Raw genomic sequence first — 57,671 nt, 5'->3', positions numbered from 1 at the left:
ATTAAATTCACATCTAAAAGTAATTTTTGGGTAGAAATAACCTGTGAAAAATCGATTTTTAACCTTGTTGGTTTATCACCAGATGAATTTCCTAAATTTCCTGATCTAAGTAATAATTTAAGTAAAATAAATACGGAAATATTTAAAGAAATGATAGATAAAACTATTTTTTCTGTATCTAATGACGAAACAAAATTTAATTTAACAGGTATTTTTATTAAATCAGAAGTAGATGAATTAAAAAACAATATGGCTTTTGTATCAACCGATGGCCATCGACTATCAATGATAGAAAGAAATTTATCAAGTAAACTTGATGATAAATTTAAAGATGGCTTTATATTGCCAAAAAAAGGAATAAATGAAATAAGAAAAATGATTGATGGTACTGAAGAAGAAATAAATATAGGTATATCAGATAATAATTTTTCTGTTAGCACTGATGCAACAAAACTAATTATGCGTATGGTTGATGGTGATTTCCCTGATTATAAACGAGTAGTACCAGAAAAAACTACCAACTCAGCAGTTATTGACAGGGAACTTTTTTTACATTCTCTAAGAAGAATTTCTGTACTTTCGAGTGAAAAATCAAAAGGCGTTAAAATAAATTTATCTAATGATTGTCTTACACTTTATTCTTCAAATCCAGACATTGGGGATGCTAAAGAAGAATTGGACGTCGTTTATACTGGAGCTGAAATTTCAATAGGTTTTAATGCTAAGTATATTATCGATATTCTTCAATCGATTGATAAGGAAAATGTCATTCTTTTCTTAAAGGATAATATTTCTCCTGGTCTTATTCAGCCTGAAAATGATGAAGATTATTTAGCTGTTATTATGCCTATGAGACTTTAATAAGTTAGATGTATATAGATCATCTGAAAATTAAAAATTTTAGAAATATAGATTTTTTAGATGTTTCATTTGATAAAAGATTAAATTTTATTTTAGGAAATAATGCTCAGGGGAAAACAAGCATAGTAGAAGCTATTTATTCAGTTGCTTTTCTGAAAAGCTTTAGATCGGAAAAGAATTTAGAGCTTTTAAAATATGGTAAAGATGAACTTAATATAAATATTGATATTGTTAATTCTGGAGTTATTGATAGAGCGAATCTTTATATTTCTGAATATAAAAAACAGATAAGACTAAATGGTAAAAAACCTGAAAACTACAAATATTTAAATGTAGTAATTTTTTTTCCTGATGAAATAAATTATATATCTTCTTATCCATCTTTTAGGAGAAGCTTAATAGATAGGTCTATTTTTTATGTAAATTATAATTATATAAATATTTATAAAAAATATGTTCGCTGTCTTAAGCAGAGAAATATTTTTCTTAAGAAGAAAAATTCTGAGATCGATTGTTGGAAAGATCAGCTTATAAATTATGGTGCAGAGATTATTAGGGAAAGAATAAGATATATTGATAAAATAAATAAATTTTTTAAAAATGAAAATTTTAAAAAAATAAATGAAGAAAATTATGAGTTAAATTATTCAAAAAAAATAAGTTCTTCAATCGAAGAACAATTAGCCGAAGAATTAAACCGTAAGCAGGAAAGAGAACGTCAACTTGGCTATACCCTGGTTGGGCCGCATCGCGATGATATTATTTTTTTATTGAATGATCGCCCAGCTGATGCGTATGCATCTCAAGGCCAGAAACGTTCGATGATTATTTCTTATAAAATGGCTCAGATTATTGACTATAAAGCTGTTCAAGGTCATTATCCGGTTTTAATTCTTGATGATATGGCGAGTGAATTAGATTCAAAAAGGAAAAATATCCTGTTAGAAAACCTGCTACAGAATTCGGGACAAGTTTTTATCACCTCGACAGATTTTAAGCAGGCTGAGTTGTACAGAAAAAGTAAAGTGTTTCATGTCATAGATGGCACGGTCAGCACAGCTGATTGATGTAAGAGGAGTAGTATGGCGGAAGAAAAGAATTACGGTGCGGATAGTATTCAGGTCCTAGAAGGTTTGGAAGCTGTTCGTAAAAGACCAGCGATGTACATTGGTTCTACATCGACTTTGGGTTTACATCACCTGGTTTATGAGGTTGTTGATAATTCGATCGATGAAGCACTGGCCGGTTACTGTGATGATGTTACTGTAACCATTCATGACGATAACTCAGTTACCGTACAGGATAACGGCCGCGGTATTCCGGTCGATATGCATGAAACACAAAATAAGTCTGCTGCTGAAGTTGTCATGACCGTGCTACATGCTGGCGGTAAATTCAACGATGAAGGAGAAGGGGCTTACAAGGTCTCTGGTGGCTTGCATGGTGTTGGTGTTTCAGTCGTAAATGCCCTCTCAAGTAGACTTGATCTGGTTATTCGTCGCGATGGTAAGGTTCATAGACAGAGTTACGTGCGGGGTGTCCCGACCGGACCTTTAGTCGTTGACGGTGATACCATCAAGAGAGGAACTAAGATCACCTTCTGGCCTGATCCAGATATTTTTGATACCACCGAATTTTCCTTCGAAACTTTGGCACAAAGGCTGCGAGAATTGGCCTTTTTGAATGCTGGCGTGAAGATCCTCATCAGTGACGATCGGACAGAAAAGAAACATGAATTTATCTACGAAGGTGGTATCCGCTCTTTTGTTGAATATCTCAATCGTGCAAAAAGTCCGCTGCATACCGCACCGATGTATTTCCACGCCGAAAAAGAAGGTGTGGAAATAGAGATAGCCATTCAGTACAACGATGGCTATGACGAAAAGATTTTCACCTTTGCCAACAACATCAATACCCATGAGGGTGGTACCCATCTCAGTGGATTTCGTGGCGCATTGACGCGCACGATGAATGCCTACGCTAGCGCTAATAACCTGTTGAAAAATATAAAAGTTTCTATTTCCGGTGATGATTTGCGCGAAGGTATTGCCGCAGTCATTTCGGTCAAATTGTCCGACCCACAGTTTGAAGGTCAAACAAAAACAAAGCTGGGTAATTCGGAAATAAAAGGTTATGTAGAATCGATGATGAACGAGAAACTGGCTGAGTTTCTCGAAGAGAATCCACAGGTCGCAAAGCGGATTCTGGAAAAAGGCATCGAGGCAGCCCGGGCAAGAGAAGCAGCGCGGAAAGCCCGCGACCTGACCCGGCGTAAAGGTGCTCTTGAAGGTTTGTCACTGCCAGGGAAGTTGGCTGACTGCCAGGAAAAAGATCCGGCGCTCTGCGAAATTTACCTGGTCGAGGGTGATTCCGCGGGAGGTAGCGCCAAGCAAGGGCGCGATCGTCGTTACCAGGCGATACTGCCGCTCAAAGGTAAGATCCTCAACGTTGAGAAAGCGCGCTTTGACAAACTGCTGACATCCAACGAAATTCGTACCCTTATTACCGCAATGGGCACCGGCATTGGCAAGGAAGACTTTGACGTCTCCAAGTTGCGCTACCACCGCATCATCATCATGACTGATGCCGATGTCGACGGCTCGCACATCCGTACTCTGCTGCTGACTTTCTTTTTCCGGCAGATGCCGGAGATCGTCGAGCGCGGGCATCTCTACATCGCCCAGCCGCCGCTCTACAAGGTCAAGCGAGGGAAAAAAGAACTCTATCTCAAGGATGACGAGGCTTTACTGGAATATCTGCTTGATACCGGTACCGATGGCGTAAGCTTGGAGATGGACGAGGGCGAAAAAGTGCTTCGCGGCAAGCAGATCATTCCGACCTTGCGCAACATTCTCGAGTTTAATCAGCACTTTGAAAAAATCGTTAATCGTGGTGTGCCGAGTGAGATTTTGCGTATTTTCCTGCGTGGCAAGGTGAAAAATGGTTTTGCTGATAAAGCACACCTTGGCCCTCTGGCGGAGCGTTTGCGTGAAGTCGAGCCGAATGCCAGTTTCGAAGTGATGGAAGATCCGGATCGGATTCTCGTCACTTACGGTAACCTGCATGCTCGCATCGACCGGCAGACGGTTGAGACTCTCTCTTCTCACGAGTACAAACTCCTGTTGAATTCGTACAGACAGGTCGAAGATATCTGCAAAAAAGGACCGGCTATTCTGCGCAGTGAAGGGAAGGAGGATAAAGTCCTCGAAGACCGTAAAGAGCTGCTCGAAACTTTCTTCGCCCGGGCGAAAAAAGGCCAGTACATCCAGCGTTATAAAGGTCTCGGTGAAATGAACCCGGATCAGTTGTGGGAAACGACGATGGATGCGGAAAAACGGGTACTGCTGCAGGTGACTATAGAAGATGTCGTCCGGGCTGATGAAATTTTTACCGTCTTGATGGGTGACCAAGTCGAACCACGCCGCGAATTCATCGAATTGAATGCTCTCAACGTCGCCAACCTCGACGTTTAAGGTTTTCGGAGACATAGATGCACACAGAAGAAAACAAAGTCACGGTTAATATCGAAGACGAAATGCGCAAGTCCTACATGGACTATGCGATGAGTGTTATCGTCGGTCGCGCATTGCCGGATGTGCGCGATGGGCTTAAACCGGTCCATCGGCGGATTCTCTACGCCATGCACGATCTCGGCAATGATTTTAACAAGCCGTACAAAAAATCGGCCCGCGTGGTTGGCGATGTTATTGGTAAGTATCACCCGCACGGTGACAGTGCGGTTTACGATACTATCGTCCGTATGGCGCAGGATTTCTCCATGCGTCACCCACTGGTTGACGGTCAGGGGAATTTCGGATCCATCGATGGTGATAACGCCGCTGCGATGCGTTACACCGAGATTCGTATGGACAAACTCTCCCACGAACTTCTGACCGATATCGAAAAAGAGACTGTCGATTTCGGCCCCAACTATGATGATTCACTGGAAGAACCGCTGGTTCTGCCCTGCAAGTTCCCGAACCTTCTGGTCAACGGTTCTGAGGGTATCGCCGTCGGTATGTCGACCAAAATTCCACCGCACAACCTGGGTGAAGTGATCGACGGACTGGTCGCATTGATCGACGACCCGCGTCTGAGTATTGAGGAGCTGATTGAAAAAGTTCCCGGCCCTGACTTCCCGACGGCCGGTTTTATCAATGGTAAAGAGGGGATTTGCGAAGCTTACTCGACCGGTCGCGGTATCATCCAGATGCGCGCTCGTGCTCTGGTTGAAGTCGATCGCCGCAGCGGGCGCGAGGCGATCATTGTCACCGAAATACCTTATCAGGTTAACAAGGCAAAACTGATCGAAAAAATTGCCGAGCTGGTGAAGAACAAGAAGATCGAAGGGATCTCCGATCTGCGTGACGAGTCGGACCGCGATGGCATGCGCATCGTTATCGAGCTGAAACGGGACATGGTTCCTGGTGTCATCCTCAACCAGCTTTACAAGATGACCGCCATGCAATCGTCTTTCGGTATCATTATGCTGGCGATTGTCTCTGGTCAGCCGAAGATTCTGACCCTGCGCGAGGTGCTCGATTCCTTTATCGATCACCGCCGCGAGATCGTCACTCGGCGCTGCGTTTTCGAGCTGAAAAAAGCGGAAGCCCGTGCCCATATCTTGCAAGGTCTGAAGCTGGCGCTCGATAATCTGGATGAAGTGATCGATATCATCAAGAGCAGTGCCAATCCGGCAGAAGCCAAGATGCGCCTGATGGAGCGTTTCAGTTTCTCCGATATTCAGGCCCAGGCTATCCTCGACATGCGTCTGCATCGTCTCACCGGACTTGAGCGGGATAAGATTCTCGAAGAACTGGAGCAGGTACTGGCGCAGATCAAGCGACTGAAAGAGATTCTTGCCAGCGAAGTAGAAATTCTCAAGATCATCAAGACCGAGCTGCTTGAAGTCAAAGAGAAGTTCGCCAACCCGCGTCGCACTGAGATCATTGATCGCACCGCCGACCTTACCCTCGAAGACATGATCGTCGAAGAGGATATGGTCGTCACCGTGACCCACGGTGGTTATGTCAAGCGCAACGCGGTTTCCCTTTACCGCGCCCAGCGCCGTGGCGGCAAAGGCAAGAGCGGTATCAAGCCGAAGGAAGAGGATTTCGTCGAGAACCTGTTTATCGCTTCGACCCATTCTTACATCCTGATCTTCACCACCCTCGGCAAGGTTTACTGGCTGAAGGTTCACGAAATCCCGCAGGGCGGCCGTGCTTCGCGCGGCAAAGCGATTGTCAACCTGCTCAACCTGGCGCCGGAAGAGAAGGTTACCACCATCCTGCCGGTCAAGGAGTTCGAAGAAGGCAAGTATATCGTCACCGCCACCGCCAAGGGCGTGATCAAGAAGACCGAACTGATGGCTTACTCCAACCCGCGTGCTGGCGGCATTATAGCCCTGACCATTGATGAAGGTGACAGCCTGATTGAAGCCCGCCTGACCGACGGTAAGCGTGACCTGATCCTGGCGACCCGCAACGGCAAGTCGATCCGCTTCCCGGAAGGGAATGTTCGCTCAATGGGCCGCCCGGCCCGTGGCGTGCGCGGCATGACCCTGGAAGGTGATGATGAAGTGATCGGTTTGCAGTCGGTGACTGAAAACACTGCATTGGCACTGGTCACCGTGACCGAGAACGGCTACGGCAAGCGGACTGACATTGCCGAATACCGGGTCCAGAGTCGTGGTGGTAAAGGAATCATCACTATCAAGACCAGTGAGCGTAATGGCAAGGTGGTCGCGATCAAGATGGTCGACGAGGACTCTGACCTGATGTTTATCACTGACCGTGGTAAGCTGTTGCGGACCAAGGTCAATAATATCCGCTCCATCGGCCGCAACACTCAAGGAGTGCGGATGATGGTGCTGGAAGAAGATGAGCTGATCGTCTCCGTCGCTAAACTGGCTGAGAAGGAAGAGGCTGAAGTTGATGAAACTGCAGCGGTTGAAGAAGCAGCTGAAGATCAAGCAGCGCCAGACGGCGCGGAAGAATAAAGCATCCCGCTGGATTTTGCCGGTATTGCTGTTGCTGCTGATCGCAGCAGCCGCAGTACCGGTTTACCAGCAGCTGCAAAAAACGGCTCCGGAAAGATTATTTGATAAAGCTCTCGAACTGGAGAGCCGCGGTAAAATCGATGCTGCACAGGAAAAATTCCGCAGCATTTTCACCTCCTATCCACAGTCCGATTTAGCTCCTGTAGCTCTTTTGCGCAGCGGTAAAATCTGGCACTACGATAAACGTCAGGAACAGCGGGCACTGCTCGAATACCTGCAACTCGAACATGATTATTCCGGCCATTCGGAGGTTCGGGAAGCACAGTTATCAGCTGCGAAGATCATCAAGCATTCATTGCGAGATTATTCCCGTGCGATCGGTTTTTATCAGCGTCTTTTGGATCAGTCGACGGTAGATCGTGACCAGCTTTACTATGAGATTGCAGATTGCTACTTCCGGCTCGATAATTACAGCCAAGCCCGGATTGAATTGGAAACTCTGCTCGAAGAGTATCCGCAAACTTCGCTTTTAGCCGATGTCCTGTATCGCAAAGGAAGTCTGCTGCTGTTGGAAAATAAACTGGAAGCCGCCCGTCAGGACTGGCAGCAGTTGATCGAACAGTTTCCGGAGAACAAACAAAGTATTCAGGCTCGCTTTAATCTTGCACAGTTGCTTGAAGAGGGAGAACGGCTGCAGGAAGCGCTGAAGATGTATCAGGAACTGCAGGATTTTCCTCGTCCGGCGCTGCTGCAGGAGAAGATTGAACACCTGAAAAAACGGATTGCTGCGAAAAAGAAGGCCATTTAAATGAAAAATAACGAACAAAAATATGCCGTTATCGGTGCGGGGAGTTGGGGAACGACACTGGCCAACCTGCTGGCGGAAAAAGGAAATCCGGTCAGCCTCTGGGTTTACGAGGAAGATTTGGCAAAACGGATGCAGCAGACCGGCGTAAACGATGTCTACCTGCCCGGTTTTACTCTGTCACCGAATTTGACCTATACCTCTGATCTGCAGCAGGCCGTCAGCAACAAAGAGATGCTTTTGTTCGTTACGCCTTCCCAAGTGACACGGCAAGTCCTGCAGCAAGCATTACCCTATGTTTCAACCGAGGCTAAGGTTGTTTGTGCCTCCAAAGGGATCGAAAATGAGAGCTTGATGCTGCTGTCGCAAGTGTTTGAGGAATTGCTGCCCCGACAGATGCACAATCAGCTCGGCTTTCTCTCTGGCCCTTCATTTGCCAAAGAGGTGGTTCAGGGAATGCCGACGGCCGTTGTGGTTGCTGCTCACGAATTAGCAGTGGCGGAAGAAATTCAGGCGATTTTCAGCACAGACAACTTCCGTGTTTATACGCACGACGATATCATTGGTGTCGAACTTGGCGGGTCGATGAAAAATGTTATTGCCCTCGCTGCCGGAGTGGTCGATGGTCTCGGCCTAGGACATAACAGTCGGGCAGGATTGATAACACGCGGCCTGGCGGAAATGACCCGACTCGGATTGAAACTGGGCGGCCGGGCGGAAACATTCGCTGGTCTGGCTGGCATGGGGGACTTGGTTTTAACCTGTACCGGAGACCTCTCGCGCAACCGAACGGTCGGTATGGAATTAGGCAAGGGGCGGACGTTGGATGATATCCTTGCCGGCATGCAGATGGTCGCCGAGGGGGTTAAAACAACTCTTTCCGCCTACCAGTTGGCGCAAAAGCTGGGTGTCGAGGTTCCTATCATCGAGCAGATGTACCAGATTCTTTATCAGGAAAAAGATCCCCGCCAGGCGGTCAGTGATCTGATGCTGCGCGACCTGAAAGCGGAAGCGGTTCGTAGCGACAACTAAGTACATCCAAAACAGGAGCAGTCATGAAAAAGGTTATCCTAACAGCTATTGTCCTGGTTTTTATCTGCAGCGTTGTTCAGGCTGGGACGTTGGTAGAAGTGAAAACCAATCAGGGTGTTATCAAGTTTGAGCTGGAAGACGAAAAAGCGCCGGTTACGGTAAAAAATTTCCTCAGTTATGTAGATGAAAAGTTCTACGATGGCACTATTTTTCACCGTGTCATCGATGGTTTTATGATTCAGGGTGGCGGCTTTGACCAGTTCCCCCGCCGCAAGCAGACAAAGGCCGCGATCAAGAATGAAGCTGATAATGGACTGCTCAATGCCAAGGGCACCATTGCCATGGCGCGTACCGGTGTTATAGACAGCGCTACCAGCCAGTTTTTTATCAACCTGGTTGATAATAAATTTCTCAACCATCGTGGTAAAACCGGCAATACTTACGGTTATGCTGTCTTCGGTAAAGTGGTCGAAGGGATGGATGTCGTCGAAAAGATCGGCAAGGTACGCACTATTGTGAAAAGTCCAGCTTTCCGAGATTATCCGGAAAGGCAGGTGATCATCGAATCGGTGCGCCGGATCGATTGAGTATTGACCTCTACAGTTTGGCATTTTTTAACACATAAGCGCTGGTTCTTTTTGATTTTCAGATTATAATCGATAGCTTAGACCTGAAAGGATGAGGGGATGGCAACCTTCCGGATCATGAGTTATCATGTTAACGGATTTCGCGGTGCATCGGGGGAGATCGATTCTTCCCTCAGTGCGCGTGTTATCCGTTCGCAAATGCCGGATCTTGTCATGCTGCAACAACTGGGCTCGCCGGTTGCTGCTGGCACTCTGGAAGAGTTTTCCGATCAGGTCGGACTTGCCGCTTACGGACCGGACGAACAAGGCTCCTGCTGTTTCCTTTCCCGTTATCCCCTGCACAATGTTCAGGAATTTTCCCTTGGTCACGGCGGCCGCTGCGTGCGTGCTGACCTCGATCTGGAAAGCGAGCGCTTTCACCTGTTCAACCTTTGCCTTTCCTTCGATCCCTGGCAAAGGCGCGATCAGGTGCGGGCGTTGCTTAGCGATCAGTTGCTGAATAACCGGTCATTGCCTTGCGCAACCATCATCAGCGGCGATTTTACCTTGCCGCTTTGGGGATATGGGCAGATCAGCCTCTCGGAGCATTTACGCCGAGCCCGTTTTCCCCTCTGGAGAGCAAACTACCCCGGAAACTTCCCTCTCTGGGGACGGGATCGCATATACTTCCGAGGTCCTATCAGGGCTTTGGCCGGAACGGTTCTAGCGACAGCTGATGCGCGTAAAGCATCCCCTCATCTGCCTTTGATTCTGACGGTTGAGTCCTGCGATAACCGGCGTTTTTTGAAGTTACACGAGCGGATTCGGTTGCGAAAGGCCGACCCTGTTTGTGGATAACCCTGTTGATGCTGTTGATAACCTTTCTGGCAAAACTGTAAAACTGTTAATAAATGAAGAAAAAAGACCGCGCACTCTACCTATACCATCAACTTGAACAAGCCTATCCCGGTGCCAGATGCGGACTTGATTACCAGAACGCCTGGCAGTTGCTGGTAGCAACTATCCTTTCTGCTCAATGTACCGATAAGCGGGTGAACCTTGTAACTGTTGATCTTTTTGCTTCTTTACCGGGGCCCAAAGAGATGGCTTCGGCGACCCAGGAACAGGTGGAAAGCCTGATTCGCACGACCGGCTTCTTCCGCAACAAGGCGAAAAACCTGATTCAATGCGCCGAGCAAGTGCTAAGCAAGCACCAGGGGGAAGTGCCAAGGACCATGCCGGAGTTGGTTGACCTGGCGGGAGTTGGGCGGAAAACGGCAAATGTTGTTCTTGGCAACGCTTTTGATGTTCCGGGAATGGTCGTTGATACACACGTCAAAAGGCTTTCGCGGCGTTTTGGCTGGACCAAATCGGATAACCCGGTTCAGATCGAGAAGGAGTTGAGCAAACTGCTGCCACCTGAGGTCTGGACCCAGGCTGGTCACGTTATGATTGCTCACGGCCGGGCTTGCTGTAAAGCACCGATACCAGTCTGCAGTCAGTGCCCAGTTCTCGAGTTGTGCCCACGGAAAACAGTTGACCGGGCACGATAAATTAGCTGTCTTTAAAGAAAAAACTAGAAATTGTTAATGTTTTCCTATAACATTGATATGCTTTGAGGGGTGGAATACCTGTTTTAGGCCATGTTGCCGGCCTCTGTCTGAGACCAAATGAAAAGTTAACCTTACTCAGATCAATGTCTGAATCTATCGCTGAATGACGAGGCAACTCTTCTCCGCAGATTCAGGTCATAAATGGCGGGAGTTACAATGCTAGAACCAGGTCAACAGTTCGGATTGTATGTCATCAAAGATGTCATCGATTCTTCTACCAACCATGCTTGCTATTGTGCAGAAGACCCCTTCTTTAACCGGGAAGTTAGTTTAACACTCTACCCCGGTGACCAGTTTTCCGATGAACAAAAGCTGGGTCGTTTGGAGCTCCTGCTGGAACGTCTGGCGCTTCTTGATCATCCGTCTATCGCGCCAATTTATGATTCAGGCAGCGAAGAGGGCTACTTTTACTATACGTCAGCTGTCTACAACAGCGAAAACCTGGCACGCTACCTCAGCCAGCAGCCGCTCACGGCCGAGGAAAGTCTGAAAATTATCCTGGAGCTGGTCCTGGCGCTGGAGTATGCCGCCGGCCAGGATTACCAGCAGCTAGAGTTGCAGCCCGAAGCGATCTGCTTTGATGGGACTGGACGGGCTGTGATGACCGACCTGGGTATTGACAGTCTGATTTATCAACTTGAAACCAACGCCAGTGCCGAGCCTAAAAATCTTTCGGCAATCTTTGAGGAGCTTGGCAACTTGCTGCTGCAAATGCTGCTGGGCCCTCGATATTCTTCGAAAAATGCGGTCGCAGATTTGCTGGAGCAGATTGACAATCAGCGTATGCGGCAGTTACTTGCACGCTTTCTGTTACCTGAAGAATGGCCGTTTGAAAGTTATGCAGAGTTAAGGGATGAGCTGGGCAGTTTTGACGGGTTTGAAACAGAATCCGCAACTGAAAGTCGGCAGGAAGAGCAGGAGCAGGCTCAGCAGGCGGAAAAAATGATTGCCGATGTCCGGCAACTGGTGGCCGAAAAGAACAGCCTGCAAAAATCGCTCGACGAGGCCCTTTACAGCCGAAGCCAGACGGAAAAGAAGCTGAATGAAGGTGAGCGCCAGCTGGTACTGGCCAAACGTGAAATTGCTCGCGTCAAGGAAGAGGCCGCTGTTGCCTGGGAGCTGGTTGCAGGTCAAAAATACGATCGCTGGCGGCCGCTGATTTGGGCGGTGGGTGGTTTTGCTATTGGCTTTGTTCTCTCTGGAAGTTACGGATACTACTACAGTGAACAGACTCGTGATGAGCTGTTGGCCAAGCTTCAGCAGAACGAGGAACTGATAAAAACGGCGGCCTGGCGGCCGGCGGAAAAGCAGCAGGTACAACATGTAGAAGAGACTGAACCTCAGGCGAAGATAGAAGCTGTTGCTGCCGTAGATACTGAGGTGACAGTTGCGGAAGAGGTGACCGTTACGCAGAGCGAGCCGGTGATGCCGGTTGAGGAAGAGACGCAAAGTTGGTGGCCAGCCGGTTCGGAGTTTTCCTCCGCCGCGGCGATTCCGATTGAACAGATCAAGGTTGCCTTGGGGCTGGAAGGGAAAACCGTCAGCGAGCATCTGCCGGAAATGCTCCGTCAGGAGGTGCTGGATACTGTGCAGCGCTGGGCAGATTCCTGGGCGCGCCAGGACCTGTCAGGTTACTTTTCCTTTTACAGCGAAAACTATCGACCGGAACTTGGTCGCAGTCAGGATGAGTGGCGACAGATGCGGAGCACCCGCGTCACCCGGCCGGAATGGATCGAGCTGAATGTGGATGACATCAAAGTGCGCCAGATCAGCGATGACCGTATTCAGGTGAAGCTGAAGCAGAGCTACCGCTCCGATTTCTATCAGGATCAGATCTTCAAATCGATCAACCTGATCAAGGAGGATGGTCAGTGGCGGATCTTGATGGAACGTTCCCTTGGCTTTGTCGACAGGTCACCGATCAATCTCGTCGGTGGTTGATACAAAAAAGCTCCCCGGTTTAAACCGCGGAGCTTTTTTGTTGGATGCGCCTCTAAAAAATCTGACCGTTTGCCGCCCGGTCGAAGTATTTTTTTAAATTTTCACCACGTTGGAAGATTGTGGACCTTTATCTCCCTGAATAACATCGAAACTGACCCGATCGCCTTCGGCCAAAGATTTGAAACCTTCCGACTGGATCGCTGAAAAATGGACGAACACGTCTGGGCCGCCCTCCTGCTCGATAAAACCAAAACCTTTTGAATCATTGAACCACTTAACAATACCTTCAGCCATGCTTCCTCTCCTTGTATTACGAGGGCAACCAGAAATTGGACATTTTCGCTTCTATCACAGGGCCGGATTAAAAACAACGTAAATGTTTTAATGATAAGGCCTTTTCTGCGCGAAAACAGGTGGAAATGTTAGCGAAGAAACAACTCAATTCATCTATTTCCGGGGAAAAAGAAAAAAATTAACCAGATAAAGTGCCGCCCCCTTTTGCCGAATCGCCAAGGGAGGCTAGAATAGGTATGATTGTATTATCAAGATGACGATGGCAACTCCTCCCCTACAGCAAGGAGCACATAATGAAAACGGATTCCTTTCAGTCGTCCCGCACTCTCGAAGTTGCAGGCAAGAGCTTTCACTATAAAAATTTGCAGAGTGCTGCGAAAAACGGCTTGGGGGACCTGTCGCGCCTTCCCTTCACGATAAAAGTTCTGCTGGAAAACCTGCTGCGTAAAGAGGATGGCAGCGCAGTCACACAAGCAGATATCGAAGCTGTCGCCGGCTGGCAGCCGAACAAAGCTGGCGACAGCGAGATCGCTTTCAGCCCAGCTCGCGTCCTGATGCAGGATTTCACCGGGGTTCCAGCGATCGTCGATTTGGCTGCGATGCGCGACGCGGTTGCCAAACATGGCGGCGATCCAGCAAAAATAAACCCGCAGATCCCGGTCGACCTGGTTATCGATCACTCGGTGATGGTTGATCAGTACGGTAACCCGTCCGCCTTTTCCGCCAACGTGGAAAAAGAGATGGAACGTAACCGTGAGCGTTACATGTTCCTGCGCTGGGGGCAGACAGCTTTCGATAACTTTCGCGTGGTGCCACCGGGCACCGGTATCTGCCATCAGGTCAACCTGGAGTATCTGGCCCAGTCGGTCTGGACTTCGGAGATCGATGGCGAAACCTGGGCTTACCCCGACACCCTGGTCGGAACCGACAGCCACACCACCATGATCAACGGCCTCGGCGTACTCGGTTGGGGTGTTGGTGGTATCGAAGCGGAGGCGGCGATGCTCGGACAGCCGATCTCGATGCTGCTGCCGGAGGTGGTCGGTTTCCGTTTAACCGGTAAGCTGAGTGAAGGTGTCACCGCGACCGACCTGGTGCTGACAGTCACCCAGATGCTGCGCGAGCATGGTGTGGTCGGCAAGTTCGTTGAATTTTTCGGTGCCGGACTCTCGCAGTTGCCACTGGCTGACCGGGCGACCATTGCCAACATGGCACCGGAATATGGTGCTACCTGTGGTTTCTTCCCGATCGACGGGATCACTATCGATTACCTGAAGCTGAGCGGGCGTAGCGCGGAAACCATTGAACTGGTTGAGGCCTACTGTAAAGAACAGGGGCTGTGGCGGACAGACGACATGGCCGATCCACAATTCAGCGCGGTACTGGAGCTTGATCTGGAAAGCGTGCGGCCGAGCCTGGCCGGGCCGAAGCGTCCTCAGGACCGGGTTTTGCTGGAAGATCTGCGCAGCGCGACCGAGGCGGTGCTGCCGAAAGAGAACCCTGACTTTTCCGTGCCGATCAGCGGCAGCGATGACAGCCTCAGTCATGGTGACGTGGTTATCGCCGCGATCACCTCCTGCACCAACACCAGCAACCCGGCGGTGATGATGGCAGCCGGACTGGTGGCGAAAAAGGCGGTGGAAAAAGGACTGACACAGAAATCCTGGGTGAAAACCTCCCTCGCCCCTGGCTCAAAAGTTGTCACCGACTATCTGGCCGAAGCCGGGCTGCAGAGCTACCTTGATCAGATCGGCTTCAACATTGTTGGCTATGGTTGCACCACCTGTATCGGCAACTCCGGCCCACTGACCGGCCCGATCGCCGAAGCGATCGAAGCTGGAGATCTGACCGTCTGTTCGGTGCTTTCCGGCAACCGCAACTTCGAAGGCCGCATCCACGCCCAGACAAAGGCCAACTGGCTGGCATCACCGCCGCTGGTGGTCGCCTACGCCCTGGCCGGAACCACCCGCATCGATTTGAGCACGGAGGCGATCGGCACCGGCAGCAACGGCCAGCTGGTTTATCTGCGCGATATCTGGCCGAGCAACGCCGAGGTGGCCGAGATGGTGGCACTGGTCAACGAGCAGATGTTCCACAAGGAGTACGCTGAAGTCTTTACCGGCGATGAGCATTGGCGCGGCCTGCCGGTACCGGAAGGGCTTACCTACAGCTGGCAGGAAGATTCCACCTACATCCGTCATCCTTCCTTCTTCAGCAAACTGGAGTGCAGTGACAGCTATCCCGGATTCGAAAATGCCCGTCTGCTTGGCCTGCTCGGTGACAGCATCACCACCGACCACATCTCCCCTGCCGGGGCGATCAAGGCGAGCAGCCCGGCCGGAACCTATCTGCGTGAGAAAGGTGTTGAAGAGAAGGATTTTAACTCCTACGGCTCACGGCGCGGCAACCACGAGGTGATGATGCGTGGTACCTTCGCCAACATCCGCCTGCGCAACAAGATGGTTGAAACGGAAGGTGGTTTCACCAGGCTGATGCCTGCGGGTGATGAGATGAGCATTTTCGACGCCGCAGTTAAGTACGCTGCCAGTGATATTCCGCTGATGATTGTTGCCGGCAAAGAGTACGGCACTGGCTCCAGTCGGGACTGGGCAGCCAAAGGCACGTTACTGCTCGGGGTGAAGGCTGTATTGACCGAGAGTTACGAGCGGATTCACCGGTCAAACCTTGTTGGCATGGGCGTCCTGCCACTGCAGTTTAAGGATGGTGCCAGCGCGGCAAGTCTGAAGCTTGATGGCAGTGAGCTTTTCAGCTTGCCGAAGATCAACGACCTGCAGGCAAAGCAGGATATCGATTTAACCATACAGCGCGCAGATGGCAGTCGCGAATCGCTGACTGTTAGTTGTCGGTTAGATACCGATCAGGAAGTTGCGTACTTCCTCAGTGGCGGTATACTCAACCATGTTTTACTGAATTTGATGGAAAACTGATTTTACGGACAGACAGGGAGTGGACAAATGAACATGGCACAGGTTAAAGACGTTGCAAAGGATCGTGGAGTGAAACCGGGGCGGATGAAAAAAGAAGACCTGATCCGGGCGATTCAGTTGCAGGAAGGCAATCCTCAGTGCTTCAATACGAACTTTTCTGCTGAGTGTGGGCAGGAAGATTGTTTGTGGCGGGGGGATTGCAAGTAGGTTTTGGGGCAGATGTTGGCTGATGGCAGGCCGGTCCTTTTAGGATCGGCCTGTTTCAATTGGGGCTGTTTTCAAATCACGGGCTCATCAGTTCATTGCGAGCCGTCTGTTTAGGATTTTTCAACCAGCGAAATATCGAGGACCTCAATCACCTCACTCACAACCCTCCAACGTACATTATATCGATCCAGCAACACCCCATACTCCCGTTCATCTCCAGCCTCCCTCTGATAAGCGGGCCGAGGATCAAGCGCCAAAGTCTCCCGCACTAGCTCTTCCAGCTCAGGCGTCTGGCCAACAAAACCAGCAACCTGTTCCAGCGCCGCCGCAGAAAATTCCACCGGCAACAATGATGGAGCTTTATCTGCAAACCCGCTGACCGCATCAGCAATGGCATCGCTGTAAGCAATGTAGGGCTTGATATCAAGGATCGGCGTGCCGTCAATCAAGTCGGCGCCCTGCACTTTCAGCGTGATTCTGCCATCCTGCTGTTCGATTGCCAGCAGTTTTACTGGGGACAAACCGATCGGGTTGGGGCGAAACGGCGAACGGCTGGCGAAGACACCGACTCTTTTGTTGCCGCCCAGCCGTGGTGGACGCACCGTCGGAGTCCAACCTTGTTGATAGTTTTTGTCAAAGAGAAACAGCAGCCAGATATGACTGAATCCTTCCAGCTCACGCACCGTTTCCGGACTGGAAACCTCTTCACTCAACACAATTCGAGCAACAGCCGCTTTGGTCAAACCGGGTTGGCGCGGGGTAGCGAACTTTTCCCGGTAGGGTGACGAGATGGCGCCGATCGGGGTGAATTCGTAGGTCATGACTCGCCTTTCAGGTGGCCGGCTGCACCAGAGGTTTTTTGCTGCGACTGCTCAGCCAGACTCCGCAAAAGACCAGTCCGCAGGCCAGCCATTGGGCAAAGTTGAGACGGTCGCCGAGGATCAGCATGCCGAGGATGACGCCGAACACCGGAATCAGGTTGACGTAGCCCGCCGCCTGGCTGGCGGGGATGCGACTGACGCCGTAATTATAGCAGCCGTAAGCGCCAAAGGTGATGAAGGTGCCGAGATAGATTATGGCAACGGCCGGAGTCGCCTGCAAGTGGCCGGGAAAACCGATACTCGGCAGCAGCAGAAAGGGGAAGAAAAACAGGCTGCCGAGAAACGCCTGGACTGCAGTCAGGAACAGCGGCGGGTAATTTTCGCTCAGATGTTTGAGCGACACCGTGTAACCGGCAGCACAGACCATCGCCAGAAACTCGTAAAAATTACCGAGCAAGGGGTTCGGTGCATTAATGCTGGTTTCGCTGGCCAGGCTGAGCCAGCAGGCTCCGGCAATCGCCAGGGAAAAACCGATCAGGGTCTGGCGGCTGATCTGCTCTTTCAACCAGGCCCAGGCGAGTATAGCGACCAGCAGCGGCAGGATGGCGGTGATCATGCCGGCCTGGGATGCGCTGGTCAGTTCAAGTGCTTTGGCCTCGAAAATGAAATAGAGGCAGGGTTCGCAAATCGCCATGATCAACAGGTATTTCAGGTCCTGCTTGCGCCAGTTCAGTTTACTGAACGCCGGGATGAAGGGAAGAAAACAGAGGCTGGCGATGAACATGCGGCCGAAGATCACCTGCATCGGGTGATAGCCGCGAAAGGCAATCTTCAGGGCGACGAAAGAGCTGGCCCAGAGCAGCATGGCACTGATCAGGCTGATGGTTGGCAACAGGCGCCTGGTGTTTTCGGTCACGAATGTCTCCGTAAATAATGGGTAAAACGCGCCGGTAAAGATAAGCTGCTTTTTTGTTTGCTGCCAGTAAAAATTTGTTTTCCGCTCCAGGTAAAAGAAAAGTAAAAGCTTATTTGCCCTCACCTCTTCTACACAGTGCTCATGGTACGCTTTAGGTAACTTAAAACGCTGGAGAAGTAAGATGTCTGATAGAGCCGTTTCCCAATACAGTTGTGCCGAAGAGATCGCCAACAGCGTCACCCATGGCTTGGGCATGCTGCTGTCGATCGGCGGCCTGGCGGTGCTGGTTGGCTTTGCCAGTGTCCATGGCAATGCCTGGCATATCACCGCCTGCAGCATTTTCGGCACGACGCTGATTCTTTCCTACGCGACTTCGACCCTGTACCATAGCATCCCGCTGCCAGGTGCAAAGCGCGTCCTCAAGGTGCTTGATCATTCGGCGATTTATCTTTTGATCGCCGGGACTTATACGCCTTTTACGCTGGTCAGCCTGCGTGGTCCCTGGGGCTGGTCACTGTTCGGTACCGTCTGGGGCCTTGCCCTGCTCGGGATCATTCTCAAGGCGACCATGCTCGGTCGTATTGCCGGCATTTCCACCGCTGTTTATCTGGCCATGGGCTGGATCGTGCTGATCGCCATCAAGCCGATGCTTGGTGCCGTCGACACCGGTGGCCTGTTGTTACTGCTGGCCGGAGGCTTGGCTTACAGCGGCGGGGTGGTCTTTTATCTCTGGCGGCGTCTGCCGTATAATCACGCTATCTGGCACCTGTTTGTGCTGACCGGCAGCCTGTGCCATTTCTTTTCCATCCTGTTTTACGTGATCCCCCAGCATTGACGGTTTTCGCCGATGCAGCGCCAAAGGGCTCCGCGAGACGGGGCCTTTTCTTTGTCCGGAGTTCTGCCCATGTCCGACTTTTTGATCATTGCTCATCGTGGTGCCAGCGGCTGCTGGCCCGAAAATACCTTGCTGGCATTTGCAAAGGCGCTTGATGCTGGAGCCAAGTGGCTGGAACTGGATGTCCATCTCAGCGCCGATGGTGAGTTGGTGGTGATTCACGATGAGACCTTGCAGCGCACAACCAACGGCAATGGCCGGGTCAGCGATTTCAGGTACGATGAGCTGCAACAGCTGGATGCTGGAGATGGAGAAAAGATCCCTTTGCTGGACGAGGTTCTGGAGTTGGCGCTTGGCCGTGCAGCAGTCAATATAGAGTTAAAAGGGGCGCGGACTGGAAGCGCCGTTGCCCGTCTGCTGGAGCAGCGCTTTGCTGCCCGCCAGCGGCTGCCGAAGATTTTGGCATCATCATTGTATGAGAAAGAGTTAAGAGAGCTGTCGGCTATTCTTCCGTCCCTGCCTTTGGCGCTGGTTGCCGATACTGTGGATGAGCGAACCTGGCAGCTGGCCGAGGAGTTGAATCTCTGGTCGCTGAATCTGAATAAAGCCAGTATTGATCAGGCTTTGGTGGTGAAGGCAGGGACAGAAAAACGCAAGCTGCTTGCCTTTACAGTTAATGAAGCTGATAAGCTTGAACAGTTGAAAAACTGGGGTGTTAACGGAGTTTTTACTGATTTCCCCGAGCGCTTTGCCTAGCACTGATCGGTTTTTTCACCGGACAGTCGTTATAACACCGATGCTTTGACAACATAATTGTCAAAGTTCGATAGGGGGAAGATAGGATGGTCGCATGAAAAAAACAGATGCAAGTTTCCAGTCGTACTGCTCCCGCTTTGGTGTTATTGCGGTGGATATGAAATATATCAGCAGTGAGCAGCTGAAATGGGCTCTTGACCAGCAGGTTGAAGATAATCTGGCGGGGCGACCGCACCGTATGCTGGGGGCGATCTGTTTTGCTCATGGCTGGATGACGTCTGAACAGATCGACAATGTGCTTGGCCGGATGTTCCGGTCCCGCAGAGATGATTCAGGGGCGTCGTTGGAAAAAGAGGCAGTCTGAACGCCGTCGACATAAACACGAAAAAAGGAGCAGCCGGAATGGTTGCTCCTTTTTTATTTGCCATGCTGCGGACGTTTTAGAAAACGTCCATCTCGAGACGGAAGAAATCACGTGCCTTAAGCTGATCTTCATCACTCATCTTGGTTGGGGCTGTGCCTGGTGCGAAGGCCTCGTAATAAGCTTCGGGGTCGTCCTCAGCCAGCAATAAACCGTTTTTCTCATCGACCGGGTGGAATTCGATACTGTCCGGAACCTTGAAGTTGGCAAGCGGGTACTGCTTGACCGCTTCCTTCATAAAGTCAACCCAGGCAGGGGCTGCTGCCCGTGAGCCGGTTTCGCTTTTACCTAGGGGCCTTTCCTGGTCGTAGCCGACCCAGGAAACACAAGCCAATTGTGGGATGTAACCGACATACCAGGCGTCCTTCAGGTCGTTGGTTGTGCCGGTTTTGCCCGCCGACGGCCGGTCGATCGCTTTGGCGCGCCAGCCGGTGCCCTCGCGCACGACGCTCTCCATGATGTTGGTGATCAGGTAGGCGGTCTCAGGTGAGATCACCCGCCGCGGCGGCTTGCGGATCAGCCGCTGGTCCTCGGCCATGCCAGTAGAAAAATCTGCCGGATCGATCGATTCAAGGATACGGCCATCACGGTCCTTGATCCTGGTGATATAGGTCGGTGGCACCAGGATGCCGCCGTTGGCGAAGACGGTGTAGGCGGTCAGCATCTCCAGCGGGGTGACTGCTGTCGAACCAAGCCCCATGGTCAAGTCGCGCTGCATCGGGGTTTCGATGCCCAGTTTACTGGCGTAATTGGCCGCGTAGTTGATGCCGATATCCTCCAGGATCTTGATGGTGACGACGTTGCGCGATTTGGCTAGGGCTTTGCGGAAACTGGTCGGACCGTAAAACTTCTCTTCGTAATTGCGCGGTTTCCACTCTTCCAGTTCGCCGGTGTCGACTTTTTCTTCGTAAATCAGCGGCGTATCGAGGATAACGCTGGCCGGTGTATAGCCTTTATCGAGCGCGGCGGCGTAAATAATCGGTTTGATCGCAGAGCCGGGCAGACGTTTTGCCTGGGTGGCGCGGTTGAACTGGCTCTCGCTGAACTCGTAACCGCCGACCATCGCCTTGATCTGACCGGTGAAGGGATCGATGGCGACCAGCGCGCCCTGGGCGATCGGGTGTTGCTCCAGGCTGAGTTGCCAGGGTTCCGTGCTGTTGGCGACCAGCCGGACTTCGATCACCGAACCGAGCGGCAGCTTTGTTTCCTGCCGGTTGCCATCTTCGTCGCGGTTGCCGCTGGCTTCTTCTTCAGCGGGAACCACACGTAAAGGACCAGCCCATTTGCTCTCTTTGATCGAAATGACTCCCGTTGTGTCAGCCAGCTTGCAGAGGATCTGATCACCCTGCTGGCCGATAACGATAGCTTCGGCAAAGTCACCGATCTGCAGCGGTTCATCGCTAAAGGTTTCAATCTGTTCGGCGAAAAACTCCTGCTGGGCCTCTTCATCCAACACGGTTTCCACCGCGCGGAAGCCTTGCCGCTTGGCGTGGTTGCGCAGGTTCTCCTTGACCGCTTCGCGGGCGACATGCTGCATCGGCAGGTTAATGCTGGTCTCGACCTGCAGCCCTCCAGTGTAGAGCAGGTCACTGCCGAAACGCTCCTCAAGGTAGCGGCGGACCTGCTCGTTGAAGTAGGCGGTGACTTCCAGCAGGTTGTTCAGACGTGGCTTGATCGCCACCTCTTCGGCTGCTGCGGCATCCGCTTCGACCTGGGTGATGAAACCTTCCTTGACCATTCGCTCCAGTACGTATTTTTGCCGTTTCATCGCCCGGTCGTAGTTCCGGTAGGGGGAATAACGGCTCGGTGCCTGCGGCAGTCCGGCGAGGATGGCACATTCGGCCAGGGTCAGCTGCTCGACATTTTTGTCGAAATAATTCTCTGCGGCCGCCTCCACGCCGTAAGCGCGGTGGCCGAGATAAATCTGGTTAAGGTAGAGATAAAGGATATCTTCCTTGCTCAGGTATTTTTCCATCCGCAGGGAGAGGATCGCCTCTTTGAATTTACGCGTGAAGGTTCGCTCCGATGTCAGCAGCAGTTTTTTCGCCACCTGCTGGGTGATGGTGCTGCCACCTTGGGCGATACCGCCTGCTTTGACGTTCTTCAGCGCGGCGCGCAGGATCGACTGGAAATCGAGCCCCTGGTGTTTGAAAAAGCTGGCATCTTCCGCGGCAACGAAGGCCTGCACCAGCTGCTTCGGCATCTTCTCAAAAGGCACCAGGATGCGCCGTTCTTTCGAGTACTCGGCGATGATGGTGCCGTCGTCGGCGTAAATCCGGGTGATCAGTGGTGGACGGTAATCGGAAAGGGTCTCCACCTTTGGCAGGGTGGCGGAAACGTAAAAATAGGCACCGACCAGGGTTGCTGCGCCGAGCAGCGGCATGGCAACCAGGCAGAGCAAGAAATATTTTATAAATCGTTTCATGGGGTGTTTGATCCATCATTAATGGAAAAGCTCAACAATCTCTGACAAACAGAATTATATAACACGCCAGTCGCCAAGGGGGCAACAGACTGCTATGCTAGGACTCTGATTTTCAAACGAAAAACTTCAGGAGATAGAACCTTATGCAAAGACGGACAAAGATCGTCGCGACAGTCGGTCCGGCGTGCGATACTGAGGACGGCCTCGAGAGCTTGATGAAAGCTGGCGTGAACGTATTCCGTATCAATTTCTCTCACGGCGATGCTGCCTCAAAAGCAGAAAAAATAGAGCAGATTCGGGAAATCTCCCGCAAGCACAAGCAGGCTGTTGCCATTCTCGGCGACCTGCAGGGACCGAAGATCCGTACCGGCTTGATGAAAGGGGGCAGCCAACAATTGGAGGCTGGCCAGGAAGTGCAGATCACCACGGCCGATGTCGAGGGAACTGATGGCGTGATTCCAACGATTTACCGGGCCTTGCCGCAGGACGTTCTGCCCGGCGATCAGATTCTGCTTGATGACGGTCGACTGGAACTGTCGGTGACGCGGATTGAGGGCGAGATTGTTTTTTGCCGGGTGATTATCGGTGGCCTGTTGAAAGATCGCAAGGGTATCAATTTGCCGGGGGTGAATGTCTCCGCACCGGCGATGACCGAAAAGGATATGCAGGACCTGCAATTCTGCATCGATAACGAGGTCGACTGGGTCGCTCTTTCTTTTGTTCGTACGGCCGACGAGGTTCAGCGGTTGAAAACCCAGATCGCGCTGCAGAATTCGGGGATCAAGGTCATCGCCAAGATAGAAAAACCGGAGGCGGTTGATAATTTTGATGAAATTCTCGCTGTCACCGACGGGGTGATGGTGGCGCGCGGCGACCTGGGGGTGGAGATCCCTTCGGAAAAAGTGCCGCTGATTCAGAAGATGATCATCCGTAAATGCAACTTTGCCGGCAAGCCGGTGATCACCGCGACCCAGATGCTGGAGAGCATGATCAGCAATCCGCGTCCGACGCGGGCGGAAACGTCCGACGTAGCCAACGCCATTCTCGATGGCACCGATGCCGTGATGCTCAGCGGCGAAACCGCGGCTGGAAAATACCCCCAGGCGGCCGTCAAGGTGATGGACCGGGTTGCCCGTGATGTCGAATCGGACCCGGATCTTTTAATCCACCGGGAGGAACTGCAAAACAGCTTTGCTGACGATGACAATTTGACCGAAGCGATCGGCCGCGCTGCCTGCCGGGTCGCGGAATCGGTAGGCGCTTCGGCTATCCTCGCTTTCACCCAGACCGGTAGCACTGCGGCGCTGGTGGCCAAGTATAAACCGAACTTGCCGATTCTGGCAGTGACGCCGACAACGCACGTGCGGCGCCGTATGGCCCTTTACGCCGGTGTCCGTTCGCTCAAGGTGCCGATTCTGGGGAACACCGAGGAGCAGATTTCTTCGGTCGATGCGGCGGTTGTTGACTCCGGCCTGCTCAAAAAGGGCGATGTTGTTGTCATTACCATGGGCAGCCCGCTCTCCGATCCCGGAACCACTAACCTGCTGAAAGTGCATCGGCTGGAAGGCTGACCCGTTCCGTGAACCGGGGGGGGGGGCTTGACTGCATACGGGCGAGCGACTATGCTCCGCGCCCAGTTAGCAAATTTGAAAAGGTGAGGTTAAAAGATGAAAAAAGCTGTGGTTCTTTACAGCGGCGGGCTCGATTCGACCACCTGCATGGCGATCGCCCGGGCAGAAGGTTTCGAGCCGTACGCGCTCAGCTTCTCTTACGGCCAGCGGCATACCGTCGAACTGGACAAAGCGCGTGAGTACGCTCCGAAGATCGGCGCCAAGGAGCACATGGTGATCGATGTCGACATGCGGCAGATGGGCGGCAGTGCACTGACCGCCGATATCGATGTACCGAAAGACGGCGAAAGCCCGGACGAGATCCCGGTGACTTATGTTCCGGCGCGCAATACCATTTTCCTTTCTTTTGCCCTCGGCTGGGCGGAGGTGCTCGGCGCCTCCGATATCTACATCGGCGTCAATGCTCTCGATTATTCCGGTTACCCCGACTGCCGTCCCGAGTTTGTCGAAGCGTTTCAAACCATGGCGAATCTGTCGACCAAGGCGGGTGTTGAAGGCAATCCCTACAACATTCACGCTCCGCTGATCGACCTGACCAAGGCGCAGATTATCGAAAAAGGCTTGTCTCTCGGCGTTGACTACGGCCTGACCCATTCCTGTTACGACCCGACGCCGGAAGGGCTGTCCTGCGGCCACTGCGATTCCTGCATCCTGCGGCTGAAAGGTTTTGCCGATGCCGGGGCCGAGGATCCGGTTGCCTACGTGGATCGCGGATAAGGGGGCGAACGAAAATGGCAAAAATGCCCGACATGCAACAGAGCCGCGACACCCGCAACATCGCTATCGACAAGGTGGGGGTGAAAGATATCCGCTATCCGATCGTGGTGCAGGACAAGCACAAGGAAAAGCAACATACGGTGGCGAGGGTCAACATGTACGTCGACCTGCCGGAAGAGTTTAAAGGCACCCACATGAGCCGTTTTATCGAGGTGCTCAATCTCTATCATGGCTCGATCAGCATCGAGAACATCGGCACCATCCTGGCGGAAATGAAGCAGCGATTGGAAGCGACCCGCGCTCACTTGGAGCTTGATTTCCCCTATTTTATCGAGAAGACCGCACCGGTTTCCGGTGCCCGCAGCCTGCTGGAATACCAGTGCCGTATGGTTGGCACTCTGGGCAAAAAATTCGATTTCGTCCTTGAGGCGAGCATTCCGGTGACATCTCTCTGCCCCTGCTCGAAAGAGATCAGCGAGCGTGGCGCTCATAACCAGCGCAGCATCGTCACGGTGCAGATCCGCTACAAAGAGCATGTCTGGCTGGAAGACCTGATCGCCTGGGTTGAGAGCTGCGCCAGTTGCCAGGTCTATTCACTGCTAAAACGGGAAGACGAAAAGGCCGTCACCGAGCAGGCTTACGACAACCCGATGTTCGTTGAGGATATGGTTCGTGCCGTGACCGAAAAGTTGCGTTCCGTACCGCAGATCGCGTGGTTCAAGGTGCAGTGTGAGAACTTCGAGTCGATTCACAATCACTCGGCCTACGCCATGGTGGAAGAGCAGAACTCGAGATAGCTGTGGAAAAGCCTGTGGACGTTGTGGATAAGTCGATAACGAAAATGCGCAAAAATGCGATTCTGGGGATATTTGCCAAGCAACCGATCATCGGTCAGTGTAAAACCCGTCTCTGCCCTCCCCTCGATTTAAGAGAGGCTGCAACCTTTTATGAATGCAGCTTGCGAGAAACCGTCAGCCGTATGCAGCAGCTCGATTGCTGCGATCTGGCCATCTGCTACGCCGGTGAGCGCAGCTGGTTCGAGGCTGAATATCCTGAAGCCGTTCTGGTACCGCAGCAAGGAGAGGATATCGGAGCGCGCATGGCGGCGGCGCTGAACGGATTTCTTCAGCAGGGCTATCGGCAGGCGGTACTGATTGGTAGCGATTCCCCCGACCTGCCGCTGGAATTGATCGAGCAAGCTTGTGTCGCACTGGAAGAGGTCGAGGTGGTGCTGGCTCCGGCGAGCGACGGCGGTTACGTGCTGGTCGGCGAATCACAGCACCAGCCGCAACTTTTCAACAGCATGGCCTGGAGCACTGAAGAGGTGCTAGCGGAAACACTCCGGCGGGTCGATCAGAGCGGTATTGACTGCGTGCAGTTGCAGGGCTGGGAAGATCTGGATGATTTGCCGGCTTTACAGCGTTTCCTGCTACGCTCGCCCGATAGCGTGACAGCTGCCCATTTGCGCAAACATTTAAACAGCTATTTTCAATCTGCCGCTGATCTGTAACCTCACTTGACTTGCCGCTGGCGCTGCAAGATAATCTGGCGAACATTAATTCAACGATTTTCAATCCGAACAAAAGGAGAACGCTCTTGTTCGATCTGGTATTGCAGGCGGGGCCGGTTGTTAAACTGGTGCTGCTGATTCTGGTCTATTTTTCGCTGGTTTCCTGGGCGATCATTTTTTACAAATTCACCATCGTGCAGAAAGCGATTAAGGAGTCGGATCGATTCCTCGATTTTTTCTGGAGCAAGAAACGTTTCGACGTGGTTGGCCAGGGGATCAAGGATTTCAGCAACTCGCCGCTGGCAACCCTGTTCCGCGAAGGTTATCACGAGATGTTGCAGCTGAAGAAGAAATCGGCCAACCCTGATGAAGACCATGATTTCTCCAGCGAAATGGACACCACTGAAATCGTCGGCCGAGCCCTGCGCCGGGCAACGACGCAGGAGACCCACCGGCTGGAAAAATACCTGACCTTCCTTGCGACCACCGGTTCAACGGCGCCTTTTATCGGCCTGTTCGGTACCGTCTGGGGCATTATGGACGCATTCCACGGTATCGGTCAGACCGGCAGCGCATCCCTAGCCGTTGTTGCCCCCGGTATCTCCGAGGCGCTGATCGCCACCGCGATCGGTCTGGCGGCAGCGATTCCGGCAGTTATGGGCTACAACCACTTCCTTAACAAAGTCAACGTGCTGATCGGCGAGATGGATAACTTCAGCCAGGAGTTCCTCAATATCGTCGAGCGGATGGAGCGCAGCTAGATGGAAGTCGGCAACCAGGGTCGCAGAGCCCGCAGCAGCCTGTCGCAGATCAACGTGACGCCCTTCGTCGATGTCATGCTGGTGCTGCTGATCATCTTCATGGTGACCGCACCGATGCTCGACCAGGGGGTGCAGGTCGACCTGCCGGAAGTCGAGGAATCTCCGGGCTTGCCGGCCCAACAGGAGCCTCTGGTGGTGACCATGCAGCGTGACGGCAAGATTTTCATCGGTAAGGCCGAGGTGAAAACCATCAGCAAACTCGGACCGGTGTTGCAGCAGGCTCTTAAAGGCAAGCCGGACCGCGAGGTCTTTCTCGAGGCTGATCAAAAAGTCCCCTACGGTCGCGTAGTGCAGGTGATGGCGGCGGTCAAGCGTGCCGGCATCGAAAAGCTGGGGATGGTCACCCGCCTCCCCGAGGAATAGCCGGACCAGATGGAATCTTCCCGCAAGCAGCGCTGGAAGCAGCTGAAGTCAGTGTTCGATCCGGGTTTCCGGCGTATGCTGCTGGTGTCTCTGCTGCTCCACATCTTGCTGCCTATCATCTACCACACTCCCCTGTTTCCGAAGAAAGAGCCGGCCAAGCCACCGGTTTATCGGGTCAACCTGGTCAACAAGATTGTAAAAAATCCGCAGGCCGGCCGCCCGGAAGCGGTGGTGACTCAGGAAAAACCGAAACCTAAGCCAAAACCGAAGGCCAAGCCGAAACCGATTCCGCTACCGCCCAAACCCGAGCCGAAACCCACACCAAAGCCGGTGGTGAAACCGACCCCGAAGCCGCAGCCAAAACCTGAGCCGAAGCCCGAACCGAAACCTGCGGTCAGCAAGGCACAGGATGATGCACGTCTGGATGCCATGGCTGCACTGCGTGCCAAAATTGAAAAACAAAAGGCTGAAGAGAAGCGGAAAAATCGGTTGGATGCGTTGCGAGCGGCAGCAGCTGCAGAAAGTCAGCAGATCGAATCACCGGTTGTGGATGCGCCGGTCGGTATGCTTGATGGCAAAGGGGATGAGGTCGGTGTTGCTGCAGTTGCTTACATTCGTGAGCTGATACAGGCAAACTGGAGCTACTCGCCTTATTTGTCGGGCATCAAGGACCTGGAAGCGCGGGTCAGGCTTTTTTACAACGCGGCTGGTGAGCTGCAGAAATACGAGTTTCTCGAAAAATCAGGTGTGCAGGCGTTTGATGATTCCCTGACCAAAGCGATTATCCGGTCAAGAAATCTTGGCCAGTCATTACCTGATACAACACCGATAACCGTAACCTTTAACCTCAAAGAATTGATGGACCGACGATGAGATTTTTGCGTTTTTTGTTTTTATCTCTTCTCGCAAGCCTGCTATTTGCTTTTTCTGCCACGGCAATTGAAATCGAAATCAGCTCGCCCGGTGAGCAGACCATTCCACTGGCGATCACCAAGCTGTTGCCAATGACTGCCCCGCAAGCCGGGATCGCAGAAGAGTTTCAGCAGGTGCTGGAGAATGATCTCGATCTTTCCGGGCTGTTTGATCTGGTTGATCCCGCGTCCTTTCTGGGTGACGCCGCCAAACTGACCCTGCGCAGCATTGATGTTGATTTCGCCCAGTGGAAGCTGCTCGGTGCCGAGGCGCTGATCAAAGGTGGGTACCGCTTTGAAGGCGACAAGATGACCATCGAACTGCGACTTTACGATGTTATCACCCGGCGGTTGTTGACCGGTCGGCGCTATCTCGGCAAGGCAAAGGATGTTCGTCGCATCGCGCACGCCTTTGCGGACCAGGTGATGCAGGGCCTGACCGGAGAGCTCGGGCCGTTTTCCAGCCGTATCGCTTATATCTCCAACCGCACCGGGCGCAAAGAGCTCTACATGATGGATGTCGACGGCGACAAGCCGTTGCGGCTGACCGATCATCGCACCATCGTCCTCAACCCGGATTTTGCCCCCAAGCGAAAAGAGATGATTTTTACCTCGTACAAAGCGGGCAACCCCGATCTTTATCGCAAGGAGATCTACACCGGGCGCGAGTCGCGCATGTCGCTGAAAGAGGGGTTGAATATCGGTGGCCGTTACAGCCCGGACGGGCGTGAAGTCGCGCTGACGCTGTCGAAAGACAAGAACTCCGAGCTTTACCTGATCGGCACCGACGGCACCATCCACAAACGTTTGACCAAGCACTATGGTATCGATGTCGACCCGAGCTGGAGTCCCGATGGCAACCGCATTGCCTTCGTCTCCGACCGGCGCGGTAACCCGAACGTGTTTATCGTCGATGTTCACACACTCGATGTCAGCCGTCTGACCTTCGAGGGCAAGTACAACGCGACCCCGGCCTGGAGTCCGAAGGGCGACCGGATTGCTTTTGCCCGACTGGAAGACAAGCGGTTCGATATTTTTACCATTAACCCGGATGGCAGCGACGAGCGCCGGCTGACGTTTGGGCCCGGCAGCAAAGAACATCCGCGCTGGAGTCCGGATGGCCGCTTCCTGGTATATTCACTCGACCGCGACAATGAAAAATCGATCTGGATCATGCGTGCTGATGGCACAGGTGCTCGCCGCATCTCCGCGCCCGGTGGCGACGACACGCATCCGGCCTGGTCGGGACGCTGGTAAAATACGGCACAATGCGGAAAATGCCTGAAACTGGTGTTGTTTTTGTGCTCTGCTTCTGTATAATGTGCAGGTTAGCTGGATAAATAGCGAAATCTCTATCTTTTTTATCGCGTATGCGAAAGGAGTGGTTGTTATGCAAAACTTAAGCACCCGCCTGCTGGTGATGCTTTTCGTTCTCACCCTGCTGGCTGCCGGTTGTGCAAAAAAACCGGTTGCCGAAGAAGCTGTTGTTGAAGAGACTCCCCAAGTTTCCGTTGTTGAAGAGCAACAGCCGGTTGCAGTTGTTGAAGAATCGGTCAACGAGATGCCTTCAAGCAGCTCCAGCAGCACTATGAGTGCCGCCGAAAAGGCTGCTGCCGGCCTGATGCGGGTTTATTTCGATTTTGATCAGTACCTGTTGACTGATGTCGCCAAAGACACTCTGGCCAACAATGCCAAACTTCTGAAAGCGGCTCCTGGTGTGATGGTGAAGATCGAAGGTCACTGTGATGAGCGTGGTTCCGACGAGTACAACTTGGCGCTGGGTGAGAAGCGTGCCTTGGCTACCAAGAACTACCTGGTTTCCCTCGGTGTTTCCGCCAGTCGCCTGAGCGTCATCTCTTACGGTGAAGAGATGCCTCTCGATCCGGCTAAGACCGAAACTGCATGGGCAAAAAATCGCCGTGCTGAGTTCAAGGTTAAGCGTTAAATCACTGGTTTAGCTTTTCCGGGCCGCACATTGTTTTGATGTGCGGCCCTTTTTGTTTCAGGAGGACGACATGCGCTATGGAGTGATTTTAATCTCTATCCTGTTGCTGACGGGCTGCGTTCCACCAACACAGGAACAACTGCGGATGGAGAAAGATCTAGCCGAGATGAAGCGTCGTCTCGCCCGGCTGGAGATGCAAGAAGCCTCGGCCGAAACCAGTGCAGTTGTCGGTGGCGACAGCCTGCAGCGTCAGGTGGCGGAACTGGTTGCCGGACTTGATACCTTGCGGGTTGATTTTCAATCAATCAATGGCCGTCTTGACGATCTTGGGCAAAACAACCAGCAACTGATCGATGACCTGCAACTGACCAAAGATGATCTAGGCTTGCAGCTCGCAGATCTGGCCGGTCGGGTAGATAGGCTGGAACAGCAACCTGTCGCTGTCCCCCCGAGCCAGCCGGTTGCACCTCAGCCGGGTGTTGAAGCCCCGGCGGTGAAAAAAGAAACTGCCGAAGAACTTTATCAGCGTGCCCTCGACCTGGTTCGCAAAGACATGGAATTTGCCGAGGGGCGTAAGCTGCTGAAGACATTTACCGATAAATATCCGCAGCACGACCTTTATGTCAACGCACTCTACTGGACTGGTGAGGCGCTTTACGGCGAGAAGAAGTACGAGCTGGCGATTCTGCAGCTGCAGGATGTTATCAGCAAGCACGCCAGCCACCCCAAAGCGCCAGCGGCCATGTTGAAACAGGGACTCGCATTCAACGCTTTGGGTGATGGTCAGAATGCGCGTACAACGATGCAGAAGGTGATCGAAGAGTACCCGGATTCACCGCAGGCTGATTCTGCGAAGAAGTTTCTTGAAAAATAACGGAAAATTTAGATAGTCGATCTCAGGGCGTCCCGGTTGGGGCGCCCTTTTTTTGTTTGCCACCAAGTCACCAAGGACACCAAGAACTGCAAATAAAATTTTACCCCAAGAAGGTTTAAGGCTTTTCTTGGTGTACTTGGTACCTTGGTGGCTATAAAGATTTGTCAACTATCCAGATTTAACTTGCGGAAAGCAGCCAGCACATCGTTCTGGCTGAGAATACCGAGCAGTTTTTTCGGGTTTTCCGGGTCGATCACCGGAAAGTAACTGATGTTGCGTTTCTTTTGGAACGTTTTTAACGCATCCCGCAGGGACGTGTCCGGCGGAATCGAATGGACTGCGGACGAGGCCAGATCCTGCGCCACCAATAGGTCGGAGAGGTCTGGGTCGAACAGCAAATTGCGAATTTCGGTGTAGTTAATCATACCGATAAAGTTACGCTCGTCATCAACGACCGGGAAGCGGTCGTAGCGACTGTGAGCGATGACCTGCAGCAGTTCCTGGAAATGGGTGCCATGATGAATTGTCTCGACATTGTGCCGCATGATATGGCGCACCAGGATATCGCCGGGGTTTTCAACGTTGTGCCCGGCAGGCAGGCCAAGGTTGATACGGAAGTGGTGGGCGACACTGTGCAGCCCCTCCATCGCCCCCTGGGGAGCTCTTTTGCGCAATACCGAGAGGATCGGCACCTCGCCCGCTTTGACCAAGCCGTGCCGAACAGCCAGCGGGCCGACCAGCTCGAAAATAACCACCGAGCCGAGTATCACGGTCTGGACCAGCGCTCCGCCTTCCGGCCACAGGTTGGCCAGAGTTGCCGCCAGACCGATCGCCATCCCCGCCTGGGCCAGCAGGGTCATCCCGATCCAGGTTTGTTCCCGTTGGCCGAAATTGCCGATTTTTGCACCCAGCCAGCCACCAGCGATTTTTCCGAGGGTGCGCGCGATAACGTAGGCCACTCCGAGCAGGCCGATATGGCCGAGAGTCTGAATGTGCAGGTTTGCTCCCGCGAGCACGAAAAAAACGACGTAAAGCGGGTAATCGATCTCATTGAGCGATTTGACCAGCCGGTGCCAGCGGGGCGAACTGTTGGCCAGCACCGCGCCCATCGCCATGCAGGTCAGCAGTGGCTCAAGGCCTATGGTGCGACTGATGGCAACAGCGCTGGTGACCCCGGCCAGCAGCAGGATTTTATGCTCGCTCCCCAGCTCCAGTCGCTGCGCCCAGACCGAAGCGAAAAAACCGAGTGCGCCACCGACAAGTAGGGGCATAGCCAGCTGGTAGCCAAGGCTGGCCAGGTTGCCATTACTGCTGACCAGCAACTGTGCAGCGATCGCAAAAGCAAACGCAGAGATCAGATTGTTCAGACCGACCAGTGTCAGCAGCACGTTGGTGACAGGCCCATCCGCTTCATATTCCCGGATGACCATCAGGGTCGCGGCCGGAGCCGTCGCAATGCCTATAATGCCGGTAAAAACACCGAACAGGGTTGATGTCTGCAGCAGGGTTAACGAGGATAAAACAGTTTGTAGAATGAATTGGTTGACGCAGAAAACTGAGAGGCCGACCAGCAGGCCCGTTGTTAAAGCTTCACCGGCAGAGAAAAGGTAGATGCGATGTTTCCAGCGGCGCAGGTTTTCCGTGCGCAGCTGACCACCGATGTTCATCAGGATCAGAGCCAGTGCGATATCAGATATAATACGCAACTCGCCCAGCGCAAAGCGGGACACCAGCTGAGGCAGACCGAAAATCCCCGCAAAGGATGGCCCTACCAGTAACCCTGCCAGCAGGTAACCGGTTACCCGCGGAATACGACAAAGCATTGCCAGGCGGCCGCCGACAAGAGCACCGAACAGCAATGTCGCCAGAGCGACAATGATCTGGATAAATTCGTTGTTCATAAAGTCCGGAAGAAATGAAAAATTCAAAGCATTTCAGAATGAATATTTAATCTACCTGAAAGGATGAGCGAAAGCCAAAAAAAAGGAGCGACCAATCGGTCGCTCCTTTTTGCTCTGATAATGTAAATTCAGAGATTTACCACTTCATGTGAACCTGTGCGTATGCATCCCAGGCTTTGTCGACAACCGGCAGTAACGAGTATGCAGTGCCGTCCTTGACGTCTTCAACCTTTTGAGGTTTGCCGACAGGTGAACCGCTACCAGAGTACTCGTAGTCATAATAGATGCCGCCGATTTTGATGAAGGCATTCCGGTTGACTTCGAAGATGTAGTAGGCCTCAGCAGCGTGACCACGGGTGGCCAGTTTGCTGCCCATAACATCATCCTGTGCCTGGGTGAACGGTGTCCAGTACTTGGAACCGTAGTTGTATTCGAGGCCAAATTTACCCATCGGAGCCGGGATCTGCATACCGACATAGACACCATAACCTTCGTTAGTGTCATCGCCGTCTTCCGCTGCAACAGGGGCTAGGTAGATTGCATCACCGTTTTCAGTCAATTGAGCTTCGAAAATAGCATCTTTACCCATGCCGCCAAACAAGCCGACCTCGCCGTTTGACTCCAGCTGAGTCATGCCGACCGAACCGAAAAAGACCATGCCGTCTAAAGTTTCGTAAGAACCATTAATTCCGAGCAGGTTGATGTCGCCAATAACGGTAGATGGGGTGTAGCGTGTCATGAAATTAAAGTTGGTGAACGCCTGAGCATCGGTATAAATAGTAGGGGCGAAAATCCGCATAAGTTCGGACGGGAAGGCGAACGAACCTTTGAAACCATCAACAACATCCATTGCACGGAAAGCCGTGATCTGGATCAGGGTCGAATCGGTGTTCATCAGATCGATATTGAATCCGCCCAAATGTGTATCAGATGTGTCCCCTTGGTTGTTAAACAATTCACCATTACCCCACTCTGACTCGTATCCTTGGCCATAGCAAAAACGGATCGCAGCCCCTTCGAGGCCAATCAGGTCCTCTGCATGGTAGCCAATGGTAATACCGTCGAAGTTGAAGTTAACCAAATGACCGGACGGGGTGCCGCCACGTTTAGTATTCTCACGATAGTTGGTTGGCGAACCATAGGTCGATGGACGACGACCGACTGAGAAGTAAAGATTGCCGTCAGCAAGGTTTGTCCAATTGAAATAAGCACGTTCAACCCGCACAAAGTCACCAGTAGTGCTACCACCGTTAGTGCCGTCCATGGTGAAGGCATCCCAGGAGTCAAACACGTTAGTGCCGACAGAGTCTCCCCAGTTCTTGTACATAGACAGACGGCCGGAAAAGCTCATGTTGTCATAGATCTTCGCCTTCATGCCGAGACGCAGGCGGGTGGTGTAAAACAGATCATTGTTGATATCGTAAGTTCTAGCTCCAGCAGAGAGGCCGGCATCCATGGTTCCTGGATGGGTTAGCGGATTATTTGGATCATATGCTCCAATCATAGCAGGCAATTGGCCTGCCAGAGTGGGATTCAATAAGCCAAATTGTGTACTAAATGCGGCCATTGCTGCCCCGTTATTAGTATTCCAATCTGGATCAGTGGTAGCCTTATGAAGAAAATCAGTAAAATTAATTTTTAGGCCTGGATTCCAGGTCACGTCCTGATAGTGCACACTATCAACAGTAGCACGCATATCACCGTACCACTGAATACGGTCAGTCGCGGTATGGCGCTCAGGGCCTTCCACGCGGTCTTCCAGGTCTTCCAGTTGCTCGACGATGTCGGCGATTTGTTGTTGCAGTTCCTCGATGGATGGTGCCGCCAGCGCCAGGCTCGGGATGAGCATCATAGCTGCCAGCATCATCAGAAGATATCTCTTCATTTTGTGGGCCTCCGATTTAGGTTTGAGGGGGGTGAAAACAGGCTCCAGTCTCAGCAGGGCACGGGAGCCTGATAGTGTTGCGCTTGTAAATAATTAACCGCAAGTCTCCGGCTGATCCGAGTCAACGGCATGGTCAAACAGGAACTGGTTGATGTCCAGCAGGTCCTGCTCACCGAAGTTGCTCCAGGAGTCGCCCGGGTGCTTGTTGTCTTTGAAGAACTTGTCCCACTGGGCCATGGTTTTGGACAGCGGAGTGACCGAGCCGCCTTCAGCACCTTCGGTGTGGCAGCTTTTGCAGTTCTTTTTGAACAGATACTTGCCCTTGCGCGGGTTGCCACCATCAACTGCCAGAGCGCTGGTGACGCTGAAAGCGAGCAGGACAAGGCCGATCATGATCAGTTTACGGTAATCCATTGGTTTATTCTCCTTTTGCTTAGTGAGCTTCTTGGTATTTGCTCATTAGTTAAAGAATATTCTCGATCGTCATTTAATAACACTCAATCAGGATATTGATCAAGAAATTTAATATAATATTTCGAATAAAGCACTATATAGCGAAGCCTATTTATCGTCTAGCTACTGGTAAAAGAAATACTCCATTTATATTAACAAGATAGCTATGTTTAAAATTGCGGACGAAAATAGTCATTTTCCCTCTTTTTTCGTGGAAAAAAGACCCTAGCGCGAAGATTTTCCCCCCGCCAAACTGGGGTGAAACACCCAGTGTATGTACTGTGCTTAATGAGGCTTCTTTCGCTATGGTTTACCTAATGCTAACAAAACTCAACCGAAATGCAGCAAAGAGAGGAGATTTTTTACCGAAATACTCTTTTTTAGTTGGCTGGGTGGTTTCCCAGGGGGAGGCAGATTAAAAAGCTGCTGCCCTGCTCAGAGCTGTCAATACTGATAGAACCACCGTGCGCCTTGATGATGCCGTAAGAAACGGACAGGCCGAGGCCGGTTCCCTGCTTTTTGGTAGTGAAGAAGGGGTTGAAGATTTTTTCCCGGATTTCCTCCGGGATGCCGGGGCCGGTATCGCTGATGCGCAGGCAGGCTTGCCGGTTGTCGATGTCCCCGTGTACACAGAGAGAGCCGGTACCGTTCATTGCCTGCAAAGCGTTGAGGACGATGTTGGTGAAAACCTGGCGAAGTCGCTCGCGGTCGCCGGGGATCAGCGGCAGGTTGTTAAGCTGAAAATCGATCTCGACCTGATCGATCGGCTGCTGATGACTGATCTGGGCGAGGATTTCTTGCAGCAGTTGCCTTAAGTCAACCTGGTCAGTGGCCAGTTCCTGCTTGCCGGCAAAATTAAGCAGGTTGCGGGTAATCAGCGAGACGCGTTCAACCTGCTTTTTGATTTCGCTCACCTCTTCCTGCTCTTCACAATCTGCCGGCAGGCTCATCTGCAGAATCTCCACGTTGCCGCGGATGATTGCCGCAGGGTTGTTGATTTCATGGGCAACGCCGGTCGCCAGCGAACCGATCGCAGCCAGTTTCTCGTGGCGCAACAGCTGCTCCTGGGTTTTGATCAGCTGCAGACTTTTTTCTTCCAGCTGCGAGGTGCGTTCTTCCACCTTCTTTTCCAGTTGCCGGTTAAGTTTCTGCAGTTCGTCATCACTTCTTTTCAGGGCACTGGTCATGTCGGCGAAGGCCATCGTCAGGTGGCCGACTTCGTCCTGCCCGGCAATCGGCAAGGGCACATTGCGCTCTCCACCGGCAATCTTCTCTGCCGACGTCGCCAGTGCCAGCAATGGCCGGGAAAGACGGCGAGCGATATAGCCGGACAGCAATCCGCCGAGCAGACAACCGAGAATCAACAGACCGAAGAGGGTCATGAAGGAGCGTGACTTCACGGCCGTCAACGGTTTTTCCAGCATGCCGACGTAGAGCGCGCCGAGGGCTTTGCCGTTATCGTCGAAGATCGGTTCGTAAGCGGTCAGGTACCATTCATCAACAACTTTGGCCCGTGCCAGCCAGAACTCGCCCCGGTTCAGGACTGCTTCCGCAACCTCTTCGGAGACTTTGGTGCCGATGGCGCGTTTGCCGTTTTTCAGCCGGACGGTAGTTGCAATCCGCTGCTTGCCGAGAAAGATGGTGGCGCTGCCGATGGCGACACCCTCAAAATCGTCATCGCCGTAAACCAGTTCGCTGATGCGGTCGATCAGGGGCAGGTTGTTATTCAGCAATGCACCGCCGTAAAGGCAGCCGAGCGGGTTGCCTTTGGCGTCGAGCAGAAGGGTTGAGGCGATCAGGAACATGCCACGTCGTTCGCTCGGAATTTTGCTCTGACCCGGTGCGAAAATCTGTGCCTTTTTCGGTAGATCTCGGCTTTCCCGGCGCAGCTCTGTTTCGCTCATCAGCACGGTGCCATGGTAGTGACCCTGCTCCAATGTCGTGGAGACGAAGTCGGCAACTTTCACCATCTGCTGGTCGTTGTGCAATAAAGGTTTGCCGTCGATCCCGGTCAGGTTGAGGATGTCCAGTTGTTCGCGCTGTTTGATGTCATCGAGGAAATGACTGATCTGGCTGATATCGTTCAGAGCAACGGCCTGCAGCAGTTCGTTTGCCCGCGCGGTAAAACGGACAACCTCGTGGAGCCGTTGCTGTTCCTGCTCAAGTACAACCCGTGCTGCGTTCAGATCGTTGCGGATCTGTTTCTGCGTCTGTTCGACGATCGATGCATTGATCAGGTAGGATGCGGCCAGCGACACCAGCAGCAGGATCACCATCAACGGGGTGACGGCAGCCAGGGTCAGTTTGCCGCGGATCGAACGGAAACTGGAACGGAAAGCATCTGTCATTCGAGAAGGTCATCCTGTTGCAGATCGAATTCCTTGATCTTGCGGTCGATGGTTTTGCGGGTCACGCCGAGCAGGGCGGCGGCGCGACTTTTATTCCAGCGGGTCTCTTTCAGTGCACGGATCACCTGCAGTCGTTCGGTGTCGCGCAGGTTAAGTGGCAAGGAGTCATTCTCGGTCTGCGGTTCCGGTGTCGCCTCAAACGGCAGATGAGAACTCTTGATCATGCCGCCGCGGGCAAGGATGCTGCACCGTTCCATGACATTTTCCAGCTCACGGACATTGCCGGGCCAGTGATAACTTTTGAGCGCGTCGAGGGCTTCTGGTTCGATCCCAAGAACTTTGCGCTGGCTCTTGTTGGCAATATTGTCGAGGAAGTGTTTCGCCAAAGGTTCGATGTCTTCGCAGCGGTCGCGCAGCGGTGGTAGCTCGATACTGATAACGTTGAGTCGGTAGAACAGGTCCTGGCGAAAGTTTCCCACATTGACTTCATCCTGCAGGTTTTTGTTGGTGGCGGCGACGAAGCGCACATCGACCCGTTTGGTTTTGGTTGCGCCGACCGGGATGAATTCGCCTTCCTGCAGCACCCGTAGCAGTTTTGCCTGCAGCGCCGGGGTCAGTTCGCCGACTTCGTCGAGAAACAGGGTTCCCTGATCAGTCTCTTCCAGTAAACCTTTTTGCGTCTGCACCGCCCCGGTAAAGGCACCTTTGACATGGCCGAACAACTGGCTTTCCAGCAATGTTTCAGAGAGGGCAGCACAGTTGATGGCGAGGAAGCGCTTGTCTTTGCGCGGGCTGGCATAATGAATGGCGGCGGCGACCAGCTCTTTGCCGGTTCCGCTCTCGCCCAGCACCAGAACACTTGAGTCGCTGTCGGCGACTGCCAGCGCCAGATCGTAAGCTTGGCGGAATTTATCGCTCTGGAAAATCGGTGCCGCCGGAACCTTCTGATCCTGTAGTTCCTTTTTCAGGGCCAGGTTTTCCTCGCGCAGATGTTGTTGTTCCAGGGTGTGCTTGACCAGGGCGAACAGTTTCTCCTGTGGAAACGGTTTGGTCAGGTAATCGTGGGCACCGATCTTCATCGCTTCGACAGCCGAATCTATGGTGCCGTGGCCGGTCATCATGATCACCGGCAGCTGCGGATGGCTGGCTTTCAGCTGTTTCAGGACTTCGATGCCGTCCATTTCCGGCATCTTGACGTCGAGCAGCAGCAGATCGGGGGTGTTGTCGATCTCCTGCAGGCTTTTCAGCAGCAGCAGCGGGCTGGAAAAGCTTTCCGTCTGGTGCCCCCAGTTCTTCAGCATCTTGCCGAGATAGCGGCGCATCCCGTCTTCATCGTCGCAGATCAGAATTTTTGTTGTCATCTGTCTTTCCGTTTTGTTGCGGCGCGAATCGTTTTCGCGACACATGTTCTGGGGGCCATGGTACACGCAATTTTCGATCCATTGAAAGCAACTTGTAGTCTTTTCAGGGTAAGCGGCCCTGTTTCCGGATTGAACGGCCGTAAACAGGGGGTAACGGGTTTGCTGATGTGGGTCATTTTGTCTTTACCGGGACAGAATGACCCAGAAAAAGGGCCCTTTGCAAAGTTGACCAGAAAACTTGTTTTACTCGGTAGAAGTCTGTTTTGTCCTGTTCTTTCAACTAATTAAAAAATTTCGTAAACAGATTGGTACATACCTTGCGCAAAGAGCAGCCAGCTTTCATAAAGTTTGATGGCAAAAAATCCACGCAAGGAGAGAAGTGAATGAGTGTCTCAAGACGAAATTTTCTTAAAGGCGGCGGTTTAGCGGCAGGTTCCATCGCCCTGACCGGCAAGCCTTCCCAGGCGAGTGTCGACAAGCCGGCGCTGCGCACCAAGGGGCTGCAGACCAGCACCACCGTCTGCCCTTACTGTGCAGTTGGCTGCGGTATGATCGTGCATCGTAAAGACGGTAAGATCGTTAACATCGAAGGCGATCCGGAACATCCGATCAACCAGGGCTCGCTCTGCTCCAAGGGGAGCGCGCTGTTCCAGGTGGCCAACAACGAACGTCGCCTGACCAAGGTACAGTATCGCGCGCCAAAGAGCGACAAGTGGGAAGAAAAATCCTGGGACTGGGCGATGGAGCGTATCGCCAAGCGGATGAAAGACACCCGCGATCGAAACTTCGTCAAGCAGGAAAAAATCAACGGCGAAATGTACACCGTTAACCGCAACGAAGGTATGGCGATGATCGGTGCCGCGGCGCTCGATAACGAAGAGTGCTACCTGCTCGGTAAATTTGCTCGTGCTATGGGGGTCAGTTACCTTGAGCACCAGGCGCGAATATGACACAGCGCTACTGTCGCCGGTCTGGCGGCATCGTTCGGTCGTGGAGCAATGACCAACCACTGGATTGATATCCAGCATGCCGATGTCATTATGTGCATCGGTTCAAACCCGGCAGAGAACCACCCGATTTCTTTCAAGTACGTGGAAAAGGCGATGGATAACGGCGCCAAGCTGATCTCCGTCGACCCGCGTTACACTCGTACTTCGTCCAAAGCGGATACCTACGCCCAGCTGCGGCCCGGTACCGACATCGCCTTTATCGGCGGCATGATGAACTACATCCTGGAGAACGACCTGATCCACAAAGAATACGTGGTCAACTACACCAACGCAGCATTCCTGGTGAGTGACGACTACAAGTTCGACGATGGTCTGTTCTCCGGCTACGATTCCGAAAACTTCAAGTACAGCAAAGAGAGCTGGGCTTACCAGCTGGACGCCAATGGTAACCCGAAGCGCGATGACAGCCTGCAGAATCCGCGTTCCGTCTACCAGCTGCTGAAGCAGCACTACGCTCGCTACACCCCGGAGAAGGTCTGCGAGATTACTGGTACCGCGATTCAGGATTACATGGAAGTTATTCGCACCTTCGCGGCCACCGGCAAGGCGGGCAAGTCGGCAACAATCATGTATGCCATGGGCACCACCCAGCACACCTACGGTACCCAGAACGTGCGTTCCTACGCCATGATGCAGCTGCTGCTCGGTAACATCGGTATCGCCGGTGGTGGTATCAACGCGCTGCGTGGCGAGGCTAATGTTCAGGGCTCGACCGACTACGCGATCCTCTACCACATTCTGCCTGGCTACCTGAAGGTCCCGACTTACGACAACAAGACCCTCAAAGCCTATAACGATAAGTGGACGCCGAAGAGCAACGATCCGCAGAGCGCCAACTGGTGGAGCAATACTCCGAAGTACATGGCCAGCCTGCTGAAAGCTTACTGGGGTGATGCCGCGACCGAGCAAAACGATTTCTGTTACGACTACCTGCCGAAGCGCAGCGGCAACTACTCCTTCATCAAGTTGATGGAGCGGCTCCAGAACGGTGGTTTCGAAGGTCTGGTCTGCATGGGAACCAACCCGATCGTCGGCGGTCCGGATGCCAGCGCTATCGCTGACGGCCTTGACGGCCTGAAGTGGATGGTCGCCGCCGACCTGTGGGAAACCGAGACTTCGGTTTTCTGGAAACGCCCCGGCGTCGATCCGAAGACCATCGATACCGAAGTTTTCCTGCTGCCGGCAGCTTCTTCGGTAGAAAAAGATGGTTCCATCTCCAACTCCGGTCGTTGGGCTCAGTGGCGTTACAAGGCGGTTAACCCGCCGGGTCATGCCGAGAGTGATGCCTTCATGGTTGACCAGTGGGTCAAGAACCTGAAGAAGATGTACGCCGAAGACAAAAAAGCCGTCTTCCCTGGTCCGATCACTGATCTCGACTGGAACTACGGTGACGGTCACGAGCCGAGCATCGATATGGTTGCCCGCGAGTGTAACGGTCAGTTCACCCGCGATGTCACCATCAAGGGCAAGACCTTCAAGAAGGGCCAGCAGGTTCCGAGCTTCGCCTTCCTGCAGGCTGACGGTTCCACCACCAGTGGTAACTGGCTCTACTGTAACTCCTATACCGAGCAGGGCAACATGATGCAGCGCCGCGGTCAGGAAGACCCGACCGGTATGGGCTTCTACCATAATTGGGCCTGGTGCTGGCCGGTCAACCGCCGCGTTCTTTACAACCGTGCTTCGGTCGACCTCAACGGCAAGCCGTGGAACCCGAACAAGCCGATCATCAGCTGGAACAAAGTCACCCGCAAATGGGAAGGCGACGTCCCTGACGGTGGTTGGGCACCGATGAAAGAAGATGGCACCAAGTCGCCATTCATCATGCTGCCGGAAGGTTACGGTCGCCTGTTCGCAGGTGGTATGGCCGACGGTCCTTTCCCCGAGCACTATGAGCCGATGGAGAGCCCGGTCAGGAACCTGATGACCAAGCAGCAGAGCAACCCTGCTGTTGCTATCCCGGGTAAAATTGATAACAGTGGCAAGTACCCCTATGTCGGTACCACCTACCGTGTTTCCGAACACTGGCAGGCTGGCGCCATGACGCGGAACCTGCCTTGGCTGGTCGAGCTGGTTCCCGACATGTTTGTCGAGATCAGCCAGGGGCTGGCCGACTGGAAGGGGCTGAAGAACGGCGACATGGTCACTGTGACCACCGAGCGGGGCAAGATCGAAGCCCGTGCCCTGGTCACCTCGCGGATCAAACCGCTGCGCGTTTCCGGCAAAATGGTCGAGCAGGTTGGTATGCCGTGGCACTTCGGCTTCAACGGCCTGGCCACCGGCGGCACCGCTAACGTGCTGACCACTGCTGTTGGTGATGCCAACACCACGATCCCGGAATATAAAGCCTTCCTCTGTAATATCGAGAAAGGAGGTCTGAAATCATGAGTAAAGTCGATACCTCAAAACAAAATGCCTTCCTGATCGATATGACCAAGTGCACCGGATGTCGTGGTTGTCAGGTTGCCTGTAAGCAATGGAACCAGCTGGAAGCTGAAAACACCGAGTTCTTCAGCGGCGAGGGGTACCAGAACCCGCCAGCGATGTCGGAGTACACTTTTACCCGCATCAAGTTCCGTGACTACGAGAAGAACGGTCAGAACGAATTCGCCTTCTACAAAGAGATGTGCATGCACTGCGACGATCCGGCTTGTGCCTCGGTCTGTCCGGTCGGTGCTTTCGAAAAGACCCCGGAAGGGCCGGTCATTTACAAAGCCGATCGTTGCATCGGTTGCCGTTTCTGCATGATCGCCTGCCCCTTCGGCGTTCCCAAGTACGAGTGGAGCAAAGGTCTGCCGCTGGTGAAGAAATGTACCGGTTGTCACGATCGGGTGACCGCTGGTCTGCAACCGGCCTGTGCGACTGCCTGTCCGACCGCGATCACTTACGGACCGCGCGACGAGATGATCAAGATCGCTGAAGAGCGCGTCGCCAAGCATCCGGACAAGTACATCCGCAAGATCTACGGTAAAGAAGAAGCGGGTGGTACCTCGGTCATCTACCTGACCAGCCTGCCCTTCGACGAACTCGGCTTCAAGAAGGTCACCCTGCGCCCGCTGCCGGAATACACCTGGCAGGCACTGCGCTTCGTTCCGGCTGCCTTCCTCACCGTTGGCGGTAGCCTCTCAGCGCTCTCCTGGATCAACCACCGTCGTGACCGCTTGAAGAATGAACAAGAAGATGCCGAGCAGGTCGATACTCCTGCTGATGAGAAGGAGGACTAACGATGACTGCTGTACGCGCTGTTGCAAAAGAGATTAAAGGCTATCACGCCTTTGTCAAGTTCATGATTTTCCTGGTGGTTTTGGCCGCCGTCGCCTCCCTCGCCCGTTTCGTCTTCGGGCTGGGAGCAACCACCAACATGGATGACACTTACCCCTGGGGTTTGTGGATTTCTTTCGACGTTGTTACTGCGGTGCCGCTGGCAGCCGGGGCATTTACCCTCGGCGCTATTGTCCACTGCTTCAACATCAAGAAGCTCGAGCCGCTGGTTCGCCCGGCGATCGTCACCGGTTTCCTCGGTTACTCGCTGGTCTGCGTCGGCCTGGTGCTTGACCTGGGGCAGCCGCACAAAGGCTGGCACGTTCTGCGTTACTGGAACCTGCACTCGCCGATGTTCGAGGTTGCCATGTGTGTTATGGCTTACACTACGGTGCTGTTCCTCGAATTCCTCTCGCCGGTGGCGGAGAAATTCGGTTGGCACATTCCGCTGCGCATCCTGCGTTGGCTGGAGATGCCGCTGGTTATACTGGCTGCAGCAATTTCGACCCTGCACCAGTCGTCCCTCGGCACCTTCTTCCTGATCGCCGTCGATAAGCTGCACAGCCTCTGGTACAATCCATTGTTGCCGCTGCTGTTCTGGGTCAGCGCGATCTGCTGTGGTATGTGCATCATCATCGTCGAGGCGACCGCTTGTCACAAGTGGATGGGCCAGCCGAACGAGGGCGTGCTGCTGCGTACCCTGGCGAAGATTCTGCCTTACACTCTCGGCTTCTACATCTTCCTGCGCGTCTACACCCTGATGGCGCTGTCGGAAGGGCCGTTCTTTGATGTACCGGTATTTACTCTGCTGTTCTTCCTGGAACTCGGCATCGGTTTCATCCTGCCGTTTTTGATGTTCACCAGTAACTCGGTACGTAACGACGATCGCCGCCGCGTGATCGCCGCCCTGCTGGTGATCTTCGGCCTGGTCCTCAACCGTTTCAACGTTTCGATGTTCGGCATGATGGACCCGAATCACATGTACTACCCGTCGATCATCGAGTCGCTGGTGACTATCGGTATTATTGCCGGTCACATTCTGTTCTTCGTGCTGATCGCCAAGTACTTCCCGATCTTCGAGCACCATCCGGAGACTGTCGATTACACGATCCCCGATTCTTTCCACAAGATTGATGACGGTAAGCCGAAGCAGGAAAAAGAGCAGAAAGAAGTTCTGCCGGAAGGCAGCGCCGCTTCCGAGCTTAGCTAGGCTGTCAAAATGCTGTCGCCGTCCACACGGGCGGCGACAGTAAGTTTGAAATTGTAGTAAAACGAGAGAAACATCTGACTTTACCCCGAAGCAGCGAACGATCGGCGCAAGCCATTTTCTGAGTCGGGGGTTCAATTGATAGGGCGAAATCATGCAAGAGTCAGCCGCACATAAAATTATCCGTGTCAGCCAGGGCCGCAGTGAACATCTGCAGCGCCCGGTGGTCGAAGAATACCCCTTGCGTCTGCGCGTCAACGGCAAGGAACTGGCGACACTGGTCTGTTCCCCGCACAAACTCAATTTTCTGTTGATCGGTTTTTTCCGTCTGCAAGGCTTTATCTCATCCCTCGATGAGATTCAGTCGCTCGGCGTCTGCTCCGATTTCGGCCTGGCCGAAGTGCGTCTGAATGGTGAGCTGCCGGAGCGCCTGCAGCCGACCCTGACCTCCGGTTGCGGGACCGGTATCGCTTACAACCTACCGGATCAATTGCTCAGCGAAGGTAAGCAGCGGCCGCGACATTACGACAGCGAAAGCCTGTTGCGACTGATGAAAGAACTGAATGACCTGACGGAGCAGTACCGCAGCCACGGCGGTATCCACTCTGCCGCCATCGGAGATCGCGATGGTGTTTTGATGCTGCACGCCGAGGATATCGGCCGCCACAACACTCTCGATCGGGTTGCTGGCGAGGCGCTGTTCCGTGGTATCAATCTGCAGGACAAGATGCTGGTCACTTCCGGCCGGGTTTCCACCGAGATGGTCGCCAAAGCGGCGCGCCTCGGTATCGGTCTGTTGGCCACCCGCACTTCGCCGACCGATAAAGCGATCCAGCTCTGTGAGCAGGCGGGCATCACCCTGGTCGGTTACGTCCGCGGTGGCAACATGGAAGTTTACAGCCATTCGCAGCAGTTGCGTCTGAACAACAACAGCGAGCGGATCACCGGCGTCACCGGCGTCATCCTCGCTGGAGGTGAGAGCCGTCGTATGGGCAGTGACAAGTCGTTGTTGCCGGTTGCCGGCGCGCGTTTTATCGATCATGTTTATCAGCGCATGGCGAGCCTGTTCGACGAGGTGGTCATCGTCACCAACTCACCCGATCTCTACAATGAGATCCCCTGTCGCAAAGTGCCCGATATTTATTATGCGCAAGGTTCGCTGGCCGGGGTTCATTCCGGCCTGGCGCATGCGAAAAGCGAGAAAATTTTTGTTGTCGGCTGCGACATGCCCTTTATCAGCCCGGCTGTTGTGCGTGAGATCTGTTCCCATGCGGCTGAAGGCGACCTGGTCATTCCTCACAGCAGCAGTGGCCACGAGCCTTTACATGCGCTCTACAGCAAAGCCTGCCTGCCGGCGATGGAGAGGGTGCTTGATGCGGGTTTAAAGCGTATTTTGCTTTTCTTCGATCAAGTGAAACTGGTAGAGTTGCCGGCGTCTGTCGTCCGCCAGCACGACCCGCAGGAAAAAAGCTTTCAGAACATCAACACCCCGGAAGATTATTTCCGCCTGCGTGGTACACTGGTCGATGAGTACGAGATTGAATTGCCGCTGAAACGCGGCAACGATAACAATTAAAGAGATTGTCTCCGAACCGTCCCGCCTAACAGGTTAACCTCACGGCGGTCGGTCTATGGGTGCGGTTGGAAACGACCCTGCCTCCCGGATTGGAAAGGGGATTCTGTTAAAACCAGCGGCGGCAGGCCGTCACTGGTGTTTTTTCAGAGCTTCCTCCAATCGGAGGAAGCTTTTTTTGTGGATTGTATACGTTTATGGCGCTTCTCGAACTGAACAACATCAGCATGCTGCAGGGCGATTTTGAACTGCAAGTGCCGCAACTGACTCTGCAGAGGGGACAGTTATACGTGCTGCGTGGTGAGAATGGTTCCGGCAAAAGTACTCTGCTGCGCCTGCTGGCTTTATTGCAACAGCCCCAGCGTGGTGAAATCTGTTTTGCCGGTGAGCCGATTGCCTGGCGGGCTGAACGACTTCAGGCGCTGCGGCAGAAAATCACTCTGCTTGATCAGAACCCTTTTTTGTTTGCCGGCAGCGTTGAGAAAAATCTGGCTTTCGGGCTGAAACTGCGTGGCATCCATGGGGACCGGCTGCGGCAGAAAATCGATCAGGCACTGGCAGTTGTTGGTCTTTCCGGTTTTCAGAAGCGTCGGGCGAAAGAACTGTCGGGAGGCGAGAGCCGCCGTGTCGCTTTGGCTCGTGCTCTTTGCCTACAGCCGAAATTATTGTTGCTCGATGAGCCGACCGCCAATCTTGATATTGGCCAGGTTGGGGTGCTGGAAAAATTTCTCGTCAGTCTGCCACAACAGGGAATGACGGTTGTCATTGCCAGTCATGACAGTGGTCAGGCGGAGAGGATCGGCGGCGAAGTGGTCCAGATGGCGCGTGGAAAACTGATAGATGCGCCTGCAGTAACGCCGGAATTGAAAGTCGTATGAACGCGCTGAAGAGCTGAGGGTTCAGATAGTATTTATATCTCCGAGCTTTTGCCCCTGTCGGTTGTAACCGTGGTGCCGGAGCCTGTACCTGAATCAGCGAATGGATCGATGAATATAAGTGCAAGTCATTGCCGCGTCTGAGTTCACAAAAAATGACCGCCGAACCTATGGTGCGACTCACATTTTTTGCAAACTCATTCACGACAAGCACTTACACTCCTTTTTCACCGACCAGCCACTGATCCAGGCTAAGGGTAGTGCTGGAAACGGCACTGCCTCCCGTGTTTGGAAAGGAGTTTCGCAGCACATATCGGATGTTGCTGCCTATGCCTCTTAGGAGGCTTTTTCGCACTTTTTTTGGAGGAACAGAAAAGATGAAAGCATTGCGTATTGTTGTCATTCTGAGTTGCCTGATTGCCCTGGCGACCAGCGCTATCGCCGCAGAGCGGTTGCGCTTGGCGACCACCACCTCAACCGAGAACTCCGGCCTGCTGGCCGAACTTCTGCCGCCGTTTGAAAAGGCGAACGATTGTGTCGTTGACGTCATTGCTGTTGGCACCGGTAAAGCGATCAAGCTGGGTGAAACCGGTGACGTCGATGTCATCATGGTGCATGCCCGCAGCAAGGAAGATAAGTTCGTCAACGAGGGTTACGGTATCGATCGTCGCGACATCATGTACAACGATTTTGTCATCCTCGGCCCGGAAAGCGATCCGGCAGAGCTAAAAGGCTGTACCGATGCCGCTGCTGGCATGGCCGGGATTGCTGACAGTAAAAGCACGTTCGTTTCCCGTGGCGATGATTCCGGCACCCATTCGCGTGAAAAGCAGCTGTGGAAAAAGGCCGGAGTAACCCCGGCTGGCGACTGGTACCTGGAGGCAGGTCGCGGCATGGGAGAAGTCATTGTCATGGCCGGTGAGCGTCAGGGCTACACCCTGAGCGACCGCGGTACCTACATCGCTTATTCGGAGAAGACTCCGTTGAAGATTGTTCTGGAAGGCGATGCAGGCCTTTTCAATCCTTATGGTGCCATCATGGTTAACCCGGCCAAACACCCGCACGTGAAAAAGGATCTGGCGAAGAAGTTCCTCGACTACCTGGTTTCCGACGAGGCAAAAAAGCTGATCACCGGATTCCGCAAAGGTGGCAAGCAGCTGTTTTATGTTGAAAAATAGGGTCTTCGCTTGGGTTATTTAGGCGACTCTTTCGTTACCGCGATTGAGCTGATCTTCAGTTTCGACCGGGAGGTCCGGATGACAGTCTGGACCTCCCTTTACACCTCCAGCACGGCAATTGTCATTGCTGGTTTTCTCGGTGTGCCGGTCGGCCTGTGGCTGGGCTTGAGTCAGTTCAGGGGGCGTCAACTGCTGATCACCCTGCTGAACACCCTGATGGCGCTGCCGACAGTGGTGGTCGGTCTGCTGTTGTTCGGCCTGTTCAGTCGCCAGGGGCCGCTCGGACCGCTCGGATTGCTGTTTACTCCCTGGGCGATGATTTGTGGCCAGGTGGTTCTTGCCACGCCGATCGTTGCCAACCTGGTGCTGACGGCAGTCAGCGGAGCCGACAACCGTATCATCAACACCGCGCTGACCCTTGGCGCCTCGCGGTTTCAGGCGGCCCATCAGCTGTTGCGCGAAATCCGTTTCGGTGTCATGGCAGCGGTCATCGCCGGTTTTGGCCGAGTCATCGCCGAAGTCGGGGTGGCGATGATGCTCGGTGGCAATATCCGCAACAGTACCCGCACCATGACCACCGCCATTGCACTGGAGACCAGTAAAGGTGAGTTTGCTTTTGGTCTGGCGCTGGGAATTGTCCTGCTGACGGTGGCCCTGCTGGTGAATCTGGGACTGAATGTTCTGCAACAAAGATGATGTCAGGAAAAGGAAGAGGCTGATGTATACATATTATCAAGCCAGAAATTTGATCGTTGAATCGGTTCAACCGCTGGCGATCGAAAAGGTTTCCCTGCTCGATGCTGCCGGCCGCGCGGTCGCGGAAGATATCGTTGCCAACCAACCGCTGCCGTTGTTCGACAACTCGGCGATGGACGGTTATGCCGTGCGCGCGGAAGATTGTGAGTCCGGAGTGATTCTGCCGGTGCAGGGCTACATCCCCGCCGGGGGCAAAATCGATTGCCGGGTCGAGCCGGGTACCGCGGTCAAGATTATGACGGGCGCGCCGGTTCCGCCGGGGGCTGATGCCATTGTTCCTTTCGAAGAGACCGAAGAGGGAAAAGACAAGGTGACCATCCTTGGTCGGGTGAAAAAGGGCGATCATATCCGCTGGAAGGGTGAGGATATCAAGCCCGGCGATAAAATCATCGATGCCGGAACCGTTTTACGCCCGGCCGAGATCAGCCTGCTCGCCTCCTTCGGCATGTCGATGGTCAAGGTTTGTCGGCGTGTGCGCGTGGCGATCCTTTCCACCGGTGATGAGTTGCAGGAGCTGGATGAGCTGCGCTTCGAGGGTGGTATCATCAACAGCAATTCCTGGGCGCTTGCTGCCGCACTGCGTGAAATCGGCGCCGAACCGCTGATGCTCGGTATCGCTCGCGACAACATAGAAAGTCTGCGCGAGAAGATGCGCGATGGGCTGCAGGCCGACGTGCTGATTACTTCAGCCGGAGTTTCTGCCGGCGATCGTGATTACGTGCGCGAAGTATTGGAAGAGCTGGGTGTCGAGCAGAAGTTCTGGAAAATCAACATCAAACCGGGAAAACCGACCGCCTTCGGTATGCGTGGTGACACCCCGGTCTTTTCCCTGCCCGGAAACCCGGTGTCGACCATGATCACCTTTGAAGAGTTCGTTCGCCCTGCCTTGCTCAAAATGATGGGCCACCGCACGCTTTATAAACCGTTGCTCAAAGCCAGACTGCAGGAGCCCGTGAAGAAAAAGTATGATCGTTTGCAGTTGATGCGGGTGGCCGTGGAGCTGAACGACGAGGGGGAGCTGATGATCGCCAGTGCCGGCGACCAGAACACCGGGATCCTGCGCACCATGATCGACGCCCAGGCTATCGCCCTGCTCGCGCCCGATCGCGACTATTACGCAGCAGGCGACTCCTTGGATATTCATCTGCTCGGCGCTGCGACCGCATTGGGGTATTGATTCATGAGCCAGACACCTCCCCCGGCCGTTTCTTTTATCGCCCGTTCCGGCACCGGCAAAACCACCTTGGTCACCAAGCTGATCAGCGAGTTGAAAAGCCGTGGCTACAAGGTTGGGGCGATAAAGCACGATGCCCACAAGTTTGAAATAGACCACCCGGGTAAAGATAGCTATCGCTTTACCGAATCTGGTGCCGACAGCATGCTGATCAGCTCCAGCAGCAAGCTGGCGCTTGTCAAACAACACCAGCAAACACCTGAAATCAGCGAGCTTGTCGAGGACTATTTTCCTGATGTCGATATCGTTCTGGTTGAAGGTTTTAAAAAGCTTGGACTGCCAAAAATAGAGGTTCATCGCCGCGAGCATGGCAACAACCTTATCACCCGCGGACAAAGCAAAGACGATAGCTTGATTGCCGTCGCTACAGACAGCGAACTCGATATCGACGTTCCGCAGCTCGACCTGAACAGTCCTGCTGCCATTGCTGATTTTCTGGTTGCGAAACTTGAGTTGAAAAGTTAAGATCGCCAAATATCACCAACAACGGAGGCAGCTAGCGTTCTGGTGATGCTCACGGTCTTCAAAACCGATGTGGGGAGTATCCCTTCCCGGGTGGGTTCGATTCCCATCTGCCTCCGCCAATTAATAAAAACAAGGGGTTGCAATTTTTTTTGCAACCCCTTGTTTTTTACGTCTAGCACAATCCACCCGTTTTGCGTCATTATTGATCCACAGAATTTTCTAATCTCAGATAGGAGGAGCTCTGTGGCATCAATCTTAAAACGGGGACAATATCAGTGGCAGGTGAGAATCAGAAAAAAAGGATGGCCAACGCAAACGAAGACCTTTGAAACTAAAGAAGAAGCTGCTCGATGGGCTCGCAAGATGGAGTCTGAGATGGATGACGGATTATTTGTCTCTCGAAAAGAAGCCGAGACAAATACCCTGGAAGAGGTGTTAGATCGCTATTGTGAAGAAGTGACCCCCAATAAAGAAGGTGCAGAGCAAGAGCGAAATCGAATCAAGCATCTCAAAAAAACCGGTCTAGCAAAACGGTTTATGTCTAGGATCAGGAGCACCGACATCGCAAAGTATCGAGACAAGCGATTATCGGACGGTCTCAGTCCATATACGGTAAACAACGAACTGATTCTTCTTTCCAATGTATTCAATATTGCTCGTAAAGAATTTGGATTTGAGTCTATTAAAAATCCCGTTTCTGATGTGTCCCGCCCAAAACTCCCCGGAGGAAGAAATCGCAGGTTGTTGCCTGGAGAGGAGGAAAAACTTTCTCGTGCTTTAGACCGAGAGATGAACACCTTATTCGTTTTAGCATTGGAAACTGGAGTTCGAAGAGGCGAACTACTGAGATATAGATGGGAGCACATTGATCTGGAGAGCAGGGTAATTCACCTTCCGAAAACTAAAAATGGTGAAGCTAGAGATATTCCACTATCAACTACAGCGGTTTCTGCTTTGAAGAAACTTCCAAGGCGTATTGATGGAAACGTTTTTAGCATTAGTAAGGACGATGTAAGTAGAAAGTTTAGAGAGACGTGCAATGCACTTGATATTCAAGATTTGCGCTGGCATGACCTGCGCCACGAGGCCCTATCTAGGCTCTTTGAGAAAGGGCTTGGCATCATGGAAGTAGCAAGCATTTCTGGCCATAAAACTCTCCAGCAGCTCAAGAGGTATACTCACCTCAAAGCCAAGGATCTTGCTTTAAAGCTAGGTTAGCTGGTTGGAATTTGAATTGGAAATTTGGATCATTCGCAGAGGCTTCTATTAAGTCAAATTCACAGTTTATGCAAAATTAGAAAACAGAAAAACCGGGGATAAAAAGCTCTAGATGTAACGTACCCAGTCCCCCCAGATCTGACCGTCCCCAAAAGCCCTAGATGTAACACTTTGTTTCGACATATTACGGTAAGACTTCTTTGCTTATTGCTGAATATTAAATTGGGGATATTTTTTATTGTTTTTAAGCCCATTATTATAAGGTTTATACAAAATTAGAAAATGGAAAAACTGAAAGAGAAAAGCTCTCAATGTAACGCACCCAGTCCCCCCAGACTGGTCCCTCCAAAATAGCTCTCAATGTAACACTAGATTCGCCCCCTGCTGCCGAACTTCTAAAATCTTGAAACAGAGAAGTGCCTCTGGATATCAGAGAATGATTGCAACCAAATGTACCTATATATGAAAAACGGCCGATCTGGCCTAAAATTCCATTTCAAAAGAAATTTGGCAATTTTTGTAAAGGGACAAAGCCTCTACTGGCCCTCTATGATCTTCAAATAATTGAGATTGTTGTTTGTCAAAAAAAGCGGCCCACCTGCTATCAGGAGGCCGCTTCTAAAATTGAATCATTCCTTGGTTGCTAATTCCGCCAGCAACCACCCATGTGGCCAGCCATGCGGCTCATGTGTCCCGACCCCATTTGGTGGCCTTGTCCCATCCGGGCCCTGTGGCTTTGATGGTCACAGCCGTTGTAGCCACAGCGGAACCATGAGCCATTTCCACCAGCAATAAACCCGCCAGCTTCTTTGTTAGCTTTGTCCAGCAAGGACCAGTACTGCTTCTCCAGATCGACAATTTCTGTTTCCAGGTTCCGCAAAGCGCCAACTGTGGTGCTGTCGTTTGCACTGGCAGAGCGATATTCTTCAGTCTTGCTGTTAAGGGAGGCTTGTAGCTCATCCAGTTGCCCAGAATACTTTTCTTTTACTACATCCAATTTTTGTTGCTGTTCGGTGGTTAGGTTCGCACTTGAATAGGTCGAACCGGGGCCATATCCGCCGCGACAATTCCAGCTTGCAAAGCTCGTGGAAGCGATTGCCAGAAAACCGACAATAAGAGAAAAAATAAGGATTTTTTGTTTCGCTGTTGTGTTGATCATGATCGTTCTCCTTTTTTGTGGATATGAGACTTAACTAGAACTGGTTGCTTCAACATTTGTTGACTGGTTCTCGTTGCAGTATGGGCAGTACGACCAGTCGTGTTCGATAATCCGGCTGCAGTTCGGACAATTGTGCTTGAGTGTGTCGCCGCAATGAGGACAACGGAAGTAGCTTGCATGAATCGCCCCGGAACATTTCGGGCAACTAAGCGCCTGAGGAACTGGGGCTGGTTGGCGTCTGAAAATCAGCCAGATGATGACGGCAACAATGATGACCATAAAGAACCCCGGCATAAACCAGCCGCCCATGTGCCATCCGCTCCATGCGGAACCTGGACCACAAAACATATTTTTTCCTCCTAGAATTTCGAATGTCCGCAACCCCGGTAGTGGGTATGCGAGTTGTCAGCGTTTGATGATGAGTTACCGTGCCCATGTCCACCCCAGTGGCCCCAAGGGCCGCAGCCGGACAGCAGGAACAGGCTTCCCACCAGAACAGTAAGTAACAAAACAGTTTTCAGCATGATGCTCTCCTTTTCGTGATCGTTACCCAGATAAAGAGCAATGCTGGTGCCAAAACTGTAAGTTATTGTAAATGCAGAGCTGTTGCTTTTGGAGGGGGATGAAGGCGGTAAATATTTTTACTGTTTATACAGGCTCAAAGAAGACCATTGTCAAAAGTTTTGACAGTGTCAGGTCAGGCCGTATTCCTTGAGTTTGTTCTGCAGGGTCTGGCGCGTAATGCCGAGGATTTCGGCCGCACGGGTGCGGTTGTTATCGGTCTGGCGCAGGGTGGAGAGGATCAACTCCTTCTCCATGTCTTTCAGGGTCAGGCCGGGGCGGATGGCAAAGGGACGCTCGCTGTTGTCAGCATAGGACTGACGAACCTGCACAGGCAGGTGCTGAAGTAAAATCTGTTCTTCTAGGCAGAGGATCACCGCTCGCTCAATGGCATTTTCCAGTTCGCGGATATTCCCCGGCCAGGCATAGGCCAGCAGGGCTTCCAGCGCTTCCGATTCAAAGCTGCGGATGTCTTTGCGGTTCTTGTCGCAATAACGCTTAAGGAAATGCTCTGCCAGAGCCGGGATGTCCATCGGTCGCTCCCGCAAAGGGGGCAGGTGCAGCGGTACAACGCTGAGACGGAAGAAAAGATCCTGCCGAAAGCTTCCTTCTTCAGCCATCTGTTCCAGGTTCTTGTGAGTTGCGGCGAGCATGCGGACGTCGACCTTGATGGTCTTTGCTCCGCCGAGCCGTTCGAATTCGCCTTCCTGCAGCACACGCAGAATTTTCGCCTGGGTGGTCAGACTCATGTCGCCGATCTCATCGAGAAAAAGGGTTCCCTTGTCGGCCAGTTCAAAGCGCCCTTTACGCTGTTCAGCGGCACCGGTAAAAGCGCCTTTCTCATGCCCGAACAGTTCGCTTTCCAGTAGGTTTTCATGCAGCGCGGCACAGTTGACCTTGATAAAGGGAGCATCCTTACGTTGACTGTTGTGGTGGACCGCCCCGGCGACCAGTTCCTTGCCGGTTCCGGATTCGCCGGTAATCAGAACGGTGGCATCTGCTGGCGCAACCAGCGCCAGGGTTTCGGCCAACTCTTGCATCGGCTGGCTGCTGCCGATCAGGTTACCCAGATCGAACTTTTCGCCCAGTCGCTGTTTAAGGGTGCTGTTCTCCTGCTGCAGACTCTTGAAATCAAGAGCCCGTTTAACCGTCAGGCTTAGAGCATCACTGTCGACTGGTTTAGTGACATAGTCGAAAGCGCCTTGTTTCATCGCTTCCACGGCATTTTCGACAGAAGAAAAGGCGGTAATAATGATCACTGTTAGTTCCGGCTTGTGTTTGTGGATCTCTGCCAGAGCCTCTAATCCGTCCATCCGCTGCATTTTTAGGTCCAGCAGCACCAGGTCGACATGCCTCTCTCTGGCCAAATGAACTGCGACATCGCCATCAACTGCTTCAATGATCTCGTAACCTTCGCTGCCGAGGTGGGCTTTCAGCATGGTGCGGTGAGCACTATCGTCGTCAACCAGCAGTAGGGTTTTCTTAGTTTGATTCATGCTTGCTCCTCCCGTCGTGGCAGGATAATGGTGATGCAGGTTCCTTGGCCGGGCTGACTATTAACCTCAATACGGCCATGATGCTGTTCGACGATCTGCTGAACAACAGCAAGACCAAGGCCAGTGCCATCCTTCTTGGTGGTATAGAAAGGATTGAACATTTTCGCCTGCTCTTCCTGGGAGATACCCTTGCCGGTATCTTGTACCCACAGGTGAATCTCTTCAGATATTTTTCCGCCGAGGGTAATACTGCCACCGGTATCGGATGCAGCTATGCTGTTTTGTAGCAAGTTAAGCAGAACCTGCTGTAGCAAGTCTGGGTCTGCGTACAGGTTGGAGCCCGGTTCCAGATGCTGCAGCTTCAGGTCAATCTGCTTGTTATCGGCTTCCTCCTGGACGAAGGTCAGGCTCTTCTGGGCGATAGTGCTGAAGTCAATTTTGATTATTTCGGGGTCACGCGGCCGGGAGAATTGCAGCAGGGCGGAGACTGTACGGTTGAGCCGATCCACCTCGCCAACCATCAGGTCGGCGTATTCTTTCGCTTGGTCATCCAGTTTCGCGTTGCGCGAAAAATACTGGGCGAAACCACGCAGGGTGCCGAGCGGGTTGCGGATCTCATGGGCTACTCCGGCAGCCATCTGCCCGAGCGCCGCATGGCGGCGAGAACGCTCCAAGGCATCTTCCATCGCCTTGATCTCTCGTTGGTCGCGTAGAATCAAGACCATCCCACGCAAATCTCCTTCCCGGTCACGCAAATTGGATGCACTGACCTTCAGAGGAACCGTTTCGCCATCCTGCCTCAGGCAATCAATTGGCTGGTCGATAAATTCTTTTCCGGCGCGGAGCAGAGGAGCGAGGGAGCATTCTTCCGTCCCCATCAATTGTTGCAGGGTCTTGCCCCGCATGTCGGTCTCACTGCGAGCGAAGATCTCTAAGGCGGTACTGTTGGCTGTGACGATACGACGTTCCGTGTCGATACTGATCAGCCCGGCAGGCATGCTGTGGATCACATTGTCGGTGTATAGCTCCATGTTCTCAAGCGCGGCCTTGGTCACCTGGGATTTGTGCGACAGGAACAGGGCATACAGACCACCAGAACTAAGCAAAAATAAAATACCCAGTAAAATCAGGCTCTGTTTGACATCCTCCGCACGAGCAGCATCGAAATCTTCGGTGTAGAGCCCCAGATAAATGATTTGTCTGTGTTCGTTACGGTCACTATTCCCCTGCATCCCACGCCAATTCCGCCAGCGGGGCATCATCTCCATTCGCCGCGGCATCATGGTCAGCGGACTGAACTCTTTGGCTATTTCATAGATCCGCTGCCCCGACTGATCCCTCAAGAACCTTGCTTGCGGCTGATCTGCACTCAAAACCTTTGACGCCGGAGGTAAGCTTTCAGGCTCAGGAAGATTCCCAGCGTTAGCAACAGGATGTCCTTTTTCATCCTGGATGAAAATGTAGGCGATAGTTTCCTCGCGGGCGGTTTCTGTCACCAGGGTTTCCAGGTTGCCACCACGTGGGCCCATCATCATCGAGGTCCTGGCTCCAGCCTCGAAGGCCCTGATCAGTGTCTCTGCTTGTTTGAGCAGGAACCCTTCCATGAATTGCTCTTCACGATCCAAATTGTGCCAGGTGACGATAGCCAAGACAGAAGCCAGTAGCAGGCTGGCCAGGATAAAGCCGAGTGCCGGTATAGATAAAAACCGCTTGTCTTGGCGATTTGGAGGTATGGGGTTGTTGTGGTCCGGTATTGACATTTTATGCCGAAATCCCTAATTTATATTTTAACGCTTGAATACCTATTCATATATGGATGTGCCATGAACCAGGAAATTTGTCAAGTTAACCTTATCCACGAAGAGTGTGTCGCGGCAGCTCAGCAGCAGATGCCACAGCTTGCGACAATTGAACAGCTAGCCACTGTCTATAAACTGCTGGGGGAGCCGTCCCGGCTTAAAATCATGCTCTCTTTACGGACCTGCGAGATGTGCGTTTGTGATCTCGCCGCGATGCTCGACTCCACACCGTCAGCCATTTCCCATCAGCTTAAGCTACTGCGTATCAGCGGGCTGGTTCAATCACGCAAAAAAGGCAAGATGGTCTATTACAGTCTTGCAAAAAATTCAGTTCAGCAGATGCTTCTTGAAGGTCTCAACTACGCTGTTGAAAAGAAGGCGTAATGGTAGATCTTTTTATCGGTGTATTTTTTGAGTCCTGGGAAGTCCTGGTAGAATCCGCCCCATATGTTCTGTTCGGTTTCTTCGCCGCAGGTATTCTCAAGGCCTATCTTCCAGAACAAATGGTGGCAAAGCACCTCGGAAAGAACAGTACCTCTTCAGTTCTGAAAGCTGCTCTGTTCGGTATACCTTTGCCACTTTGCTCCTGTGGGGTGATTCCGGCTGCGATTGAACTGAGAAAACAGGGGGCGAGCAAAGGAGCCTCTGCTTCCTTTCTGGTCTCGGTGCCGGAAACCGGAGTTGATTCCATCGCCATCACCTGGGCTCTGCTTGATCCTGTCA

50 protein-coding genes, 1 tRNA gene and 2 riboswitches (1 of these 53 running past the window's edge) are annotated in these 57,671 nt (G+C 52.8%); of the genes, 38 read left to right on the top strand and 13 right to left on the bottom strand.

Going from position 1 to position 57,671, the window contains the following annotated elements; translation table 11 throughout:
- The 10 genes from dnaN to BUB13_RS12365 all read left to right on the top strand — a co-directional run.
- Positions 1–861, top strand: the 3' portion of a protein-coding gene (gene dnaN / locus BUB13_RS12410) for a DNA polymerase III subunit beta (RefSeq protein WP_072909087.1). The gene continues 255 nt to the left of window position 1, outside the view; only the last 861 of its 1,116 coding nucleotides appear in the window; its start codon lies beyond the left edge, outside the window; the stop codon is at positions 859–861.
- A gap of 8 nt (positions 862–869) precedes the next feature.
- Positions 870–1,928, top strand: coding sequence for a DNA replication/repair protein RecF (gene recF / locus BUB13_RS12405; RefSeq protein WP_072909086.1), 1,059 nt, complete (start codon positions 870–872; stop codon positions 1,926–1,928).
- A gap of 15 nt (positions 1,929–1,943) precedes the next feature.
- On the top strand, positions 1,944–4,334 hold the full coding sequence (gene gyrB, locus BUB13_RS12400; RefSeq protein WP_072909085.1) for a DNA topoisomerase (ATP-hydrolyzing) subunit B: 2,391 nt from the start codon (positions 1,944–1,946) through the stop codon (positions 4,332–4,334).
- A gap of 17 nt (positions 4,335–4,351) precedes the next feature.
- Entirely contained in the window at positions 4,352–6,859 is a 2,508-nt protein-coding gene (gene gyrA / locus BUB13_RS12395) for a DNA gyrase subunit A (protein WP_072909084.1), read from the top strand.
- Positions 6,795–7,667, top strand: coding sequence for a tetratricopeptide repeat protein (locus tag BUB13_RS12390; protein WP_072909083.1), 873 nt, complete (start codon positions 6,795–6,797; stop codon positions 7,665–7,667). Before gyrA ends, BUB13_RS12390 begins: the two co-directional genes overlap by 65 nt.
- On the top strand, positions 7,668–8,696 hold the full coding sequence (locus BUB13_RS12385; RefSeq protein ID WP_072909082.1) for an NAD(P)H-dependent glycerol-3-phosphate dehydrogenase: 1,029 nt from the start codon (positions 7,668–7,670) through the stop codon (positions 8,694–8,696). It begins immediately after the preceding gene.
- A gap of 23 nt (positions 8,697–8,719) precedes the next feature.
- Positions 8,720–9,283, top strand: a complete 564-nt coding sequence (locus BUB13_RS12380) for a peptidylprolyl isomerase (protein WP_084092073.1) — start codon at positions 8,720–8,722, stop codon at positions 9,281–9,283.
- Positions 9,284–9,382: 99 nt separating this feature from the next.
- Entirely contained in the window at positions 9,383–10,120 is a 738-nt protein-coding gene (locus BUB13_RS12375; RefSeq protein WP_072909081.1) for an endonuclease/exonuclease/phosphatase family protein, read from the top strand.
- A 53-nt stretch (positions 10,121–10,173) separates the two neighbouring features.
- Positions 10,174–10,815, top strand: a complete 642-nt coding sequence (nth, locus tag BUB13_RS12370) for an endonuclease III (protein ID WP_072909080.1) — start codon at positions 10,174–10,176, stop codon at positions 10,813–10,815.
- Between the two features lie 216 nt (positions 10,816–11,031).
- The gene (locus tag BUB13_RS12365) at positions 11,032–12,816 is read left to right on the top strand and encodes a L,D-transpeptidase Cds6 family protein (RefSeq protein ID WP_072909079.1); all 1,785 of its coding nucleotides are present in this window, start codon (positions 11,032–11,034) and stop codon (positions 12,814–12,816) included.
- Positions 12,817–12,909: 93 nt separating this feature from the next.
- On the opposite strand, the gene BUB13_RS12360 is transcribed toward BUB13_RS12365, so the two are convergent.
- Positions 12,910–13,110 (bottom strand): cold-shock protein, encoded by a 201-nt coding sequence (locus BUB13_RS12360; protein WP_072909078.1) that lies wholly within the window; start codon positions 13,108–13,110, stop codon positions 12,910–12,912.
- A gap of 290 nt (positions 13,111–13,400) precedes the next feature.
- On the opposite strand from BUB13_RS12360, the gene acnA reads away from it, so the two are divergent.
- A complete protein-coding gene (gene acnA, locus BUB13_RS12355; RefSeq protein ID WP_425269186.1) occupies positions 13,401–16,058 on the top strand; it encodes an aconitate hydratase AcnA in 2,658 nt (885 codons plus the stop codon).
- 33 nt (positions 16,059–16,091) lie between these two features.
- A complete protein-coding gene (locus BUB13_RS12350; RefSeq protein ID WP_279625988.1) occupies positions 16,092–16,265 on the top strand; it encodes an SAP domain-containing protein in 174 nt (57 codons plus the stop codon).
- 110 nt (positions 16,266–16,375) lie between these two features.
- Here BUB13_RS12350 and tsaA read toward each other — a convergent pair whose 3' ends face one another.
- Together tsaA and BUB13_RS12340 are read right to left on the bottom strand one after the other, a co-directional pair.
- The gene (tsaA, locus tag BUB13_RS12345; protein WP_072909075.1) at positions 16,376–17,086 is read right to left on the bottom strand and encodes a tRNA (N6-threonylcarbamoyladenosine(37)-N6)-methyltransferase TrmO; all 711 of its coding nucleotides are present in this window, start codon (positions 17,084–17,086) and stop codon (positions 16,376–16,378) included.
- Positions 17,087–17,096: 10 nt separating this feature from the next.
- Positions 17,097–18,002 carry a DMT family transporter gene (locus BUB13_RS12340; protein ID WP_072909177.1) on the bottom strand — a complete coding sequence of 302 codons (906 nt, stop codon included), beginning with the start codon at positions 18,000–18,002 and terminating at the stop codon, positions 17,097–17,099.
- Positions 18,003–18,183: 181 nt separating this feature from the next.
- Here BUB13_RS12340 and trhA point away from each other — a divergent pair, with 181 nt between their 5' ends.
- From trhA to BUB13_RS12325, 3 genes are all read left to right on the top strand, one after another.
- Positions 18,184–18,837, top strand: coding sequence for a PAQR family membrane homeostasis protein TrhA (gene trhA / locus BUB13_RS12335; RefSeq protein ID WP_072909074.1), 654 nt, complete (start codon positions 18,184–18,186; stop codon positions 18,835–18,837).
- Between the two features lie 69 nt (positions 18,838–18,906).
- Positions 18,907–19,593 (top strand): glycerophosphodiester phosphodiesterase, encoded by a 687-nt coding sequence (locus BUB13_RS12330; protein WP_072909073.1) that lies wholly within the window; start codon positions 18,907–18,909, stop codon positions 19,591–19,593.
- 94 nt (positions 19,594–19,687) lie between these two features.
- Positions 19,688–19,957, top strand: a complete 270-nt coding sequence (locus BUB13_RS12325) for a hypothetical protein (protein ID WP_072909072.1) — start codon at positions 19,688–19,690, stop codon at positions 19,955–19,957.
- Between the two features lie 76 nt (positions 19,958–20,033).
- On the opposite strand, the gene BUB13_RS12320 is transcribed toward BUB13_RS12325, so the two are convergent.
- Entirely contained in the window at positions 20,034–22,439 is a 2,406-nt protein-coding gene (locus BUB13_RS12320; RefSeq protein WP_072909071.1) for a penicillin-binding protein 1A, read from the bottom strand.
- Positions 22,440–22,582: 143 nt separating this feature from the next.
- On the opposite strand from BUB13_RS12320, the gene pyk reads away from it, so the two are divergent.
- The 10 genes from pyk (at position 22,583) to ybgF (ending at position 31,211) form a co-directional block, all read left to right on the top strand.
- Positions 22,583–24,010, top strand: coding sequence for a pyruvate kinase (gene pyk, locus BUB13_RS12315; protein ID WP_072909070.1), 1,428 nt, complete (start codon positions 22,583–22,585; stop codon positions 24,008–24,010).
- Between the two features lie 96 nt (positions 24,011–24,106).
- A complete protein-coding gene (gene queC / locus BUB13_RS12310) occupies positions 24,107–24,787 on the top strand; it encodes a 7-cyano-7-deazaguanine synthase QueC (RefSeq protein WP_072909069.1) in 681 nt (226 codons plus the stop codon).
- Between the two features lie 14 nt (positions 24,788–24,801).
- Entirely contained in the window at positions 24,802–25,584 is a 783-nt protein-coding gene (folE2, locus tag BUB13_RS12305) for a GTP cyclohydrolase FolE2 (RefSeq protein WP_072909068.1), read from the top strand.
- Between the two features lie 14 nt (positions 25,585–25,598).
- Positions 25,599–26,297 (top strand): TIGR04282 family arsenosugar biosynthesis glycosyltransferase, encoded by a 699-nt coding sequence (locus BUB13_RS12300; RefSeq protein ID WP_139249378.1) that lies wholly within the window; start codon positions 25,599–25,601, stop codon positions 26,295–26,297.
- Positions 26,298–26,383: 86 nt separating this feature from the next.
- Positions 26,384–27,058 carry a protein TolQ gene (tolQ, locus tag BUB13_RS12295; protein ID WP_084092069.1) on the top strand — a complete coding sequence of 225 codons (675 nt, stop codon included), beginning with the start codon at positions 26,384–26,386 and terminating at the stop codon, positions 27,056–27,058.
- Entirely contained in the window at positions 27,059–27,481 is a 423-nt protein-coding gene (gene tolR, locus BUB13_RS12290) for a protein TolR (RefSeq protein WP_072909066.1), read from the top strand.
- A 9-nt stretch (positions 27,482–27,490) separates the two neighbouring features.
- The gene (locus BUB13_RS18825) at positions 27,491–28,354 is read left to right on the top strand and encodes a TonB C-terminal domain-containing protein (protein WP_139249377.1); all 864 of its coding nucleotides are present in this window, start codon (positions 27,491–27,493) and stop codon (positions 28,352–28,354) included.
- Complete coding sequence (gene tolB, locus BUB13_RS12275) at positions 28,351–29,649, top strand: Tol-Pal system beta propeller repeat protein TolB (RefSeq protein WP_072909063.1); 1,299 nt, start codon at positions 28,351–28,353, stop codon at positions 29,647–29,649. Before BUB13_RS18825 ends, tolB begins: the two co-directional genes overlap by 4 nt.
- A gap of 133 nt (positions 29,650–29,782) precedes the next feature.
- Complete coding sequence (gene pal, locus BUB13_RS12270) at positions 29,783–30,337, top strand: peptidoglycan-associated lipoprotein Pal (protein WP_072909062.1); 555 nt, start codon at positions 29,783–29,785, stop codon at positions 30,335–30,337.
- A gap of 70 nt (positions 30,338–30,407) precedes the next feature.
- Positions 30,408–31,211 carry a tol-pal system protein YbgF gene (ybgF, locus tag BUB13_RS12265; RefSeq protein WP_072909061.1) on the top strand — a complete coding sequence of 268 codons (804 nt, stop codon included), beginning with the start codon at positions 30,408–30,410 and terminating at the stop codon, positions 31,209–31,211.
- A gap of 164 nt (positions 31,212–31,375) precedes the next feature.
- Here the strand turns inward: ybgF and BUB13_RS12260 are convergent, their stop codons facing one another.
- From BUB13_RS12260 to BUB13_RS12240, 5 genes are all read right to left on the bottom strand, one after another.
- Positions 31,376–33,112, bottom strand: a complete 1,737-nt coding sequence (locus tag BUB13_RS12260; RefSeq protein WP_072909060.1) for a cation:proton antiporter domain-containing protein — start codon at positions 33,110–33,112, stop codon at positions 31,376–31,378.
- A 136-nt stretch (positions 33,113–33,248) separates the two neighbouring features.
- Entirely contained in the window at positions 33,249–34,997 is a 1,749-nt protein-coding gene (locus tag BUB13_RS12255; RefSeq protein ID WP_072909059.1) for a DUF3373 family protein, read from the bottom strand.
- Positions 34,998–35,090: 93 nt separating this feature from the next.
- Entirely contained in the window at positions 35,091–35,411 is a 321-nt protein-coding gene (locus tag BUB13_RS12250) for a cytochrome c (protein ID WP_072909058.1), read from the bottom strand.
- 419 nt (positions 35,412–35,830) lie between these two features.
- Positions 35,831–37,798 carry a HAMP domain-containing histidine kinase gene (locus BUB13_RS12245; RefSeq protein WP_072909057.1) on the bottom strand — a complete coding sequence of 656 codons (1,968 nt, stop codon included), beginning with the start codon at positions 37,796–37,798 and terminating at the stop codon, positions 35,831–35,833.
- Entirely contained in the window at positions 37,795–39,159 is a 1,365-nt protein-coding gene (locus BUB13_RS12240) for a sigma-54-dependent transcriptional regulator (protein WP_072909175.1), read from the bottom strand. Before BUB13_RS12240 ends, BUB13_RS12245 begins: the two co-directional genes overlap by 4 nt.
- A 383-nt stretch (positions 39,160–39,542) precedes the next feature.
- Here BUB13_RS12240 and fdnG point away from each other — a divergent pair, with 383 nt between their 5' ends.
- The 11 genes from fdnG to BUB13_RS12185 all read left to right on the top strand — a co-directional run bounded on the left by fdnG (position 39,543) and on the right by BUB13_RS12185 (position 51,933).
- Complete coding sequence (gene fdnG / locus BUB13_RS12235) at positions 39,543–42,554, top strand: formate dehydrogenase-N subunit alpha (protein WP_084092067.1); 3,012 nt, start codon at positions 39,543–39,545, stop codon at positions 42,552–42,554.
- Positions 42,551–43,390 (top strand): 4Fe-4S dicluster domain-containing protein, encoded by an 840-nt coding sequence (locus BUB13_RS12230; RefSeq protein ID WP_072909056.1) that lies wholly within the window; start codon positions 42,551–42,553, stop codon positions 43,388–43,390. The genes fdnG and BUB13_RS12230 overlap by 4 nt, the downstream gene beginning before the upstream one ends.
- A 2-nt stretch (positions 43,391–43,392) precedes the next feature.
- Positions 43,393–44,637, top strand: coding sequence for an NrfD/PsrC family molybdoenzyme membrane anchor subunit (gene nrfD / locus BUB13_RS12225; RefSeq protein WP_084092065.1), 1,245 nt, complete (start codon positions 43,393–43,395; stop codon positions 44,635–44,637).
- A 151-nt stretch (positions 44,638–44,788) separates the two neighbouring features.
- A complete protein-coding gene (fdhD, locus tag BUB13_RS12220; RefSeq protein WP_072909055.1) occupies positions 44,789–46,210 on the top strand; it encodes a formate dehydrogenase accessory sulfurtransferase FdhD in 1,422 nt (473 codons plus the stop codon).
- Positions 46,208–46,326, top strand: a riboswitch (molybdenum cofactor riboswitch). Its footprint overlaps the gene before it by 3 nt.
- A gap of 78 nt (positions 46,327–46,404) precedes the next feature.
- Positions 46,405–47,085, top strand: coding sequence for an ATP-binding cassette domain-containing protein (locus BUB13_RS12215; RefSeq protein WP_072909054.1), 681 nt, complete (start codon positions 46,405–46,407; stop codon positions 47,083–47,085).
- A 26-nt stretch (positions 47,086–47,111) separates the two neighbouring features.
- A riboswitch (molybdenum cofactor riboswitch) is annotated at positions 47,112–47,397 on the top strand.
- Positions 47,398–47,459: 62 nt separating this feature from the next.
- Positions 47,460–48,260, top strand: coding sequence for an ABC transporter substrate-binding protein (locus tag BUB13_RS12210; RefSeq protein WP_072909053.1), 801 nt, complete (start codon positions 47,460–47,462; stop codon positions 48,258–48,260).
- A gap of 9 nt (positions 48,261–48,269) precedes the next feature.
- Positions 48,270–48,956, top strand: a complete 687-nt coding sequence (locus BUB13_RS12205) for an ABC transporter permease (protein ID WP_072909052.1) — start codon at positions 48,270–48,272, stop codon at positions 48,954–48,956.
- Between the two features lie 22 nt (positions 48,957–48,978).
- Positions 48,979–50,193 (top strand): molybdopterin molybdotransferase MoeA, encoded by a 1,215-nt coding sequence (locus tag BUB13_RS12200; protein WP_072909051.1) that lies wholly within the window; start codon positions 48,979–48,981, stop codon positions 50,191–50,193.
- A 3-nt stretch (positions 50,194–50,196) separates the two neighbouring features.
- Positions 50,197–50,715 carry a molybdopterin-guanine dinucleotide biosynthesis protein B gene (gene mobB, locus BUB13_RS12195; protein WP_072909050.1) on the top strand — a complete coding sequence of 173 codons (519 nt, stop codon included), beginning with the start codon at positions 50,197–50,199 and terminating at the stop codon, positions 50,713–50,715.
- Between the two features lie 23 nt (positions 50,716–50,738).
- A tRNA-Sec gene (locus BUB13_RS12190) sits at positions 50,739–50,834 on the top strand.
- Between the two features lie 124 nt (positions 50,835–50,958).
- Positions 50,959–51,933, top strand: coding sequence for a site-specific integrase (locus tag BUB13_RS12185; RefSeq protein ID WP_072909049.1), 975 nt, complete (start codon positions 50,959–50,961; stop codon positions 51,931–51,933).
- Between the two features lie 643 nt (positions 51,934–52,576).
- Here BUB13_RS12185 and BUB13_RS12180 read toward each other — a convergent pair.
- The 4 genes from BUB13_RS12180 to BUB13_RS12165 all read right to left on the bottom strand — a co-directional run bounded on the left by BUB13_RS12180 (position 52,577) and on the right by BUB13_RS12165 (position 56,909).
- Positions 52,577–53,092: a hypothetical protein gene (locus tag BUB13_RS12180; RefSeq protein WP_072909048.1), complete on the bottom strand. Its 516-nt coding sequence runs from the start codon at positions 53,090–53,092 to the stop codon at positions 52,577–52,579.
- Positions 53,093–53,122: 30 nt separating this feature from the next.
- The gene (locus BUB13_RS19530; protein WP_425269185.1) at positions 53,123–53,371 is read right to left on the bottom strand and encodes a double zinc ribbon domain-containing protein; all 249 of its coding nucleotides are present in this window, start codon (positions 53,369–53,371) and stop codon (positions 53,123–53,125) included.
- 413 nt (positions 53,372–53,784) lie between these two features.
- Positions 53,785–55,149 carry a sigma-54-dependent transcriptional regulator gene (locus tag BUB13_RS12170; RefSeq protein WP_072909046.1) on the bottom strand — a complete coding sequence of 455 codons (1,365 nt, stop codon included), beginning with the start codon at positions 55,147–55,149 and terminating at the stop codon, positions 53,785–53,787.
- Positions 55,146–56,909, bottom strand: a complete 1,764-nt coding sequence (locus BUB13_RS12165) for a two-component system sensor histidine kinase NtrB (RefSeq protein ID WP_072909045.1) — start codon at positions 56,907–56,909, stop codon at positions 55,146–55,148. The genes BUB13_RS12170 and BUB13_RS12165 overlap by 4 nt, the downstream gene beginning before the upstream one ends.
- 63 nt (positions 56,910–56,972) lie before the next feature.
- On the opposite strand from BUB13_RS12165, the gene BUB13_RS12160 reads away from it, so the two are divergent.
- Together BUB13_RS12160 and BUB13_RS12155 are read left to right on the top strand one after the other, a co-directional pair.
- Positions 56,973–57,332 carry an ArsR/SmtB family transcription factor gene (locus BUB13_RS12160; protein ID WP_072909044.1) on the top strand — a complete coding sequence of 120 codons (360 nt, stop codon included), beginning with the start codon at positions 56,973–56,975 and terminating at the stop codon, positions 57,330–57,332.
- A partial coding sequence (locus BUB13_RS12155; RefSeq protein WP_208610164.1) for a permease occupies positions 57,332–57,671 on the top strand: 340 nt, incomplete at its 3' end. The genes BUB13_RS12160 and BUB13_RS12155, both read left to right, overlap by 1 nt.

It is taken from the genome of Malonomonas rubra DSM 5091 (assembly GCF_900142125.1).
Lineage (GTDB): Bacteria > Desulfobacterota > Desulfuromonadia > Desulfuromonadales > Geopsychrobacteraceae > Malonomonas > Malonomonas rubra.
This window is presented reverse-complemented; position numbering and strand designations above follow the sequence as displayed.

Bases quoted from the DNA above. Each gene is read 5' to 3' on its own strand.
- tolB (WP_072909063.1), top strand. From the start codon at position 28,351: ATGAGATTTTTGCGTTTTTTGTTTTTATCTCTTCTCGCAAGCCTGCTA.
- tsaA (WP_072909075.1), bottom strand. From the start codon at position 17,086: ATGACCTACGAATTCACCCCGATCGGCGCCATCTCGTCACCCTACCGG.
- BUB13_RS12230 (WP_072909056.1), top strand. From the start codon at position 42,551: ATGAGTAAAGTCGATACCTCAAAACAAAATGCCTTCCTGATCGATATG.
- BUB13_RS12255 (WP_072909059.1), bottom strand. From the start codon at position 34,997: ATGAAGAGATATCTTCTGATGATGCTGGCAGCTATGATGCTCATCCCG.
- BUB13_RS12215 (WP_072909054.1), top strand. From the start codon at position 46,405: ATGGCGCTTCTCGAACTGAACAACATCAGCATGCTGCAGGGCGATTTT.
- BUB13_RS12365 (WP_072909079.1), top strand. From the start codon at position 11,032: ATGCTAGAACCAGGTCAACAGTTCGGATTGTATGTCATCAAAGATGTC.
- nrfD (WP_084092065.1), top strand. From the start codon at position 43,393: ATGACTGCTGTACGCGCTGTTGCAAAAGAGATTAAAGGCTATCACGCC.
- ybgF (WP_072909061.1), top strand. From the start codon at position 30,408: ATGCGCTATGGAGTGATTTTAATCTCTATCCTGTTGCTGACGGGCTGC.
- BUB13_RS12260 (WP_072909060.1), bottom strand. From the start codon at position 33,112: ATGAACAACGAATTTATCCAGATCATTGTCGCTCTGGCGACATTGCTG.
- BUB13_RS12240 (WP_072909175.1), bottom strand. From the start codon at position 39,159: ATGACAACAAAAATTCTGATCTGCGACGATGAAGACGGGATGCGCCGC.
- nth (WP_072909080.1), top strand. From the start codon at position 10,174: ATGAAGAAAAAAGACCGCGCACTCTACCTATACCATCAACTTGAACAA.
- queC (WP_072909069.1), top strand. From the start codon at position 24,107: ATGAAAAAAGCTGTGGTTCTTTACAGCGGCGGGCTCGATTCGACCACC.
- fdhD (WP_072909055.1), top strand. From the start codon at position 44,789: ATGCAAGAGTCAGCCGCACATAAAATTATCCGTGTCAGCCAGGGCCGC.
- BUB13_RS19530 (WP_425269185.1), bottom strand. From the start codon at position 53,371: ATGGTCATCATTGTTGCCGTCATCATCTGGCTGATTTTCAGACGCCAA.
- BUB13_RS12360 (WP_072909078.1), bottom strand. From the start codon at position 13,110: ATGGCTGAAGGTATTGTTAAGTGGTTCAATGATTCAAAAGGTTTTGGT.
- BUB13_RS12320 (WP_072909071.1), bottom strand. From the start codon at position 22,439: ATGAAACGATTTATAAAATATTTCTTGCTCTGCCTGGTTGCCATGCCG.
- BUB13_RS12165 (WP_072909045.1), bottom strand. From the start codon at position 56,909: ATGTCAATACCGGACCACAACAACCCCATACCTCCAAATCGCCAAGAC.
- mobB (WP_072909050.1), top strand. From the start codon at position 50,197: ATGAGCCAGACACCTCCCCCGGCCGTTTCTTTTATCGCCCGTTCCGGC.
- gyrA (WP_072909084.1), top strand. From the start codon at position 4,352: ATGCACACAGAAGAAAACAAAGTCACGGTTAATATCGAAGACGAAATG.
- BUB13_RS12210 (WP_072909053.1), top strand. From the start codon at position 47,460: ATGAAAGCATTGCGTATTGTTGTCATTCTGAGTTGCCTGATTGCCCTG.
- BUB13_RS12325 (WP_072909072.1), top strand. From the start codon at position 19,688: ATGAAAAAAACAGATGCAAGTTTCCAGTCGTACTGCTCCCGCTTTGGT.
- BUB13_RS12350 (WP_279625988.1), top strand. From the start codon at position 16,092: ATGGCACAGGTTAAAGACGTTGCAAAGGATCGTGGAGTGAAACCGGGG.
- BUB13_RS12180 (WP_072909048.1), bottom strand. From the start codon at position 53,092: ATGATCAACACAACAGCGAAACAAAAAATCCTTATTTTTTCTCTTATT.
- BUB13_RS12330 (WP_072909073.1), top strand. From the start codon at position 18,907: ATGTCCGACTTTTTGATCATTGCTCATCGTGGTGCCAGCGGCTGCTGG.
- BUB13_RS18825 (WP_139249377.1), top strand. From the start codon at position 27,491: ATGGAATCTTCCCGCAAGCAGCGCTGGAAGCAGCTGAAGTCAGTGTTC.
- BUB13_RS12170 (WP_072909046.1), bottom strand. From the start codon at position 55,149: ATGAATCAAACTAAGAAAACCCTACTGCTGGTTGACGACGATAGTGCT.
- tolR (WP_072909066.1), top strand. From the start codon at position 27,059: ATGGAAGTCGGCAACCAGGGTCGCAGAGCCCGCAGCAGCCTGTCGCAG.
- BUB13_RS12250 (WP_072909058.1), bottom strand. From the start codon at position 35,411: ATGGATTACCGTAAACTGATCATGATCGGCCTTGTCCTGCTCGCTTTC.
- gyrB (WP_072909085.1), top strand. From the start codon at position 1,944: ATGGCGGAAGAAAAGAATTACGGTGCGGATAGTATTCAGGTCCTAGAA.
- folE2 (WP_072909068.1), top strand. From the start codon at position 24,802: ATGGCAAAAATGCCCGACATGCAACAGAGCCGCGACACCCGCAACATC.
- recF (WP_072909086.1), top strand. From the start codon at position 870: ATGTATATAGATCATCTGAAAATTAAAAATTTTAGAAATATAGATTTT.
- BUB13_RS12200 (WP_072909051.1), top strand. From the start codon at position 48,979: ATGTATACATATTATCAAGCCAGAAATTTGATCGTTGAATCGGTTCAA.
- BUB13_RS12160 (WP_072909044.1), top strand. From the start codon at position 56,973: ATGAACCAGGAAATTTGTCAAGTTAACCTTATCCACGAAGAGTGTGTC.
- pal (WP_072909062.1), top strand. From the start codon at position 29,783: ATGCAAAACTTAAGCACCCGCCTGCTGGTGATGCTTTTCGTTCTCACC.
- BUB13_RS12245 (WP_072909057.1), bottom strand. From the start codon at position 37,798: ATGACAGATGCTTTCCGTTCCAGTTTCCGTTCGATCCGCGGCAAACTG.
- BUB13_RS12385 (WP_072909082.1), top strand. From the start codon at position 7,668: ATGAAAAATAACGAACAAAAATATGCCGTTATCGGTGCGGGGAGTTGG.
- trhA (WP_072909074.1), top strand. From the start codon at position 18,184: ATGTCTGATAGAGCCGTTTCCCAATACAGTTGTGCCGAAGAGATCGCC.
- BUB13_RS12390 (WP_072909083.1), top strand. From the start codon at position 6,795: ATGAAACTGCAGCGGTTGAAGAAGCAGCTGAAGATCAAGCAGCGCCAG.
- pyk (WP_072909070.1), top strand. From the start codon at position 22,583: ATGCAAAGACGGACAAAGATCGTCGCGACAGTCGGTCCGGCGTGCGAT.
- BUB13_RS12380 (WP_084092073.1), top strand. From the start codon at position 8,720: ATGAAAAAGGTTATCCTAACAGCTATTGTCCTGGTTTTTATCTGCAGC.
- BUB13_RS12375 (WP_072909081.1), top strand. From the start codon at position 9,383: ATGGCAACCTTCCGGATCATGAGTTATCATGTTAACGGATTTCGCGGT.